The following is a 49,187-nucleotide window of genomic DNA, read 5'->3' on the forward strand; positions in this document are numbered from 1 at the left end:
TAGGCTGATTTGGTGCCAACTTTTACACGAGTTAAATCGGATACGACGACTTCAAGGAGATTCTTAGTTTTGAATTGCCGATTCAAAAGATTTTCAATAGCTGCTTCATTACAAGATTGACTTTCTACTTTGTATATCGCTTGTGTATATTTTGAAACTAATCCTAATTCCTTCATTATGCGTCTTATTTTTTGCCGACTAACAATCAATTTTTGTTCTTTTAATTTGACTTTTAATTTACGCGCACCATATATTCCTTTACTCTTTTTAAATTCATTTTCTACATGATAACGCACCTTTTCATCAAAAGTACATACTTGTGGTTCATAATAATACGTCCCACGTGAGATACCTAAAGTTTGGCACAACGCTGAGATAGAATATCTTTCCTTGTTTTCATTAATAAAATGTCTTTTCGTTTCCATATCAGCGTTTTTTACTTTAAACATAAATTCTGCAATCGTAACTCCTTGTTTTCAGTACGTAATTGCTTCATTTCCTGTTTCATTTCGTTCATTTGTTGATAGGGTGTTCTTTGATTTTTGGTACTCTTTTGTTTTCTTGGTCGATTCATATTTTTCTACTATTAACTATTTTATTTTTACTGTCTAAATAAGTGTAACCTATCTTATATGACAAACTAAGAGAAAGTCTATCATCCAAAAAACATTAAATAACAAAACAAATATAAAACATAAATTTATACATTTCAAAAACTGTCACGCTAATCGCTATACATGCTCACGAAAAAAACATCCGATTAATCATCTTATAATCATTGATTTATCAAGACTTAATTTACAAACGTATTCATGAACAAAGTTGTTATTTCTCTAGGTTTAAGCAAGCTTATTTTTTGGTGTATACTAAAATGTAGAAAAATAGAATAACAAATGAGCGATTTTCATGAGAAAATATTGCGCAGAATTTATTGGCAGGTTCGTCCTTGTCTTTTTAGGAACAGGTACCGTTGCAATTGCAAACACTGGAGAAACAGCGATTAGTTACCTTGGTATTGGTTTAGCATTCGGTTTGGCTGTTACAATTATGGCATGTGCGGTCGGTGGCGTTTCTGGTGGAAACTTTAATCCGGCAGTGTCTCTAGCGATGATGTTAAACAAACGCTTAGAAGTAAAAGATGGTATTTTTTATATTATTTCTCAATTTTTAGGTGCCATTGCAGCATCAGGTGTGTTATCAACTTTCATTAACGCCTTAGGTTTACCAAAAGATGGATTTGGACAAACAGATTTCCCAAATATCACTGCTGGGCAAGCATTCTTATTTGAAGCAATCATTACATTCTTATTCGTTTTCGTCATCTTAATGGTAACAAGCAAAAAATATGGCAATGCTGGTTTAGCACCACTTGTAGGTTCAGCAATTGCTTCATTTGCAGCCAAATTCATGGGTAGCGAAGAAGCATAACATCAAAAAAGCGAAGGAAAATTTTCCTTCGCTTTTTTTGTGTCTTAAGACAGGCGTTCTTTAAATGCAGCATACCCAAATTCTCTTACCAGTGTAAGGTTATTTTCCGTATCGACCGCCATCATTTTCGCTAAAGGCATGCCGTTAAATGTATTGGTTTTCACCATCGAATAAATTGCCATATCACAAAAGATTACTTTAGAGCCTATCGTTAATGGTTCGTCAAAAGAATATTCTCCAATCACATCACCTGCTAAGCAAGTTGGTCCACCAAAACGATACGTATAAGCTTTTTCATTCGCTTGTCCACTATTTATTACAAATGGACGATACGGCATCTCTAAGACATCAGGCATATGGCAAGTAGCTGACGTATCCAAAATAGCATTCGTCACACCATGATTTTGCGTAATATCTAGGACTTGCGCAACTAAATACCCCGCATTTAAGGCCACAGCTTCCCCTGGTTCTAAATAAACCGTCACTTGATACGTGTCTTGTATTCGTTGAATGGTTTGAATGAGAGTAGCAACATCATAGTCTTCACGTGTAATATGATGTCCCCCACCAAAATTAAGCCATTTCATTTGTGACAAATAGTGCCCAAATTTTGCTTCAACTGCTTGTAAGGTTGTCACTAAATCATCTGCATTTTGTTCACACAAAGTATGAAAATGTAAGCCATCAATGCCCACTAAGTCTTCGGCTGTCAATTCATGAGCCAAAATACCTAAGCGTGAACCAGGAGCACAAGGATCATAAATTGCATGTCCTTCTTGGGTGGAACATTCCGGATTAATGCGTAACCCCAACGATTTACCACTTGCCATAGCTTCTTTTTTGTAGTAATGCCATTGACTTAACGAATTAAAAACAACATGGTCACACAAAGGCAGTACCTCGGTAAATTCCTCTGGGCGATAGGCTGGGGAAAAGACATGGGTTTCCCCGCCAAATTCTTCAAATCCTAAACGTGCTTCATAAATCCCACTAGCTGTCGTACCATCCAAGTATTCGGCTAGTAACGGATAGAAATAAAACATCGAAAATGCCTTTTGTGCCAATAAAATCTTACAACCTGTTGCTTGTTTAACGTGCTGTAATCGAGCCAAATTTTTACGCAACAAGTGTTCTTCCACTACAAATGCAGGGGTTTGTACACTTGCGACATCCCAATTGATTTCTGGTGTCATTATTCGCTCACCAAGGTTGGATTAAAATCTTCTACCCATGGTAATCCCCATGTGTTCAATGCCTCCATAAATGGATCTGGATCCAATTCTTCTACATTGTGGACACCTGGTTTGTTCCATGTACCATTCACAACCAACATTGCACCAATCATTGCTGGTACGCCTGTTGTATATGAAACTGCTTGTGAGCCAACTTCCGCATAACAGGCTTCATGGTCACAAACATTGTACACATAATAATTCACATCTTTACCTTCTTTTTTACCACGGTAAATACAGCCAATATTCGTTTTCCCTTTCGTACGTGGTCCTAAAGAAGCAGGATCTGGTAACACAGCTTTTAAAAACTGCAACGGAATGATTTCTTTGCCTTCATAGATGATTGGTTCAATCGATGTCATCCCCACGTTTTCTAAACATTTCAAATGCGTCAGATAACTTTCACCAAACGTCATAAAGAAACGAATACGTTTGATACCTTTGATATTTAAAGCCAATGATTCTAATTCTTCATGGTGTAATAAATACATGTCTTTCGGTCCAACTTCCGGAAAATCATAGACTTTTTTGATTTCCATAGGCGCTGTTTCAATCCAATCACCATTTTCCCAATAACTACCATTCGCTGAAACTTCACGAATATTGATTTCTGGGTTAAAGTTCGTCGCAAACGGATAACCATGGTCACCAGCATTGCAGTCTAAAATATCAATGTAATTAATTTCATCAAAGTAATGTTTTTGAGCATATGCGGAGAAAACACCCGTCACACCTGGATCAAATCCAGAACCTAAAATTGCTGTAATACCCGCTTTTTCAAATTTTTCTCGGTATTCCCATTGCCATTTGTATTCAAATTTTGCTGTATCTTCTGGTTCATAATTCGCAGTATCTAAATAATGTGTTTTGGTTGCTAAACAAGCATCCATAATCGTTAAGTCTTGGTAAGGTAATGCCAAGTTAATGACGATATCTGGTTGAACATCGTTAATTAAATCAACCAATTCGTTCACGTTGTCCGCGTTAACTTGGGCTGTCGAAATTTTACAACCTTGTCCATCTAATTTTGCTTTTAAATCGTCGCATTTTTGTTTGGTTCTTGAAGCAATACAGATTTCTTCAAATACAGCGCTATTTTGCACACATTTATGAACCGTTACTCCTGCGACGCCACCTGCGCCAATGATCAATGCTTTTGCCATTTTTTCACTCTCCTAATGAATTGCAAGTAATAACTCGCGAATAATTTTACATGCTAACGCGGTTGAAGCGCCGCTTAAATCATATTGTGGGGATAGCTCATTCACGTCTACTCCGACAATTGTTAATTCTGAAATTGTTAAAAGACCTGCTAATAATGTCTCAAAACTAACCCCGCCTGCTTCTGGTGTTCCTGTTCCGGGAAAAGCAGACGGATCTAACACATCCAAATCAAGCGTCAAATAAACTGGTTTGCCCTTTAATTGCGCCACGACTTCTGCCAAACCATCAAAATTGAATTTCTGTAAATGGGTATGCTCCTGCGCAAACTGAAATTCTGCACGTTCGCCTGAACGAATACCAAACTGAAAAATGCGTCCATCGCCGACACGATCCCAAATACGGCGAAGCACTGTCGCATGTGACAATTCTGCGCCTAAATAGTCTTGTCGTAAATCTGTATGCGCATCGAGTTGAATCACATGTACATCCGGATATTTTTCCAAGACAGCATCAAACGCACCTAACGTCACCAGATGCTCGCCACCAATCATAAACGGGCGTTTATCGGCTGCTAAAATGTCAGCAGTGTGTGCTTTAATGCCGGCTAATGCTAAATCAACACGACCAAACGATAATTCTAAATCACCAGCATCAAAGACAGCAATCTCTGTTAAATCTTTGTCTTGATACGGACTATACGTTTCTAAACCAAACGAATCGCCACGAATTGCTTTACTAGCAAAACGTGTCCCTGGGCGAAAAGATGTCGTTGAATCAAACGGTGCCCCAAACAATACCGTTTGCGCTTCTTCAAAAGAAGCGTCACACCCAATAAATGTTTCAATATTTGCCTGCATTTACAACAACTCCTTAATATAATTTGGTAAGCAAAACGCACCACGATGCACATCTGTATTGTAATAACGCGTGCGAATCGCTTGTTTTTCCCACGCCTCACTTTGCACATCGGTTTCGGGATCAGCCGTTTTTGCTGAATAACCAAATAGTAAATATCCTGCCGCATAACTCGGCACACTACTTAAATATAATTTGTTAATAGGAAATACTGATGTCAAGCGTTGGCGGATATGACGAAACGCTTCTTCATCTTCCTCATAAAACCCATTGGCATGCTGACTAATCAACGTTCCTTCTGCTCGCAATGCTTTGTAACAGTTGCCGTAAAACTCACGGGTAAACAAACTTTCATTGACACCAAATGGATTGGCGGTATCGACAATCACCAAATCATAAGCATCTTCTTTGCCTCGAACAAACTTTAATCCATCTTGGAAATACAAAGTAATCCGCTCATCTGAAAACGTTTCTTGATTTTTCGGGAAATACTCTTGGCAAATTTGAATGGCTTGTTCATCAAGTTCTACCACATCAATCGTTTCAATCGATGCATATTTTTCCAATTCGCGTAACACCCCACCATCGCAACCGCCAATAACCAAAACATCTTTAATCGTTGGTTGGACTGCCAATGGAACGTGTACCATCATCTCGCTATAAAAAAATTCATCTTTTTCGGTATTGATTAATTGTCCATCAAGCGTCAAAATACGGCCAAATTCTTTGGAATCAAATAGCGCAATATTTTGATAGTCACTTTGGCAACTGACAATTTCACGGTCGACATTAATCGACAATTTTACGCCGTCTTGATGATATTCTGAAAACCATAAATCCACTTAGTTCTCCTCCTTAACGACTTTAATTGTTTGTAAGGTCGCATCTTCTGTTCCCATCAAGAAACAGCCTTTTTCTTTCGCGTATAAAATATGTTCAACAACTGCTTCGGTAATCAATTCACCAGGTGCCACAATCGGAATTCCCGGCGGATAACACATCACCATCTCCGCTGAAATTCGACCAGCACTTTGGGCAATTGCTAAACTTTCATGTTGGGCAAAAAAAGCCGTCTTGGGTGAAATCACAACTTCGGTTTTGGCAATATCAAAGACCAATAACCCTTTTTTATCTCGTTTAAAACGACGACGAATTTCCGAAAGAGCACCCACTAAACGTTCAATATCATGCGGGCGATCTCCTACTGAAACATAAGCTAAAATATTGGCTGTATCACCAAATTCAATTTGAATATTGTATTCATCACGTAATAAATCATACACTTCACTGCCTGTTAGACCTAAATCTGTCGTTTTCACGCACAATTTTGTCACGTCAAAATCGTAAATGGACGTCCGATTCACCACTTCAGTTGAATACGCATAATAATCACCAATTTCATTGATTTCATCCCGGGCATATTGGGATAATTGAATCACTTGTTCAAAAATTTTCTTGCCGTTTTTCACTAAGTTATGACGAGCCAAATCCAAACTCGACATCAATAAATAACTCGCACTTGTCGTTTGCGTTAAATTAATAATTTGTCGCACATATTCTGGATCAATATCATTATTGCAAAGCAAAAACGAACTTTGAGTTAACGAACCTCCAGATTTGTGCATGCTGACAGCTGACATATCAGCTTGGGCATCCATCGCATTCATTGGTAAACCTTCACCAAAATACAAATGTGCCCCGTGTGCTTCATCCACCAATACTTTCATCCCATGTGCATGTGCCACTTCCGTAATCCGACGCAAATCCGAACAAATGCCATAATACGTTGGATTATTAATCAAAATCGCTTTGGCATCAGGATGTGCTAAGATCGTTTTTTCAACTTCTGCTAACGGCATTCCTGTTGAAATTTCTAATTCCACATGCAAAGGTGTGTCAATATAGACTGGGACACCTCCACACATGACTAGCGCATTAATCACACTTTTATGCACATTTCGCGGAAGTAGAATTTTTTCGCCTTCTTTCAACGTTGCATAAATCATGTTTTGCACCGCACCAGTTGTGCCATTGACCATAAAAAAAGCATGTTTGGCACCAAATGCTTCTGCCGCAATTTCTTCGGCTTCTTTAATGACCGATACAGGATGGCTCAAATTGTCTAACAGCTTCATCGAGTTCGCATCGAGCGAAATCGCCTTTTCACCTAAAAAATTAGTCAATTCCAGACTTCCTTTGCCTCGTTTATGCCCAGGAACATCAAATGGTACTAATCGTTGTCGTTTTAATTCCTGAAGCGCCTCAACAATCGGCATCTTTTCTTGTCTTTGTGTCTCCATTTTCCCCACCTCTTTTTTTGGAAGCTTGGGAACCAAAAAATGCACCCAAGCAATAGTCATCTATTACTTGAGTGCATTCGATTTCTCCATCATTGTCTTCTTATCTTCAAATGAGTTCATGAAAATAAAATCGCGTTTACCGGTAGAACGTTAGAGTCTATTTAGTAGGTTTACTTTTACCACTCTTACTAATCGTTTTCACAAGCATAATGTTAGATTAACTATCCAAGTCATTACCTTATAAAAAATTTGAGTCGACAGTATTCACTATCTCTTCAATGGGCGCGACAGCCCCTTTACTACATCAAATCTGTTGTTCCCAACAGCAATAAGTTTGGCAAAGATAAACTCGCCTCTCTCGTCTGGCAGATTAACTGCACGGAAATAATAACACGAAAAAATTTTTTGTACAATGTTTTTTATCATTTTTTTGACGCTTTATTTTAATCTACCTTTCTTTTCATTCTTATAAATTAAATAACAATCACTATCTAAAAGGTTATAAATAAAATCTATAATCATCTACAAATAAAATGTATTATCTATCTTATTTGCTTCTTGCTACAATGAATACATCACTTATTTTAATTGGAGGCATCACATATGACAGATAAATTTCAATTAGTCGGTTCTCTTTTACGACCAACAGACTTATTAGATTACAAAACAAAAATTGAACACCGGGACGATATTCAATACCCTTTTTACGATGCGTTTCCTGGCTACCAAGAAGTCGAAACAGCAGCGATTCAGCAAATTATTGCTGAACAAAAAGCTCATGACTTAACCGTGGTGACTGATGGCGAATACGGACGCTCAATGTGGCATCTAGACTTCTTATGGGGGTTAGCAGGTGTTGAACGTTATATTTCTGATCATGGTTATGCGTTTGAAGACCTAGATGGTAGCCATTTTGAAACTCGTAAAGACATCGGAATTCGTATCACTGCTCCTTTATCCGGTAAAAACCATCATTATTTAAATTTATACAAAGACACACAAGCACAAGCTGGTGAACGTGAGGTTAAAATTACCGTTTGGGGTGCTGCCCATGCTTTTACCGAATTAACTGTTTTCAATAATCTTGTTGGTGAAGGCCAAGTTTATGCGACCAAAGAAGAACTACGAACTGGTCTAATCAATGCCTACAAAGAATTCCTCACAGAATACCAAGAAGCTGGTGGAACAATCGTCCAATTTGATGATTGCTTATGGGAATTATTTGCAGAAGACAATGATAAAAGCTTCTTTGCAGAAGGCAATGGTGGCTTAGAAGATTTAGCAGATGAATTTGTAGCAATTAACAATGAAGTAGCAGATTTTGCTCATGAATTAGGGCTAAAAGTTTGGACACACAATTGCCGAGGGAATTACCAAAGTCGTCACGCAGCTAGTGGGACTTATAAAGCGATTGCTGAAAAGTTCTTACGTGACCAACATTATGACCGTTTCTTCTTGGAATGGGATGATGAACGTGCTGGCGATATTTCTGCCCTAGAAGTTTTAAAAGACCGTCCCGAAGTTGAAGTTGTTTTAGGTTTATTATCAAGTAAAACAGCGACTTTAGATGACGAAAAACGCGTCATTACCTTATTGGATAAAGCCAGCGAAATTTTACCTAAGGAGCGATTGTTCTTATCTCATCAGTGTGGCTTTGCTTCATGTGATTGCGGCAATGAATTATCCATTGCGCAACAATGGGCAAAAATTGACCAAGGTCAAAAAATTGCTACTGCTTATTGGGGTGAATAAAAAGAAGTGGACTTCTAACAATCAGAAGTCCACTTCTTTTTTTACTTATTCAAACAAAACAAAATTGGTTTTACCACGTTGATCCTCACTTAAATAATGACTCTCTTGTAACTGTTTTCCCCAGTTTTCTTTCACTTGCGTGGCATTTTCGACACTTGTTTTCGTTGACAATTCTACCATGGTATTCCCGTGGTATTCCCAATACTCAATTTCTGCATCAATTCCTTGATACACGCCCGTATAGGTTTGAACATTGGCAGGATCAGTCATTTGACTTGCTTGTAAAGTCGTTTTAAACCAATTTTTTGGGTCCCAGTTTTCAATTTTCTTTGGTACATTTTCTTGGACTGCTTTGATGGCAGCTTTTTCATCAACAATATTATACGAAATATTTTTCGTAGTTTTTATTTTTTCTTTACGGCTCACTGATAAAGGGTCTTGTCCATTTTTACTATCAATTTCAAATTTGTAATTGCTTTCTGAACCTGTAAACCCATGACTTTCTAGCTCCTCGATTGCTTCTGCTAACGATAGCTGTTGCAGTCTCTTTTTGTACGTAACATCATATGTGTCTTTTCCTTCATATACACGCAATCGTTGAATGGAATCATTGGCAAAAAATGTCCGCTCTGCGGTATCGAAGAAATAGACTTTTACTCGCTCCTCTTCTTTCGCCGAAAAAGTAGCTTTAATTTGTTGTTTGGAAAATACTGTTGGGTCTAAATTGTATTTAATTTCCACTGCTGGTTCGATGGATGCACCAGATACAACGGGCGTTATCCCTAGTGTGGCAATACCTAAAATGATGGTTGTACCTAACATTGCTTTTAATTTTTTCATCTTAAACATCCTTCCAATTTCCGGTTTGATTTAATGCGATAATTTCTGCTAATGTTGTGTCTGCTGTACATGCTTCATTATGAAAATAAATGGTTTTTGTTGCGCCTAGATAGGTACTAACATAATAAATATCACTAGTATCCAAATGGTTTTTAAACGGGATACGATTCAAACTATCTTCCATTTTCGTCGCCAAAAACTGTTCTTTGGTTAGAAAATAAACGCCATTTTCCCGCTTGGTCGCCCGTTGCAAACGGTCACTTGCTAACAAATTTTGGAGATCCATTTGCGTTTGTTTTAAAAGATTGTCTCGGTGTTTCCAATGAAAATGTAACCATTGCTCAATCGCCTCATCGACAAATAAGTTGGTTTTAGTTGTTTGAAATAAATACAATAAAATTTCCACACATTTGGAGGTAAATTTACTCTCAATCTTAAAGGAAAGCGTGGATTCCTCTGCAATCAGTTGACGAATCTCTTCCTTACTCCCCAAATTATTGATGAGTTGTCCGGCATTGCCACTATCAATAAATGCCACATCATAGACCAATCGTGGGGGCGCATCAACAGGATACAACGGAGACGTTAAAGAAACATCGCCCGAAAAGAAAACTTGTTTTTCCTGAAAGAGGACACTATACCAAACGCTTCCAAGGACATGCCCCGAATTTCCCCATATAAACTTTAAATTGGGCGTAACTTGTTGCCATACCGCTTGTTGGGTCGTTTGAAAAGAAACGAACTGCAAAGTATCCGTAAAAGGTAACCAGTCCTTCGTCGTTTCTGATAAGAGGACTGGACCTTGATAGCCCAATTCTGCTAAGAAAGAGAGCGCACCAACATGATCTTTGTGTAAATGTGAAATAAACACTGCCTGTAACTTTTCGACGTGGCGTTTTTCTAAATTGGGTAAACGTTGAGTTTCATCATTCATCACACCACAATCAAATAAAATGGCTTGTTGATTAACTTCAACATAAAAACAATTCCTACCATATTCTGCACAACCGCCTAATATCTCGATATTGATGGTTTTTTCCTCCTATTTTTTGCTTTTTTCAATCACAATAACAAAAAAGCAAGTAATCATAATCGTTAGCACAGCCATTGCCATCCCTGCATTGACGTTTCCTTGTTCAAACTGACGGTAAATAAACGTTGCGCTCGTTTCAACAGACGGCGGTAAAATCAATAACGAACCCACTAATTCACGCATAGAAATAATAAACGTCATCATCATTCCGGTTAACACACCCCGTTTTAACAAAGGGAAATAAACCTGCATAAAAGCACTGCGCTTGGTGCGACTAAACACATCCGTTGCTTCAAAAATAGTTTCACTTAATTGCATCATATTGTTCTTGACATATTGAATTGCATACGGTAAAAACAAAGCACAATACGTCAAAACAGCCATCGCTTTGGTATTATAAAAAGTAGCTGGTAACCAAGCCGCATTCCAAAAAAGCATTAACCCCACCACTAACACAATCCCGGGAACAATGTTAGGAATCAAGCCTAAAAAATCGACGACCTTTTGTGAATAACGTGTCCCTTTATAGATATAGACACCTGCAAAAAAGCCGATAGTTGCTGTAATGAGCCCAGTTAATGCAGCAAATAGAAAACTATTGACAAAGGCCGACAAGCCGCCATTTTGATTGACAAATAGCTGAATATAGGCATCAAAACTTAAATTATCAAATGCTAAACCATCGCCGCGAACTTTCATAAATGATGTCATTAAAATAGAGAAATAAGGAATACCTATCGCCAAGAAAAAGAGAATAACCACAAACCCAACAGCGAGTCCTTGTATCCATTTATTCGTCACCACTGTTGCTTCTTTGGTTGCACCTGAAATGGTTCCATAAACAAATCGTTGAATGACTTTCACTTGAATCAACCATAGAACAAAACACAAAACGAACAAAATCACTGAAAGAAACGTAGCTTTGGGAATATTCACAGGCCAAGAAGCAAGGTTTGTATGAATTTCTGTGGTAAACACTTTATAACCAATCCGCGTACCAAAAGTGACGGGGGTGCCAAATTCTGCCAACGTTTTGACAAAAATAAACAATGCACCTAATAGAAAGCTAGGAACCAATAATGGTAACGAAATCTTTAACCAGTTCCGCACACTATTTTTCCCATAAATTTTAGCAGCATCCTGAAAAGAACCTTCCAATGTCAACATACTGTTTTTTAACATCAAATAAAACGTTGGAAATAAGTGTAAACTCATAATCATTACCATCCCAAATAACGAGAAGAACGGTGCGGAAAGCCCCGATAATTTAGGAAATAACTGCATTAAAAAGCCATTTTTTTGCATGAACAAAATCCATCCCATCGCGCCAATATAGGGCGGTGTCATAAAGGGCAATGTAAATAAAATATCTAACCATTCATATTTTCGTAGCGTTGTTTTGGTGGTAATTAATGCCAAAGGAAATGAAATCAACAAAGTACCTAAAACAACCCATCCCCCTAACTTTAAAGATTGAATGAGCAAACGATAGGTTTGCTCATTCGTTACAACAGGAATCATCTCACTTAAGGAAAAACGTCCTTCGGGGAAAAAAGCGTATTGAAATAAAGCTACAATTGGTAAAACCGTGAAAAAGCCTAGCGCTACAGACACAGCTAAAAAATATTTTTTATTCGTAATCATCTAACACCCTACTTTTATTTTTGAGAAATACTCGCAAATTTTTGCAATACGTCCATTTGTTTTTCTTCAGAATCCTTCCATTCAACATCAATTTGTTTGATTTCATCTAATGCTGCGCGATCTTTGACAGCAATGTTGCTATTTCCTGGCAATAAATACGCATCGGCTACTAATTCTTGTCCCTCATCTGATAACAAGAAATCAACAAAGGCTTGTGACGCTGCAAGTTCTTTTGCAGACTTCGTAATCCCTACTGCACGAGGACTCACAACGGTACCACTTTCAGGATAAACAATATCCACCGGTTCGCCATCTGCCTTAGCTTTATACGCCATATAATCTACACCTGAAATAGTGGCATTTTTTTCACCAGTAATCACAGCATCTAACGCACTCTTATTCGCTCCCATAATTTGCATCCCATTATCAAACCAAGAAGTAATCGTCTCCCAACCTTGATCTGTCGTTGTATAACCATATAAGAAATCTAAAGCTGAACCTGACAATGTTGGATCAGGCATGTTAAACCTCTCTTGCCAAGACGCATCCGCTAAATCCGACCAATCTTTAGGAATATCTGTGACATTTTTGGTGTTATAAGTGATGCCTAAAGCAGACGCACTATAGCCAAAATAAAAATCATCGGCATCTGTCCACTCAACCGTTAAATGTTCTTTACCAAGTGCATCTGGATATGCTTGTAGTTCGCCTGCTTGTTTTAAACTATCCATTGAGCTTAACGAAGCTAAAACGACTACATCTGCAATTGGTTTGCCTTTTTCAGCTTCTAATTTCGCTAAAATTTTGCCAGTCGTTCCTTGGAATAGATTGACTTTTACACCTGTTTTTTCTTCAAACGCGACTTTCATTTTTTCCGATAATCCATCTGGACCAGCAGAATAGACCGTAATTTCTTTTCCTTCAATCGTTGCTTCTTCGGCACTCATTGTTTCACTTGCTTTAGTTGTGCTGTCTACACTCTTTTCAGTCGCATTGCTATTGCCACAACCAGCTAAAGCAACCATTCCTACTAATAATACGCCTAATTTCGTCATTTTCATTTTTATTATCCTCCGATTTTAATTAAATGTTTTTCTTCAAAATACACATCACAAAAAGTATCTGTAGCATACGATTCTTCTGAATAAAATAACCATGGGTAGCCGTCTACAACACCATGAATAATGTAATGTTGCCCAGTAAATTGACTGCGTAAAACCCGCATTGTACGTTTTAAGGTATTTTCTCTAGATACGCGTTGGATAAATTCTGGACGAACGAGCACATCTGCTTCGATATGATTGATTTTGCCAATAAAATGCGCCACATAATGATTGGCTGGTGTTTCATAAATTTGCTTCGGTGAACCAGTTTGGCTCACTTGGCCTTTTTCCATCACAATAATTTCGTCTGACATCGACATCGCTTCGTGCTGATCATGCGTGACGAAAACGGCTTGGCTTTCTGTTTGATTGATTAATTGCACAATATCAATTTGCATTTTTTCACGTAAAACAGCATCAAGTGCTGATAAAGCTTCATCAAATAAGATTACTTTCGGTCTAGGCGCCAAGGCACGTGCTAATGAAACACGTTGCTGTTGCCCACCTGATAGTTCGCTTGGTTTTCTTTTAGCAAAATCTTCTAAATTTACCATACGTAACGCGGTCATCACTTGGTCGTGCTTTTCTTGTTTGCTTCCAGATAAACTATAGGCTACATTTTCAAAAACAGTCATATGTGGCCATAAAGCAAAATCTTGAAATACCATGGCTAAATCACGTTGATTGGGACGAACATTTATTTTTTCTATCTTTGAAAAAACTGTTTGTTGGTTAAAAATGATTTCTCCTTCATCTGGTTCCACCAGTCCGGATAATAATTTTAATAACGTTGTCTTACCACAACCCGATTCACCTAAAATCGTCGTGAATTTTTGCGTCAAATTTAGAGTAATATTCGTTAAAACAACTTTATTGTCGTAATTTTTTTGAATTCCTTTTAATTGAATCGTCATGTGTTACTCATTCCCCCTCGTAATCATCATACTGGTTGAATTTTGATTTAACGTTAACGAATTGTTAACATTAAATCAAAATAACTACGATAAACTAGAAGAAACAATCAATTATTCGAATTTTTGAAAGGAAGTTTCTATGAATTACTTTAAATTACAAGTTTTCTGCAAGTTATGTGAACGCAAAAAAGGCGCAATTGTCGCTAAAGAACTCGACATTACCCCTTCTACAGTTTCTTTTCATATTCAATCTTTGGAAAATGAATTAGGTCTTCAACTATTTTATCGAAAATCTGGGCATTTCATCTTAACCAAACAAGGAGAAGTTGTGCATCGCTATGCCCAACGCATTATCCATTTGCAAGAAGAATTGATGTATTTTGCCCAAACAAGCCAACAAGGAACTCGTGGCATGTTCCGTTTGGGTGTGAGTGGTTTAGCGAATCAGATTTTTTTACCTGAAATTATTCATCAATTTTCGACAGCATACCCACAAATCCGTTTATCCGTTGTATCCGATACTTCACCTGAAATCGAAAAACTAATTGCCAGCTTTCAATTAGATTATGGTATTTTGATTGGTTCTCCTAAAAAACATCCGGATTTAATTTACGAAAAATTAGGAACCGATCAATTAAAATTAGTGTTTGGTACTCAGCATGTCTTCGCCCAAAAAGCCACGATTTCCAAGGCAGACATTTTAAATCAAACTATTTTATTCCACGAAAAACAAAGTTCGAGTAAATCAGTTCTCGAACAGTGGTTGGATTATCCGATTAAAGAATTAAACGGCATTGAATTAGATTCCATTACCTCTATGAAAAAAGTATTGGAATATGGACAGACAATTGCCTTTATTTCAGAATTATTAGTGCAAGATGAACTCGCTAATAACAAATTAGCTACACGAAATCTGCCAGAAATCGGCTTAACACGCACTATTTATTTGGTGAAAAACAAAGCCTTCTTTGATGATGCCATCAATTTGAACTTTAAAACGTTACTTGGTGAACTCATGGCGAACCCTCGGTTAACCCAAGGTGCAAACACATCTTTAAAACCTTGATATAAAAGCAAAAAAACACTCCCTAGGTAATTCCCTACCTAGGGAGTGTCTTGGTTATACCTCGTAAACATTACTCATACTACCTTCCACATCTACCACATAATTTTTAATGTTTTCACGTTCATGATAGACACTTACTTGACCATTTAGATACGGACGTGGATCATAACGCAAAGTCCGACTTTTAAAAAGGTAGGTATCGCCCTTTTGATCCGTATAAGAACAATTTAAGAGCATTTGATATTGATGATTAACCTGAATGGCTGAATAACCAATCTCTAAATTCTGACAAACAATCATTTGCCCCTTTTGTTTTAGTTCTTCCATTCGTTTCTTTTTACGTCTTTGTAACATAAAAATAACCGCACCAATTAGGACTAAAATAGTAGCTGGTGTCCCAAAAGCAAAAAGAAAAATGTGACGAAACATTCGTAGATTTTCAACCGTGTAAGGCTGTCGCACACCATTAACCGTAAAATTAAAATTCTCTGGACCAAAGGAAACAACTTGCATAATAAACGCTGGAATGAAAAACGCCAGCCCCATTCCGATTAACAAATACCCGACCCAACTATAATTAACATAGATACTTTTCTTTTTCATCACACCCGCTCCTTTATGAATTTGTTCATGCTATGATTATTGTACCTTAGATTGCTGCATAGTGCTGAAATTATCCTTTTTGCAATATCATCATTAATTGTCGCAACAAATCCTCTTCTTGTCCTTGATAAAATGTTGCTAAATCAATCATTGCCATTTCACCATATCTTGCTTGATAGAGCGCAACTTTATGAAAGTCCATCGTGTTGTCCCCACGAACCACTTGATTGAGACGATTTAAAAAATAATACCCCACAATTTGAGCGGTATCTTGCCACGAATAGTTATACTTTTTAGAGGTTTTGAAATCAACCAATAGTCCGTCGATGATGATATCTCCATCTGCACCATTGACTAGTTCTGAACCTAGTCCAAACGAAGGATTGTACTTCACATCAGTCGTTGTCTCTACATGAGATAAAAACGCGCTTTCTGCCACAGTTTGCAAGTCGCGCAATTCTTTTAACAAACGTGCATGCGGAGGTTTGACGACTTCTTCCACATCCTCCGAGAAACGACCAGAACGATACATTGCTTCCAATTTTGCTAATAAAAAACAATCTTCATAAATGGGCAAATACTCACGTTGATAGGCGTCGATATTTTTTAATGCCTGTCTTACACGCGCTTCAATCCGACGTGCTGACGGAACATGCGCACACCAACACGTATAACCGAATACTGCAACCAACTGTTCACTCTTAAAGAAAATACCTGTTTTCTTAGCAGTCTCTAATCGTAAAAAATAATCAAAGGCTGTGCCCACTAAGCTTGCTTCAGCAGCACTATGCAATCCATAAGGGACCAATAACTCATAGTCTTTGGAAAAAGCTTTTTTCCACTTAACCGTATAAAAATCGCCAGCTCGTGGACTAAGTGCGCGTAACAAAGCTTGTAATTGCTGATCCACAGGTCTTTTGGAATGTAAACGTGCAGTCAATGACATTTTTTTCACTCCTTTACTTTTATTATACAAAGAAAGCATCTCCTAAGCGAAGATGCTTTCTCTCTTATTGAATTAATTTTTTCGTTTTCATTGCCGAACGCGTCGTTCCATAAGTGAACACAACTATTCCTAACCAGATGAAACCAAACGCTGTAAATTGCGCCAAAGAATACGTCTCATGAAACAAGAAAACAGCAAATAACAACATCATCGTTGGATTAACATACTGAATAAAACCTAGCGTAATATACGATGTACGCTTCGCTGCTTCGGCGAACAGTAACAATGGAATCGCTGTTACAACACCCGCACCCATTAATAAAATGTTGGTGTGTAATGGATAGTGCATAAAACCAGCTGGTGAAGCCAATAAAATATACAGTAATGAAAAGGGAAGCATCACAAATGTTTCCACCGTTAATCCCGTCATCGAACTAATAGGAATCCGTTTTTTAATTAGACCATAAATACTGAACGAAAATGCCAAAATCAGCGAAGAATACGGAATATTTCCGGTTTGAATTGAAAGCAAAACAACACCGATAACGACGAATCCACAAGCAATTTGACCACTACGACTCAAGCGTTCTTTCAACACAAGTGTCGCTAACAATACATTGACTAGCGGATTAATATAATAACCTAAACTTACTTCCATCACATGCCCTGCACTGACAGTGAAAATAAAGGTAAACCAATTAATTGAAATTAACAATGCCGCTACAGCCATCAATGCCAGATAGTTCTTGTGTTCCCATAAACGCTTTAATTCTTTGGTAAATTGTGGCCAATTTCCACTTAGAACTAAAAAGATGATCATAAACACAAAGGACCAAATAATACGATAGCACATGGTTTCAAGTGGCGAGACTCCGGTGATTAATTTCCAATACAACGTGATTAATCCCCATAGAATATAGGCACTCAGTCCATAAATAATTCCTTTATTTTTCATTTTGCTTTCTTACTTTTCAAAAATCTGAAAAGCAACTCCTCCTTATTAAATTACATCTATTATAACGGAAAACTTATTTTTTCATAGTATTTCCTGAAAAAAAGTGAAAACCACTTCTCATTACTGAAAAGTGGTTCTGCCTAAATTATACTTGAAATTCATCTAAAATCGCACGAACTTCCGCAGTCGATTTAGTATTCATCAAACGCACGCGTAAATCACTTGCACCTGGGAAACCTTTGACATAAATTTTAAAGAAACGATGCAAACCAATAATTGAACGAGGAACCATTTCTGCGTATTGGTCTTGTAAATCCAGTTGCAAACGCAATAGCCCTAATAATTCTTGCGAAGAATGGTCTTTGGGTTCTTTTTCAAACGCATATGGATTTTTGAAAATACCGCGACCAATCATAATACCATCTACCCCATATTGCTCGGCTAATTCCAAACCTTTTTGACGGTCAGGAATATCGCCATTAATTGTAATTGTTGTTTGTGGTGCGATACGATCGCGTAGGGCGACAATTTGAGGAATCATCTCCCAATGTGCATCCACTTTACTCATTTCTTTACGTGTCCGCAAATGAACAGACAAATTCGCAATATCTTGTTGCAATAAATGAGTCATCCATCCTTCTAATTCATCGGTTTCTGTAAAACCAATTCGTGTTTTCACACTCACTGGTAGACCGCCCGCCTTCGCCGCTTCGATTAATTCTGCTGCGACTTCTGGTCGACGAATCAGGCCACTTCCCTTGCCACGGTCTGCGACATTTGGTACCGGACAGCCCATATTAATATCTATACCTTTAAAGCCCATTTCTGCCATGCCAATACTCATTTGACGGAAAAACTCAGGTTTATCTCCCCAAATATGAGCGACCATCGGCTGTTCATCCTCAGTAAAAACTAAACGTCCACGTACACTTTGAATACCATCTGGATGACAATAACTATCTGAATTCGTAAATTCCGTAAAAAAGACATCTGGTGCACCGGCTTCTTTTACCACATGTCGAAAAACCACATCTGTCACATCTTCCATTGGTGCCAAAACAAAAAATGGTTTGGGTAATTCTGCCCAAAAATTATTACTCATTATATATACTTCCTTCCATCTCCCCATTTGTGGGTTCTCCTGACTGAAAACATGGTTATTATACTAGGAATGGAAACGAGATGCAAAGGCGAGGATTATCTAGTTTGTTTTATAATATCTATTTATAAAATATCCCCAAAATAAAGTAAACGTTTACTTTTTTCGAAAATATGTCATACTAGCTTTATAAATAACAAAGGTTGGTGAATCCCAATGACAAATTAATTTTGTTGACCCGTTGCTTTCGTTCAATGAATGGAGAATATTATGCAACAAAATAAACAACGACAAAAACTTTTTAAACAACTAGATGATATCTATCAAAAAACCAATTATAACGGTGCGTATGGTATCGTGACGGATCAAGAAATTTTACATGTGCATGCGATGGGGTACAGTGATTTTGACAGAAAAAACCCTTTTACTACGACCACCAAAACCTGTATCGGTTCGCTTACCAAACAATTTACAGCAACCGCCCTATTGATGTTAGCAGCTGAACATAAAATTGATCTAACTGCTACACTCGCTGAATTTTATCCAACTTATGTTCATGTAAAGGATATTACCTTATTACAAATGATTCATATGTCTTCAGGAATCCCTAATTACACAGATATCATATACGATGAAAGCTTAAAAAAAGCGCGTGCCCAAGGTCTCTCTGAAGCCGAAGCACATTATCTTGCAACCAAAGAACTTGATGATAATTCTAGCACTTGGGCAGAAATCATCGACTTACTCAATGGTCAACCACTCGCTTTTCAACCAGGCGAAAAATTTTCGTATAGCAATACGAATTATGGCTTGTTGGGCGAAATAATTTCTCGGATAAGCGGTAAATCTTTTGGAGACTATTTCCAAGAAACTATTTTTACTCCTTTGCAGATGAACCATACTTCTACCACATCACTTGATAGCCAGGCTGTCAGTTACCGCTGGGTCGATGGCAAACGAAGACGTTTTGAAACAGGGTGCTTAGATTCCGCAGATGGGGGCATGGTCTCGACCGTTGCAGACATGCTGAAATGGATGCAAGCTATATTAAACCAACAACTCTTATCCCCAACCGATTGGGATCGTACCTTCACCCTTTGGCACAATCCCTATGGTTTCGGCTGGATGGCTCTCGATGATTGGTATTACCACGGTGGCGAATACCTCGGATTTTATGCCGAAATCTTTCTTCATCGCGAAACAAAAGTCGGAAAAATCATGCTGTATAACTTAGAAGCTGAAAGTGACTTCGATCAACTATCCATGGACGAATGCTCTGCTTGGAGAAGTGAATTGGTGCGGGTGTTGCAAACACATTAACAAAATAAAGCAGGAACCAAATGAACAAACATTTGGCTCCTGCTTTATTTTGATTAATTGTCTCTTAAAGGTAAGATTTCTTCTTGAACCATTTCTACAAAGTCTGTACGTACACTTTTCCAATATTTAAGTTTAGGTACAGGATTCGCCACTGATTGCTTGTATTTTTCATAGTTCGCCGAGCGCTTCATCTCATTTTCTCCGCTCTGCTTCATTTTTTTAGGATTATAATTTAATGCAACATATGAAGCAACATCTTCTTCAACAGCCCATTTTTGAGAGAAAGTATGAATTGCTTTGTATTCTGTTTCTTGTCGCATATTTTCTAAGATAAGTGACACATTTTGATTCCGATAATTTTCTGGATTTAATTGAATGTCATCCCATAAGTGTTGAACTAATTTTGCCAATTTATCATTATTTTTAGCTAAATCATCGATATAACGATTGACTTCAGCCGAAGCTTTAGCATCTTCACGACCCAATAATTCATATTCGTCATCCCCGCTCGGTACAAAAGCTTGAATTAACATCAAAATATATTCGTAATTAATATTTTCCGTTTTAATCGATTCCAACTCATACGCAATATCAATCTCAATCACTTCATCACCAGTAGTAATGGTAAGTTCTTTGATTTTTTCTAAAGCATTGTGGTATTTTCCAGCAAATTCTTCTATCTCAGAAAATTCAATTGGAAAATCTGTTCCCATCTGTTCAGCGTCATAATCTGTATAAACTTGAACCGCAGTGAAAGTTTTATCTAGACCTTGATAGGTTTTCACAAATTTTTTTAATTCCGCAAGACTCATGCGTTCAATATCAATTTGCTGAGGTGAAGTCACCGTATGACGTAACTCTCGAATAGCTTCGAGAAAAGCTTCTTTGGCTTCATCCCAATTTGGCGCTAACACCTCATTTTCTCCGCCATTTGAATACAGAACCAACGCTTGTTTTACTTTTTCTTCAAATGTTTTTGGTGTCTGAAAAGTGACAATTTGTCCATACTTTTTATACTTGTCAAATAAACGATTTGTTCTAGAAAAAGCTTGAATTAGATCATGTGGTTGCATCGGTGCACGGTCAATAAATAGTGTTGACAAGCAAGGTGCATCAAATCCGGTCAATAAACGGTCAACCACAATAACTAAATCCAACTGTTCGGAGCGAGCAAAGTATTTTTCTTTTTTACGTGCCAATCGATCATTCACATTTCGATTGTATGCACGCATCGTATCTATTTTAAAACTGGTACCAAATTCTTCATTGTATAAATGTAGTGCTTCTTTCATTTTATCTTGATTATTAATAGATGCTTCTTCATTTTCAGAAATTGAATAAGTAATCGCTACTTTAGGAAAATCTGGCAAAATTCGCTTTGTTTCCTCATCAATCACAAGAGACGTCTCACCTGCTTTAACTTTTTGAATTAAATCATAATAGCGTTGCGCTTGTGCAATAGAGGATGTCGTTAAAAGAGCATTATATGTCTGTCCAACGCCTTTCGTAAACCCAAGTTTTTTACGCGATTTATTAAAAATCGAATTGAGTACTTCTAACATATGCTGCTCATCTTCATATACTTTTTTCGGCAATCGTGCTTCTTTATCTTCTAATCTAAGCAAGTCTACATCTAGCTCTCCTGTTGCATCCGCAGCCAAAATTGCTTTATCTAACTGTTCTTCCGAAAAAGTAGATTTATATTCCACTTGAAAACCTAAAACAGCATTATCATGAATAGCTTCTTTCACCGTATATTCGTGCAATCGTTCCCCGTATTGTTGTGCTGTTGTCCGCGGCAAATCCCCAACAGCTTTTTTAGCATTCTCGACAAATATCGGCGTACCAGTAAATCCATACCATAACGATTGAACAAAAAATTCTTCAATTTCACGCTTTTTTTGGGCGCTAACGGCACGATGACATTCATCAACGACAAACGCAACTTTTAATTGCGTCATCTGTTCATAACGTTTCGATCCGACTTGGTTAGCGAAACGTCGCATCACATAATTCAATTTTTGAATAGTTGTGACAATCACTGTACGATCATCCGACAATAGTTTCTTAATCAAATCGTTGACATTCTCTGTTTCGTCAATCTCGATTACATCATTTTCAGCATACGAAGTAAATGAGGTCGTTGTTTGTTGGTCTAAATCCACTCTATCAACAATAAAAATAGTTTTTTTAATCGATGGGATTTGCAATAAATTACGTGCGACTTTATACGAAGTCAGCGTTTTTCCAGAACCTGTTGTATGCCAAACATAACCTGATTTATGTTGTCCAGAAGCCCTTTTCACTGCTTCAATGGCATGAATCTGATACGGTCGTAATAAAATTAAAGCTTTCTTCTCGTTATCAATCACTGTATATTGGGTCACCATTTTATGTGCCATCGGAATAGATAATACATCTTGTGTAAATTCTAAATAATCTGTGACTGGTTGATTCTCATAATCAACCCACTTAGTCAAAAACTGTTCATTTAATTTAGTATCTTGTGCCGATGCAATATATCTTGTATCCGTGCCATTAGTTACCACAAACATTTGAAGTGTCGAATAAATCCCCGTGAATTTACCTTCCTTCAAATATTTTTTAATTTGACGAAAAGCATCCATATATGGATGGGCACGATTTTTTAATTCGATGTGAATCATCGGTAAACCATTAATCAATAAGGTCACATCAAAACGACGATTCATATCTTCTAATGAACGTTTATTCGATTTGAATTGATTAATTACTTCATACGAAGATATCCCGCCAGCAATATCTTGACGATTAATCACACGTAGTCGAATTGTTCCCAATTTAGCATCTTCTCGTTGAACTTCAACTTTCGCTACACCATTTTCGCCAGCTAACCAAATTGCGGCTTTATAGAAACTAGAAAAGTTCAACTGATTTTGGATTTGGCGAAATTCCTGTTCAGTCAATGGTACACCTTGTAATACGTCTTTATTATTCACTTCTAGCTTTTGGCGAAAGTTCGCCCATAACTCTTCTTCTGTATGTAAATCATCTCGATATGTCCATTGCGAATCCCCACTGATTAATCGTTCAATCAAATTGTTTTCCAACACTTGCTCCCCTGTAAAACGCACCATTTAAACACCCCGTTTTTTATAAGTATTAATCAAATTATAGCATAGAAAGAGGCGGAGAGAACTGATAAATTGGGAATACTTAGGCTTGGGAACAGCGTAAGTTAGGGGATGTCGCCGATATTGTAGGTGGTGGAACTCCTAGCACCGCAAATCCTGAATATTGGGATGGCAACATTGATTGGTATGCACCTGCTGAAATTGGCGAGCAAATTTACGTCAGCAAGAGTCAAAGGACAATCACTGAACTTGGTCAACAAAAGAGTTCTGCGAAGATATTACCAGTAGGAACTGTTCTTTTTACTTCTCGTGCTGGCATAGGAAATACCGCTATTCTAGCTAAAGAAGCTACTACTAATCAAGGTTTTCAATCAATCGTTCCTCATAAAGATGAATTAGACAGTTATTTTATTTTTTCACGAACTAACGAATTGAAACGCTACGGTGAAGTGACTGGTGCTGGTTCAACATTCGTGGAAGTATCTGGAAAGCAGATGGCGAAGATGCCTCTCTTGATACCAAGTATTGCTGAACAACGTCAGATTGGTTCATTCTTCAAACAACTCGACAACACCATCACCCTTCATCAGCGTAAGATCGAAGCCTTAAAGCAGATGAAGAAAGGCTTTTTACAACAACTTTTTCCAGAAAAAGGGGAAAATATCCCCAAAGTACGATTTACTGATTTCAAAGAAGAATGGGAACAGCGTAAGTTTGAAGATAGTTTTAATTTCCCAGTATCTACTAATTCTTTATCAAGAGCAATGCTTAATTATGATAGAGGTGAAGTTAAAAGCGTTCATTATGGAGATGTACTAATAAAATATCCAGCTATCCTCAATGTAAAAACTGCCCAAATACCATTTATTAATAATGGTACTAGAGAAAATTTCAAATCAAACCTACTAAAAAATGGAGATCTTATTTTTGCGGATGCAGCTGAAGATGAATCAGTAGGAAAGGCTGTAGAAGTCAATGCTCTCACTGACGAATATCTTGTATCGGGTCTACATACAATAGTTGCAAGACCTAAGGGAAAAATGGCAGAATTCTTTTTAGGATACTATATCAATTCTGAAATATATCACAGACAACTATTAAGATTAATGCAAGGAACTAAAGTCTCTGCGATAAGTAAAAAAAACCTACTAGAAACGGAAGTCTTGTTTCCAACTAGAATTGAGGAACAAAAGAAAATCGGGAATTTTTTTAAACAACTCGATGACACCATCACTCTTCATCAAACCAAACTCGATCAATTAAAAAAACTAAAAACCGCTTTTTTACAAAATATGTTTATATAAAAAAATTCCACCTAGTTTATTCTAAGTCTAGGTGGAATTTTTTTATTACATTAACAGTGATAAATGTCGGATAATTTTATCATTGTCTTGATTTTCTAATTCTTGAATAATGTGTAGATAAGTTTCTTGGGTTGTTGTCATGCTAGAATGCCCTAATCTATTGGCTACACTGGCAATTGAAACACCGGCAAACAACAATAAAGAAGCATGTGTATGTCGTAAACTATGAATAGTGATAATAGGGACATTTGCGCGATTGCATAATACTTTCAAACGATTGTTAATGGTGGAGTTAAACACTCTATTTTTTATAAAAATTGGTTTTTCAGATTCTCTCATTTTAATTAATTGTGAAAATTGCATAGCTAACTGCCAATCGATTTGTACCTTTCTTTTTGAAGATTCATTTTTAGTTGGTTGAAAGCCACCATTTGATTTTTTATAATTCCAAGTCTTATTAATAGTTATCTTTTGTTGGGAAAAATCAAAATCATTTGGTGTTAATGCTAGTGCTTCTGAAAAGCGGAGTCCTGTTTTTGTAATCAATAGAATAAACCAATCCCAATTAATCTCTTCCGTTAATTCAAGTTCTTTCAATAGTGCTTGTACTTCAAATTGATTGAGAAATTTTGCTTTTTTAGGTCGTGGTGCTTTACCTTTGATAACGATTTTTCTTGTAGGATTTTGAGTAAGTGTGCCATCATCAACTGCATCCAAAATAGCGCCTTTCAAATGATGATGAAAATCCATAGTAGTTTGTTTTTCATGTGTAGATGCATAATCGTTCAGTAATTGCTGATAATTCGTACGGGTAAGCTCTTTTAATTTTAAGTGGGGGACAAGTTCTTGTAATCTTTGCTCTGCAATATGATATTTTTGCAAAGTAATTGAACGAACTGCGCCCTCTTTATAAAGACTTACCCACTCTTTAAAGTACTCGTGAAACAGTTGTTCTTTTCTTTTTTTTGCTACCATAATAAAAAACCTCCTAGATAATAAGTCGATGAATAAACCATCTCACATATTATCTAGGGGGATTATTTTTGTGTAAATATTGGGTTAAATAAACATTTTTTGTAAAAAAGCGGTTTTTAGTTTGTTTAATTGGTCAAGTTTTCTTTGATGAAGGGTGATGGTATCGTCTAATTGCTTGAAAAACTCTCCTATCCATTCCTGCTCGTTATCTGAAGGGACAAATATTTTGCATTTAAAGAAATCATCCAAAACTAACTCATTCATCATAGTTCCTAGTTTTGTAGACTTTACGAGTACATGCTTCATAATCGGCTCATAAATAATGTACTGTTTCCAAAAGAAAATGTTCATAGATATAATTGGTCTGAGAGTCGTAAATCGAGGTGACATAATCCCATCTCCAATGTCATTAAGAACAAACCTACCAAATGAGAATACTTTGCTAGTATGCCCTTCATAAGCAATATCTCCAATACGAAGAACTTTATATCCGTTCAATGAATTTTCTGCTGCACCATTTCCCTCAGGCTTGAATCGCATAGTCGCTATAGAGATTGTTTTCTCTGACCCAAATTGACCTTTGTTTCTTTCTGTATTTCTTTGATATAATTTCCCCAACTTACGCTGTTCCCATTCTTCTTTAAAATCAGCAAATCGAAGTTTTGGGATACTTTCTCCTTGTTCTGGGAAAAGCTGTTGCAAAAAGCCTTTCTTCATCTGTTTTAAGGCTTCGATTTTACGCTGATGAAGGGTGATAGTATCGTCGAGTTGCTTGAAAAAAGCACCGATTTTTTTTTGTTCTTCAATAATTTTTGGGTAAAATAGCTTTAAATCTCCAAACTCAGAAAAACTTATAGATTTTCCATCTCTAATTCCAAACGTGACTGTTTTTAATGATTCTATAAAAGTAAATGTTTTAAACTTAGTCTTCCAAAATAAACTATCTTGACTATTCATATTTTTAGGAACAAATATAGTATATGCAGGACTAGTAATACCAAGTTTGTCAGAGAGTTCAAATCCGCCCTGAAAAGATCGTAAGCTAATTATAAAATCACCTTGGTGAATCACCTTATAATTCTTAAGAGTTGCCTTATCATACTTAATGTCAATTCCTACTTGCTCTCGATATATCACTCCATGATCTTGTGTAACAGACAGGACTGGTAGTTCAGGTTGATTTTTGTCGGCTTTAGGAATAAATAATTCTTTTGCCTTACGCTGTTCCCAATCGTCATCAAATCCAGAAAATCGTATTTCTGGAACTTTTTTCTGGATGTTCTTACTCACGAGAGAACACCGCCTTAGTAGCGTCAATCAGCTCTTTCGAAGTATCCGTAATAGCTAATTCATCCAACATAGATAAAAATTCTGATTCTGCTTTAGCAATTTCTTTATTCAAAGAAACTATTTCTTGACTTAAAGTAACCATATCAATCGGTTCTTCTTCTTCAAAAGTATCAACGTAGCGTGGAATATTTAAATTAAAATCATTCTCGACAATTTCTTCAAATGTTGCGACATGTGCATATTTTTCTACATCTTCACGTTTCGTATATGTTTCTAGGATTTTCTCAATGTGTTCAGATTCCAATAAATTTTGATTTTTAGATTTTGTAAAGTCATTTGACGCATCAATAAATAAGACATCTTTCTTTTCACGATCTTTCTTCAAAATAATAACCGTTGTAGGAATACTTGTATTAAAGAAAATATTTGCAGGAAGCCCAATCACTGTATCAATCGCGCCGTTTTCAAGTAAAATTTTACGAATTTTTCCTTCTGCTGCACCTCGGAACAAGACACCATGCGGTAATACAATAGCCATCACACCAGTATCTTTCAAATGATAATAACCGTGTAATAAGAAAGCAAAGTCAGCTTTCGATTTTGGTGCTAAAACACCGTAAGAGGCAAAGCGTGGATCATCTAAAAATCCTTTTTCAGCTGTCCATTTTGCACTATATGGTGGATTCATTAATACACCGTCAAAGTTCGTTGGTTCTTCTGTAGGCCAATCTGCATCAAGGGTATCACCATTGTGTAGATGCTGATTCGCAATGTCTACACCGTGTAGAATCATATTCATTCGCGCTAAGTTATACGTAGATGTATTTAATTCTTGCCCAAAATAGTTAATCGTTCCTGGTTCATTAGAATATTTTTTCGCATTCAGTAATAAAGAACCTGATCCCATAGTTGGATCATACACACTGAATCCTTTTTGATTTTCCTTACCAGCTAGAACAATTTGCGTCATCAACGTAGATACTGGTTGAGGAGTGTAGAATTCACCCGCTTTTTTGCCTGAGTCAGAAGCAAACTGTCCAATCAAATACTCATACGCATCGCCCAACGCATCCCCTTCATGTGCAATATCTAGAGAAGCTAATTCTTTCATCACTGCTGAAATGGTTTGGTTCTGCTTCTGTGGGGTTGCGCCTAATTTTTTTGAATATAAATCAACATCTTCAAACAAATTTTCAAATAATTCACTGCTTTGTTCGATATTTCTAAATCCTTGTGCTAAATCTTCTAATTCAAAGCGACCTTTGTAGACTTTTTGAACCATTGCCGTAAAAGTTAATTGTGGTTCTAAAGCATAAGAAAAGTCATATTTCAATTCATCAATCAAATCATCTTTAATCTCAAGATCTTCAAAAGCAACTTCATAAACTTTTTGAGCAGCGTTAAGGTCAGTTACCTCTTCTTCTAAAAGATTTGCTGCATGATAAAGAAGTCTATCTGATAAATACTTATAAAAAACTAAACCTAATAAATAATTTTTGTACTCATTCGCATCCATTTTTGAACGCAATATATCTGCACTATTCCATAATGCTTGATAAAGTGTTTTTGATGTTTGTTCTACCAACTTACACTCTCCCCCATCGTAAGTTTTACTCTAATATTAGCAATGATTGGAGTGGTTTACCAGCCTTACTTTGTCATTCCTACAACATTTCAACAAAAAAACAACTTCAATAAGTTCAGACTATCGCTAACTTATTGAAGTTACTCTTACATTCCATATAAAAATCAATCTTTCTGTTTCCCACCCAAACTCGCCAACAAGGTAAACACACAAGCCATCACAAAAGCGCACACCATGACAAGGATTGTAGCAATTAAATTATCATTCGACATTAAAGGTGCCATGAATGCAGGGACGTAAGCAGTTGTACGTACATTCAAGAGTCCGACAAGCGTACCGGCTAACGTTGCAGCTAAAATAGTCCCACCAAAGACTTTTTTATTCGAAAACATAAAGGGATACGCTGCTTCTACAAACGTGCCAAAGAGCAAATTGATAAAGATATTAGCGGTAGCCGTTGGTCGGTCTCCTGCATTTCTCGGCTTAATAATGTACGCTAGCTGAATTCCTGCACAGACAATTACGAGACAGACCATGTCAATGGCACCTAAAAAACTAAATCCTGTTGCTTCCATTTCTAATAAAACAATCGGTAAAATAGCTGCGTGATAGACACCACCAATAATTGCAAACCAAATAAGTGCCCCAGCAACAGTGCCAGCTAAAATTGGATTAAATGCTAAGACAGCATCAATTGCCTGTTTAATCCCATTGCCAAGCATTAATGCTACTGGTGACAACAAATATTTGCCCACTAATCCCGCGAATAAACCAGACAGTCCCCCGGCTGCAATATTCGTTGTCGTTCCAGGAACTCCATGCTTAAAACAAAAATTACTAATATAATACACTAAAATTCCGGCAAGAATCCCGACAGCCATTCCCCCAATAATGCCACCATCCACTGCTAATGCGCCCGCTAAGACACCCGCAACAATTCCGACTTCATCCATTCCAGAAATTTGTTTTGCTGCAATCGTAGCAACGATGACTGGTAAGAAACCAACCAATATGGTGAAAATCTCCTCTAACCCTGACAAACCGGGTAATTTACTTAAAGCCAAGCTCAACGCCATACCAATAAATCCCGGCATCGCCGCCATCATAATGCCACGTAAACTAATTCTCTTAAATACATTGTCTTCACGTTGCGCACTACTGCTACCAATCACCGGTTTATAGGTTAATTGCCATTCTTTCGCAAAAGCAGACATAGCTGAAATCGCACGTGTCCGATTGGTTGTTCCTGTTGTGCCAGATTGGGCAATAATGTGTACACCCAAACTAGCCGCATCAGCCATCGATGTCCCACCTGTTCCAGTCACAGGAATCTTTTTTTGCGCAGAGGCAAGTAATGCTTGCCGATTGACGTCTTTAGGGTCGCAACTTAGCAACAATAACCCATCAATTTCTCCATCTAAAATTTTCTGTGCCAACTGATGATCCATCAATTTTGCTTGCTCGTTAATTTCTGATAACGTTTGTTCATCGCTGCTGATTAATTGTCCTGTTTCATCTAAAGTAAAGAGCTGTGATTTCGCATCCAGCGATACATTATCCATACTACTTGCTGTCAAAACAAATTGAACAGCAGCTACCTCAATGCCTGCTGATTTTGCTTGTGCAAAAATCTCTTCGATCATTTTTTGCGGATCATTTCCACCTTGTGACCGCAAATTTCCACCACTACTCCCAATTACTGCAATTTTTTTCATAGAAACCACCTATCTTTTTATTTTTCACTTTCAACCAAAAAATACAAATTTTCTGATAATTATCAGATATTCATTATAAAATTTCCCTTACCAGAATGAAAGAGAAAGTTATGCGCTATAGCAAAACAAACATAAAAAAACACTTTCTCAAATTGAAAAAGTGTCTCTTATCTATTGCTACCATTCCAAATTCAATAAACTCAGCATTTCATGATACGCTGTTTCAATGCGTTGTCGTGTTACTTCTGGTACTTGATCTGCATATTTTCCATCTGGCAAATAATCTTCTGCCAATACCACTTGAAAATCATAGGCCTGCATATCGCCATACTCGAAATCATAATAGGTATGATTCACGATTGGTTCTCTGGAAACCCAAGTTGGATGTAAGGTGATATTGCTCAAATACGTGCGTTTGCCTTCTTTGGTAATTTCTACTTCCGGAATAACGCCTCTTTCTGTCCAATAATTGTAATTAACAGTTTCGTATCGTTGATTTGATAATAAATTCCCCATCGAATAGATAATAAATTTCTTTTCACCATCTTTTTCAATTATCTCAGTCGGTTCAGCAACATGTGGATGTCCACCAAAAATAATATCCGCACCAAAATCAATCATTTGTCGATATACGGTTTGCTGTTCTACAGTGGGTTCTAACGAATACTCTACGCCAGATTGCGGCATAACAATCGTAATATCCGCAATTTTCTCCGCTTCTTTAATATCAGCTTCCACTTTGTCGATTGATAAATCGTTTAAATATTTGTCATAATCTTCTTGGCTAATGCTTTGTTCAATCCCATTAAATCCATACGAATAAGCTAACATCGCCACTTTGATACCGTTGACTTCTTTTACTAAAATGCCGTTATCGCCAACATTCACACCAATCGTATCTAACCCAGCATCATGAAAAGCCGTTGCTGTCGTTGTTACCCCTTCAATACCAGTATCCAAAATATGGTTATGTGCCAAATCAATGACATCAAAACCGGCATCTTTTATACTCTCAACAACCGTTGGAGGAGCATTAAACAAAGGAAAGCCACCTATTTCTTTATTAGGATTAATCGTTCCTTCAAAGTCACCTAATGCGATATCTGCCGAAGAAATCAGTGGTTTGACTTGATCATAATCATTGGCAAAATCGTAGTTCACGCCATCAAACGAACTCAAATAGAGTGGTCTGTGGTATAGCATATCACCACTTGCGGTAACTGTAATTGTTTTCGGTTCATTATTTTTAGTTGCTGTCGTATTTGTGGCATGCACATCATTGGTTTTCGGTGCTGTCAGTCCTTTGTAAACGATAAAATATCCCGTACTAATAATTGATATAAACAATAGTATAACTAATAGAGCAAAAATAATCTTTTTTTCACTTCTAGTAAGCCGTCGTTGATTCCTCATCTTTTTCTCTCCTCTTAACCATTTTATTGAAAGCGCAATCAAAAATAATTACACAGTATAACCAACCCTTCTATCAATAATTATACTGAAAATTCTTTTAGTTTAATAGCCCCTTCTTTTGTCCATCATTTATACAGAAGCTATCACTGCTCGTGCGACAACTTCGGCTACGTTCTGTTGAAAAACTTTCGGCATAATATTCGTTGGGGTTAATTCTGTTTCGGGAACCAAATTAGCAATCGCTACTGCCGCAGCAATCTGCATTTCCTCGGTAATTTTCGTTGCTTGTGCATCCAACGCTCCCCTAAAAAGCCCCGGAAAAGCTAAAACATTGTTTATTTGATTCGGGTAATCACTCCGCCCGGTTCCCACAATATATGCTCCTGCTGCTAACGCTTCTTCTGGTAAAATTTCTGGTATTGGATTCGCCAAAGCAAAAATGACAGGTTTTTCCGCCATCTGTTGAATCCACTCCGCTTGTAAGACATTCGCTTGTGAAACCCCAATAAAAATATCTGCATCCACCAACGCATCTGGCAACGTACCAGAAATAAATTGGCGATTCGTCACTTTAGCAATTTCTACATGATGTGACACCAACGATTCACTTTCTCGTTCATTTAAAATCCCTGTTTTATCTACAACAAGAATATGTTGAATCCCCGCTGCTAAAAATTTTCGAGTGATGGCAATTCCGGCAGCGCCCCCACCATTAATCACTACTTTGATGTCCTCTTTCGACTTTCCAATTAGTTTTAAACTATTAAACGTCGCTGCCAACGCAACAATCGCCGTTCCATGTTGATCATCATGAAAGACTGGAATAGCACATTCAGCATTCAATCGTCGTTCAATTTCAAAACAGCGCGGTGCACTAATATCTTCCAAATTAATAGCTCCAAATGTCGGCGAGATTGCTTTGACCGTTTGAATAATTTCTTCCACATCTTGTGTAGCTAACACAATAGGAATCGTATCAATATTTCCAAAACGTTTAAACAAAGCGGATTTTCCTTCCATCACCGGCAAAGCCGCTTCAGGACCAATATTTCCTAGCCCTAATACAGCAGAACCATCACTGACCATCGCAATCGTATTTTTTTTCATCGTTAATTCACGTACTAGTTCCTTATCCTCAACAATCGCTGTAGAAACAGCCGCCACTCCCGGTGTATAGACCACACTCAAATCTTCTGGAGCTTCGATCACCGCTTTTGGTACAACAGAAAGCAGCCCTCCATTTTGCTTCACTTGTTCTAATGCGAGTTCTTTTACGTCTTTATTCATGCTTTTTTCCTCCACCAAATAATAGAAAACGGATACAAAACATTTTATTTATTATCTTATCATAAAATAAACCACTTTATAAAAAAAGACACCTTCCAAGTGGAAAGTGTCTTGAGATGTTGATATAAAATGATAAACATACACAAAGCATTCTCAAAAAGAAATTACTATCATTCATCTTCTAATGCCCATTTGCAGTATCATTAGATGAATTAAGAGAAAAGTTACAACTGGAGACAGATGAAAGTTATGAAATTGAAGATTGGGAAGCTCCTTTCCGATTAATGGATGATCGAGATATTCTAACACTCAATCGTTTAGCGCTCTTAATAGAAGAAAACAGTCACTATGACCTATTTCCCTATTTGGATGAATTGATTGACTTGGATGTCTTTGAATCTCACGAAGATGCCTTAAAGCGATTAAATCAATTAACACACTTAAAAGAAAAACCAACTGATCAAGGTGTTTTGGAAGATACTTTTGAGCTATCAGATGGCACCTATCTTATAATTTAATAAAAAAGAATTTTATTAAGTAATTGACTTTATATAGACAACCATCTATATTAATACATAGATGTCTGTCGATATAAGGAGTGTCAATTATGAATTATGAAAAACTAGCTTTAATACTAAAAGCTTTAGCTGATTCTAAACGTTTAAAGATAGTGGATATTTTATCGTGTGGAACCATGTGTGCTTGTGATATTTTAGAACATTTTGATTTTACCCAACCTACGTTATCCCACCATATGAAAGTATTAGAAAAAGCAGGTATTGTTTGCGTTACAAAAAATGGGCTCTGGCATTATTATGCGCTGACAGAAACCTTTGTAGAAGAGTTTAATGGCTCTATGCAACAACTTTTCTCAAGTGAATCTAGTTGTATTTGTCATGAAACAAGCCAATGTTCTCCTAAAGGAAAAACGGAGGCGAATGCAAATGGCTAAAGAAACAGAAAATACAGGTATTAATTTTTTTGAGAAGTATTTGACGGTTTGGGTCTTACTTTGTATGATGTTAGGAATACTAATTGGACAATTTTTCCCTTCCTTTTCTCAAGAATTAGAAAAGATTCAAATTGCGAATGTGAATATTCCGATTGCTGTATTGACATGGATTATGATTTTTCCCATGATGATGAAAATTGATTTCAAATCTATTTTAGATGTTCGAAAGAATTATCAAGGACTAGCTATTTCAAGTATTACCGCATGGCTAATTAAGCCGTTTTTAATGTTTGGGCTCGCAACCTTCTTCTTTTATGTTGTTTTTCGCAATTTTATTCCTACAGATTTAGCAAGGGATTATGTTGCTGGGGCAGTTTTATTAGGAGCAGCACCTTGTACGGCTATGGTATTTGTTTGGAGTAATCTGACGAAAGGTGACCCTGCGCACACGCTGGTTCAAGTATCAATTAATGATTTGCTAATTATCGTTTTATTTGTTCCAATTGTTTCGCTCTTACTAGGAATCAACAATGTTTTTGTTCCTTGGGGGATTCTCTTTGCTTCAGTAGCATTGTTTGTTTTAGTCCCTTTGATTGGTGGTGCATTAACTCGCTATTTAGTGATTAAATTTAAAGGATTAAATTACTTTGAAACAAAATTTTTACCTAAATTTGATCCAATTACAACGATTGGGTTACTGCTAACGTTGGTTATTATTTTTACCTATCAGGGAAGTATTATTATCAGTAATCCTTGGCATGTCTTAATGATTGCCGTCCCACTAGTTTTGCAAAATATTATTACAGCAAATTTTGCTTATTTTGCTTGTAAACTGACTAAACAACCACATAATGTAGCAGCACCTGCAGCTTTAATAGGCGCCTCAGATTTCTTTGAACTTTCTGTTGCTGTGGCAATTACTTTGTTTGGGGTCAATTCACCTGTTGTTCTTGTATGTACAGTAGGTGTTTTAACAGAAGTACCAGTGATGTTACTTCTTGTAAAATTAGTAAATAAAACTCGCGGTTGGTTTGAACCAGCGAAGAATTGAGGAAATGATGAAAAAAGTTTATTTTTTGTGTACAGGAAATTCATGTCGTAGCCAAATTGCAGAAGGCTATGGCAAAAAATATTTAACTGATAAAGGCTTTGAAGTTCGCAGTGCGGGTATTGAAACACATGGTTTAAATCCTAGAGCTGTTAAAATCATGGAAGAAGATGGCATTGACATAACGGTTCAAACGTCGGATTTAATCGACCAAAAATATTTTAATGAAGCAGATTTAATTATTACCCTTTGTGGAGATGCCAAAGATAATTGTCCAGTAATCCCTAAAACAGCGACACATATCCATTGGGGATTAGAAGATCCTGCAAAAGCAATAGGTAGTGAAGAAGAAATTATGAATAAATTCAGAGAAGTTAGAGATGTAATTAAGGGAAAAATACAGAATTTAGAAATAGAATAAGCCTATTGAAAGCAATCAAGAAAAATCTTGATTGCTTTTTTTGTGGAAAGGAATGAATGATATGAACAATATTCCACGTTCTCCCCCAGTTACTTAGGAATCAACCCTACTTTGCATTCACTTTCAATATCAAAAAATTTAATGAAAAGAGGAAAAACAATGGAACTAAAACACGTAGTACCGATTATGAAAGACACATTTGGACACTTAGAATTTGCGGGTGAAGGAAACGTTGAACAACGACGCGTCAATGGTCGCTTAACCACTGTTTCTCGTAGTTACAACTTATATTCAGATGTACAACGTGCAGATGATATTGAAGTCATTTTGCCTCATACTGCTGGAGAAAAGTTCTTTGAATTTGAAGAGACGATTCAACTAGTCAACCCACGGATTGTCGCAGAAGGTTATAAGATTGGCGAACGTGGTTTCACGAATTATATTTTGCATGCAGATGATATGGTCAAAGCTTAAAGGAGGAAAACACACATGAGATTAGCACAAGGAATTATTATCGACAAAGAAAAAACTTTTGGACGGTTAAAATTTTCCGCATTACGTCGAGAAGTATTTTTAAACAATGAAGATGGAACGGTATCTACCGAAGTTAGAGAACGAACTTATGATAATGCAGTGGCAGAATCAACCTATAAATCATTCAAAGCAGAATTTGTTTATCCGAACACATTTGACACATTGAATCAACTCAAACTGCAATTATTTGATTACGTCAATTGGTGGAATTATCTTCGGTTACACGGTTCTTTGGGATATGAGACACCAATCAGCATTCGAAATCGGATTAGATAACAAGCACCTGATTTTTACACTTTATAATTTTTGTCAAAAAAAGGGTTGCCATTCCAAACAAAAAAATCAGAGTAAGACGATTTCTCTACTTACTCTGATTTATAAAATTCCTCTTCATCAGTCCTTATTGACAAAGAGCCAAATTTGCAGGGTGTTCGTTTATTTTCCTCTTCGTCTTTTTTCAAGAATCCAGATATTTTTAGCTACACCTAACCATAACAACAGCAGGATCAAATAATACAAGGGGCGACCTGACAAGGCTTGTTTCCCAAATACATACGTTCCGGCAATCAGTATAGCCGTATAAAAAAGATACAGCACTAGAAGCCATTTTTTGTCCCGATAAATCATTTGCTTTCACCTCACCGCTTATTCAAAGGTCTTTTTATTACCTTAACAAAAACCAACCTTTGTTGCAAATGAGGCTAATTGAGACACTTTATTGAAACAGATACGTTCCTTGACCAATCGTCAGTTGTTTCCCTTTCAATGCTGGACTGCCTTCAAAAACGATTTGTTGCAAACGATTGGCAGGTCCCGTGGTAAAGACAAAGGACTGGTTGCCGACTTGAAGCGCTTCTTCTCCATTGATCTCAACTTGCTGGAATCCAAGGAACTGCTGCCACTGTTGAATCACCTTTTCTGGATCAGCCACTTCAAAAACAGCACGTACGATTGCCAATTCTCCGGCTGGATGTTGTTGGATCACCTTCGCCTGGGTTAATTGTTTCCGGCGTTGATCCTCTGTGCCTCCCCACTGGATAACAAAAGGATAAGGCAAACCGTCTATGTCTCCTAAAATAGAAAGCATACGCCATTCAATCAAATTTCCCTCGGCATCGTGACGTTTCCCGTCAAAAATCTCAGAAAGTTTAGCTCCACGTTCTTTTAGTTGGACTGCTAATGCTTCGATATCATCTGTTCGCAAGGCTACTCGACTTAAGATTTCTTCTTGCGGCAAATGCTTGACCGCATCATTAACCACGACATGTTGCGGGTCTGCTTGACTGGCTAACCCAGGATCTTCTACTCCCAAAAATTCAAGATAAGACAAATCAAAATAACTCAGAGCATTGTACGTGCCCCAGTCTGTGTGCTTACCACCAAATGCAGCGACCAATCCCGCTTGTTGAAAGGTTTGGATGGCTTGATCCAAATCATTCACATAATGTACCGTATGATCCCATTTAATACTCGCCATCACTTCTCCCCCTCTTCTCCTAGCTCCGTCGTCCGTTGAACAGCACGTAGAACACTGCGCTGCAATCCGGCAGCAAAATCAGACGCATTCAATTCGTACAGCGCATGGATGCCCACACCCCCAGCGGAATTATTGATATCCAATAATTCTCGAGGATGTTTTCCTGTTTGCTTCAGCATCGCGGCTGCACCGATCGTGTTCTCAAGTGCGATCGTCCAGGCCTGTTCTCTAGGCAGACCGGCAAGCACACCGGCATCTGTATAAGATTCAATAAAATAATACACATAGTTGGCACCGGCGACGCCATAACCTGTGAAAACATCGATCAAACGTTCTTCCACGTACATGACCTTGCCAAAGCCAGTCAGGAAGAAGTCTACCTCTTCCTGCTTCGCCAACTCATTGAGAGAGGCACCACTGTACCCTAAACCTGTGTCAGTCAAAGTATTGGGGATCACTCGGACGATACTCCGGGGAACACCTAGCAAGGCTTCCAATTTTTCGATCGTGACACCCGCTACAATCGAAACGATCACGGCTTCTGGTTTGCTTTGCTGCAACTCCTGAGCTACGGCAGCCAGATCATCTTGCGGACGAACTCCGATCACGAGAATGTCGGCTTGCTGAAGGGCTTCCTCCTGCTCTGCCTGCGCTTGAATCTGATAGGTCTCTTGCAGGTAGACATTTCGTGACGTATTGATATCTGCGACTGTCAGCTGTTCTTTTGAAACGATTTGTTTGGCTAATAATGGGCGAATGATCGCTTCGACCATTTGTCCACCACCGATAAAATGAATTCGTTTAGTCATCGTCTTCCTCCCTTAATTATTTTCCCATGCTTCCGGAAAAATAAAGCCATCGTATGTTTCTTGCGACAAAATATAGTCTTCAAATTCTTGTGATTCGTAAGCTGCTTTGATATCTTGGGCCCATTGTGTATCTTCATTTTCTTTTAAAATCGAAACAATGATGCGATGCTCTTCCGGTGTATTTTCAATTTTTAAGCTGTCTGTCAATTTTTTGTCTGAATCGGCAATATAGTTTCCGTTGATCACACCATAATCCACATCCGGTAAAGAAACGAGGATTTGCGCCGGATCCAAAATCTTGAAGTCGATATCATAATCCCCTGGATGAACTTGGCTGACATCAAAGTCGATCGTTCCCGCATCTTCATCCACTATTACCCAGCCAAGATCTTCTAAAATACGTACGGCACGTTCTTGGTTGACTGGATCATCTGGCAAAGCAACGGTCGTTCCATCGCTTACTTCCTCCAAGGAGGTGTGTCTTTCAGAGTGTAGACTTTGTGGAGCGCTCGGTGCAAAAGCGATTGCTGTCATGTCAATGTTCAATTCGTCATTGACTCCTTCCATGTAGGCAATACTCTGGAAGATACTAACATCGATCGAACCATCTGCCATCGCTGGGTTCACCTGGTTGTTATGTCCTAGTGTCTTGATCTCAACGCTATAGCCTTGGTCTTCCAAAATCGGCAAGATTCCTTGTCGAAATTGCTCTTCATAGGTTCCTACACCAAAACCAACAACGATATTTTTATCCTCTTCTACTTGGGTCGTTCCTGAGCCGCAAGCACTCAACGCAAACAAGGACAATCCCATTAATCCAATCAGGTATTTTTTCATCTCTTTTCCCTCTTTCTCTCCACATTTTCTTTGATATCTTGTAATTCAGCCGGCGTCACGTTGACTGGCACGGCGCAGTTTGGCGTCAATAAAAAGGGTACGCCCTCCATTTGCTTCAATGCCTGATCCGTTTGCTGCCGAATCGTTTCTCGTTTATCTTGCCCAAACAACTGATGATCCAGACCACCGATCTTGACTTTTTTTAACGGAACCGACAAATCCGGATTGCCTTTTGCATAAGTATCCCAACTGATTCCGTCAACCGGGTAGTCATCAAAACGTTCCGGCTGAGAAAATTCGCCACAAGTATGAAGCAATCGTTTGCCTGCAACAGCCTTTAGAACTCGCAAATCATAAGGCAAAGAAAATTCATCGAAGATTTCTTTGGCAAATAATTCTTCATTTGCGGTGCCGGTCACGGCATAGAAAACCCCATCTATCCCGTTCTTCTCTAACTCTTTGAGATAGTCGATCATCGTCTCTGTGATATGATCCAATGCCTGATGAACACCTGCGCCTTCGGTTTCCAGTAATTTTTTCACATCGAGAGGTGCGTTACTGCCATACATCGTTTGATTCACGTAGGAAGTATTTCCTGTTAAAAATAAAAGGATCGTCAAAGGTGAAAAAAGTGTTTGAACCAGTGGCATCTCTGGCAAGGCACTACGAATCTGTTTGACCGCTTGCAACTGCTCTTGTAATGGCGCAGAAGTTGCCGCCTCGACTATCGGCACCTGCCACACATCAGCGGGTGTTTGAATGCGTTGCTGTAACTGTCTGGGAAATACGTCGCGATAATCATCAGGATCGTACACATTTCCAAATGCTTCAGCAAGATAGACAGCGCGAGGATTGATCTTGATCCAATCCCAATCGTGTTCCTGTGCAAATTGAATCGTTGCCTCAGCCAAAGCCTCCGCCTCATACTCTGCCTCTAAAAAATGATGCCAACTACTTACTAGCGGATACTGACTAGCTTCTCCTGACAGCACCTGATTGAATCGTTCCTTTTTATTCATTTGGTCCTCCTTCATTAAACATCTCTTCATAAAAGGATCACCGCTTGCTCTCTTACTCACAAGCGAACCCTTGAAGCTGTTTTTTCCTCCTGCTTTCTAGACTGGTTTTCGTCTTTACAGGGTATCTACAACTAGCCATGTCTCTCTTTGATATAGGCACCAGTGTACGGTAGTTGGCTAGACAGTGTCAATCATCCGACTGATACCTTTCTTCTATCATAAGATTCTCAAAAGCTGTTTTTTTATGGAGGATTTCCAAAGCCGCTTGCTTTAAACTGATCGCTAATTCCAATCAGACAGTCCTTTCAGAAGATCAGTTTTACAGATATATCTGTATCTATTCAATATTTCTATGTAGTAAACAGCAGTCAAAAGTTTAGAAATTATGTTTTATTGACTGACATTTTTTAGCCAATTTTTATCAAAAATGAGATCAACCTGACACTGCTCATCGTTTATTTTTAAAAGGATTAAAGATCTGAATAAGTAGGACTGACATCTGCCAAATTTCAACACAGGGACCTCGCAGCCTTGTGATTTCATTCTGCTAAGAATAAAAGAAAATTTGTTTCAGTTTCATATCATGAAGGCTATTAACGATTGAAAAAGCTGCTTTAGCGTAACGGAGAGACGGCTTGTGTAGTCACCGTGCATAGAATTCAATGTGAATTAGGCTCAGTTGCCAATTTTATTGGCAACTGAGCCTTTGAAGCTTGAAAGACGTGAGACTACAGGCTCACGTCGGTTCCACGGTTGACTTCAAAGCAAGACCTTCTCGCAGTGTAGCGTTGCTAAATAAAATTCGGCTTCCCTCATAAATTAAGACACACAGCAGCTACATTGGCTAAACAATCAGGGAAATCATTAGAAGAAATTTCGGAAGCTCTAACACATAGTGATACTCACGTTACAAAAAATTATGTTAATGCACCCGATATAATTAGTAGTCCGTTAGGTGAATCACTTTTCAATGAAAGATGTTATTTTTAAGCTGAATGGTGGTAATTTTTATCTAGTAAAAAGACAAAAAGACACTTTCCAAAAATTGAAAAGTGTCTGAAACGTTGATATATAAACGATATTAACGTTTTGAGAATTGAGAAGCTTTACGAGCTTTCTTAAGACCTGGTTTTTTACGTTCAACCATACGTGCATCACGAGTAAGTAAGCCTGCGCGTTTAAGAGCTAAACGGAAATCAGGATCTACTTCTAGTAAAGCGCGAGCGATACCATGACGGATTGCGCCAGATTGTCCAGCGTATCCACCACCGTTAACGTTTACGAATACATCGTAAGCGCCTTTTGTTTCAGTAACGCCGAAAGGTTGGTTGATAACTTCACGCAAGTCAGCGTGTGGAATATATTCAGTAACGTCTTTTTTGTTTACAGTAATTTTACCAGTTCCTGGTACTAAACGTACGCGAGCAACTGCATTTTTACGACGGCCTGTGCCTGTATATTGTGCTTGTGCCAATGAAATTCCCTCCTATTAGATTAAGTTAGTAATGTCTAAAACTTCTGGTTGTTGAGCTGCATGTGGATGAGTTCCCTCAGCATATACATGCAATTTCATGCCTTGAGCACGACCTAAAGTGTTTTTAGGTAACATGCCTTTTACAGAAGTTTCGATCAAACGACGAGAATTTTTAGCACGTAATTCACCAGCAGTGATTGATTTCAATCCACCTGGGTGATTTGAGTGACGGTAGTATACTTTATCAGTCGCTTTTTTACCTGTTAATTTTACTTTATCTGCATTAATTACGATTACAAAATCACCTGTATCCACGTGTGGTGTGAATGTTGGTTTGTTTTTACCGCGTAGTACAGATGCTACTACAGTTGATAGACGTCCTAAAGGAACATCAGTTGCATCTACTACATACCATTTACGTTCTACTTCGCCAGCTTTGGCCATATATGTTGTACGCAAGATTTTTTTCCTCCAATTTCGATTTCGAATGTTTGACATACACTTGAGTTTCCGGGGCTCTTGTGGGGCAAACAATACCATTTAATATATTACCTAGAATAATGCATAAAGTCAACGTTTTTCTCTTACAAAATGAAAAAAAGAAGCAAGCTTTCAAAAAGCCTGCTTCTTACTTCAATTCTTAGTTTACTTTTTCATGTGCTGGATCGATATTTGGTGCAAAACCTAATTTTGCTTGAATCATCCAGATTTTTTTCTCTACATCTGTATTGAAACCAGTGAAAATATCTTGTGTGCTATCGTCGCCTTCTTCACCAGCCACTTCAATACCTTCTTTGTAAAGGTCTGATAAGTAACGGTAACCTTCAACTAATTTTTCCATACGTTCTGGAATCGTACGATCGTATGTGCCGATTTCATCTTTGATTCCTGTGTTATCAGCAAATTCTTGTAATGTTGAATACGGTGCGCCATCTAAAGTAATTAAACGTTCTGAAATCACGTCTAATTGATCGTTAATTTCATCCATAAATTCGTCCATTAAAGGATGTAAAGTTAAAAATTCTGGTCCACGCATATACCAATGAGTTTGGTGGATTACAACTGAAAATTGGCTTAAGTCAGCAACCAATTGATTTAAAATTTCTTTTGTTTTTTCGTATCTCATATCTGATTCCTCCTTAAAATTTTCTACATATTTAGCATAGTACGGATTGCCTAAAATGTACAATGAAACCCTCTATTTGAGAAATTTTCTCAAAGATTCTTTATCGATTCCTTTATGCTTTTTGCGTATTTTACGATAAAGGAGGAATAATATGATTTACTTTTTACTTGGTAGTTGTTTAGGTTCTTTTTTATGCGTGGTTGCACAACGTCTTCCGTTAAAACAAGATTTTATTTTTTCTCGTTCATGTTGTGACCATTGTCGAAAGACCCTACGTTTTTGGGAATTAATCCCGATTATTTCTGGTTTGTTCCTATGTTTTCACTGCCAGCGTTGTGGAAAACGAATTTCATTCATCAGTTGGTTAGTGGAAATTATTTATGGCGGGATTTTTTATTTTTGTTGCACACAATCATCGACATTTATGCAGTTCATTGCGTTGGTTTGGCTGACAGCTGCCACGTTACTGTCGCTAACTGACTATTTTTACTTTTTGGTTGAACCGAAAATTCTCTACCCACTTCATTTATTGCTATGGGGGGGCATGTTTTATTTTCATCAACCTTTTTATGTTTCGACGTTTTTATTGCTTGTGATTTTAGGGATCTTCTTTTGGTTTAGTTTGCGTGATTCGATGGGAATGGGGGATTGGTTGTTATTAGCTTTTTGGGTGCCTTGGCTAACACTAGAACAGTTCTCATTATTACTTTTTGTAGCTAGTCTGTCAGCCTTGGTTGTTTTTTTAGGAAATTATTTATTTCGGAAACAGCCCCCACAACGACTGCCTTTTGTTCCCTTTTTAAGTTTGGGATTATTTGTCGCATATTTTTTATAAAATAAAAAAAGCTGACGAAAATTCGTCAGCTTTGAAATTACATACTTACTGCAAAACTTGGTGCAAAGTAAGCTACTGAAGCTACTGTTACTGATTGTCCTGGTGCTGGTGCGTGGATGTATTGTCCGCCACCTAATGCAATTGCTACGTGGTATGTGCTACCTTGTGAACCCCAGAATAATAAGTCACCCGCTTTTGCTTCGCTTACAGAAATAACTGATCCAGCACTTTCTTGAGGAACAGTCCAGCCACCGATTTCACGGCCAGTTGCTTTACGGTAAACATAGCTTGTGAAACCTGAACAGTCAAATCCACTTGGATCTTTTCCGCCCCATACATATGGTACACCAATGTATTTGTATGCTTCAGCAACAACTGATCCAGTTGGCGCAGAAGATTCTACTTTAGGCGTTTCAACTTTTGGTGTTTCCACAACTGGAGTTTGCTCTACTGGTGCAGGTGTCTCAACAGTTGGTGTTTCTACTACTTCTTGAACAGGAGTTGATTCTACTGTTTTTTCTTCAACTACTGGTGTTGAAGTTGGTGTATCTTGTGTTGTATTTTGGTTTGTTTCAGCTGGTGTTTCTACAGCAGCTGGTTCTTCACTTGTTGCATTCGCAACAGGTGCTTCCGTTGTCGATTCTGCAACAGCTTCAGTCGCTGGTGTTGATTGTTGTACTTGTTCTTGAGAAGAAACTTGCGCTTGTTGCTCTTTCGCCGCTTCTTGTGCTTCTTTTTCAACTTGTGCTTGTTTTGCTGCTGCTTCTGCAGCGGCTTTACGTGCCAATTCTGCTAAACGTTCTTGCTCAGCAATACGTGCTCTTTCAGCTTCTGCTTCCGCTTTACGTTTTTGAATACCTTTTTTCTCATCTTCTTTTGAAGATTGTTGTAATGCTAAATCAGCTTTTAAGTAATCTAAATCTGCTTGGCTACGTTGGATTTCACCTTTTTGTGCTTCTAACGCAGTTTGATTTTCAGCGATTTCTTGTTGTTTTGCTTCATTTTCAGCTTTTTTCGTTTCTACAGCTTTTTTATCTTCTTTTTGTTGGTTAACTAACTCGTTGTTTGCGTTCACGATAGTGCTCATCGCTTGTACACGACCAATTGCATCTGTTAATGAATCAGCATTCAATACAGCTTCAACAAGGTTAGAATCTGAACCATTTACTTGTACGTCACGTGCTTGTTTACGAATTGCTTCTTCACGTTTTTCGATACGGACTTCTAAATCAGCAATTTCTTCTTGTAATTTTTGTGATTGTGCAGCTAATTCTTGTTGTTTCGCAATTAATTCTTCAGCTTTGGTATTAATATCAGAAATTTGTCCTTCTAATGAGCTGATTTGATCTTGAATACTTGCTTGTTGTGCTTGCAAGTCACTAATTTCTTTGTTTTTTTGTTCAATTTGTTGATCAAAGTCATCAGCAAAAACTGCAACTGGTGCTGCAACTGCTGTAAGTGTTAATGAACATGTTAGTAATGCGGTAAGTACACGTTTCTTCACGTTTCATTCCTCCGACTGGTTTTATTTAATAAATAGTTAAGTTAGTTTAAATTTTCTTAAACATCTTGTTTCAACGACAAACCGATTGTAACACACGCATATGACAGGACAATAAAAGAAATATTACAAATATATTTCATTTAAACCGAACATTTGTTTGTTTTTCTGAAAACTTTTCATTTTTTTCCTAAAAAAAGAAACTATTTTTGATAAAATAGTTTCGATAATGGATAATATAAAACTGCAAACAGTACAAGATTCACGAGTAACGTTGGTCCTAAGAAATGAGCTGCAAAATAAACAACATTGACGGCTGTTAATTTAAACAATAATTGAATGCCTAAAGTGATTAATTCAATGCTCGTCACCAAAATAATCCAACCAAAGCTCTCGGTGAGCAGATTTTTATAAAGAGTTTCTTCTAGTAAATACATTAACCAGACTACTAAAGGAAACGCCACTGCATAAATGCCTAAAACACCAATGTAGTACAAATCAAAAATACTACCAATAACTAACGCTGAAACAATCATATATCGTTGAGATAAACGTGGAACTGCAAAAAACATCAATAATAAAAGTAGATGCGTACTCCAAATATAATTTCCATGACTCCAAGAAGCAAATGTTCTAGTTAAATGCGCATCGACTAACATCAAGAAAAAGAACATTGGGGCTGCATAATATTTAAAGGATTCTTTGTTCATACTTACTCATCCCCTACTGTTCGTTCAATCACAGTAACGACTGACAAGTCATGTGAATGGGCATAAGGTTTTACGTAAACTTTTTGATCTAAACCAAATTTATCTACTTCAGATTCAATCACTGTTCCCACCAGTAAATCTGCGGGAGAATTGCCCCCTAAACCAGATGTTTGTACGATATCATCTTTAGAAATTGGTGTTTTACCAGTTAATTGCTCGACAACTAGTGCATCACGTGTCACATCATACCCTTTTAATAAGCCAAAAACTTCACCTTTTTTCGTACTAATACGCACTGGATAATGGTTGCTCGTTTGATTCTCAGAAGTTAACAATTCGACTTTAGATGACATCGCATTGACTTCCAATACGCGACCAATTAAGCCCTGTTTTGCCATCACGGCCATATTGACTTCAATCCCATCTTTGGCACCTTTATCAATGACCAACATATCTTGCCAAGAATCTGGTGAACGCGTAATCACATTCGCCGTTACTTTTTGATAATTGGTTAATGTAGCATTTAATTCTAATTCTTCTTTTAAAGCGGCAATTTCACGTTCATACGCTTTATTTTGACGATCCATTGCATCATAAGCGTCCACTTTTTCTTTCAAACGTTCATTTTCTTCATATGTAACAAGGAGATTTTGTACAGCACGCACGCTATTATCAAACCAACGTGCTGGTGCAAATACGACTTTATCAACAAACGCAACTGAATCATTGATCACAACTTGAACTACGGAAGTTTTCTCATCTTTTGCGCGTTGGGCAACAGTTAAACTTAATGAACCTACTGCAATAATAACTATAATCAAGGTAATAATAATATTTTTATTTGGATTAAATTTTTTCACCGAAGCACCTCTAAAATTTCAAACTGATAGCTTAAATTGTACCACTAAATCCCTTTAAACAAAAGAAAGACTCCCACTCTTAATGCTTTTTTTGAAAACTTTTTCGAGAAAAACATTAGTGGGAGTTTTTTTAGTTATCTTTACTCTGAACAACGGCGACAATTCCACTGGTAAAGGAAATTTGCGCTTGTTTCGTTAAAAATTCATTACTTGCATACGAAGTAGGATAGGCAACTTCTTGATTTTCTAGTGTATATTTACTACCTGTTAATGTCAAATTGGAAACAGGCATTAAACAGCAATAGGCCAAATAGGTCATTCCTGTTTCTTGATAGACGGTATGGGTTCCTGGCAACAGAAACTGCAGACTATTTTGTTGGTCTTTTAAGAATAATTGCTGACAATGTGGCATAAAACGAGGTTCCAACACCATCCATAAATTTGCTAGAAAATGATCAATTCTACCACCTGTTAAACCAATCAACGTTACTGTCGCATCAGGATAACGGGTCAAGACTAAATCTAAACCCAATTGTGTATCAGTATCATCTTTTTCAGCAGGTGATTGTTTGACTTCTTGTGCTGCCGCAAAAACGAGATCTCGCTCTTTTTCATCTAAGGAATCAAAATCGCCGACTGCAATTGATAATGGTAATCCTTGTTCAATCAAAAAGAGACCACCACGATCAATTCCTACATACAATTCATATTCTTCTAACGACGGCCAAGTTGAAACCGGTGCGCCACCCACAACTAATACTTTCATTATTGAATCGCTTCTTTCAGCAATTGAATTTGTTTTTCCGGTTGTTCTGCGTCATAAATATAACTACCTGCGACAAAAACATTTACGCCAGCTTCTTTGCAACGTTTGGCTGTTTCAGGGACAATTCCACCATCCACTTGAATATCAAAATGATACCCATGTTCTTCCCTTAATGCGGCTAATTCATGAATTTTATCCAGAGATTCTTCAATAAATGATTGGCCGCCAAAACCAGGATTCACTGTCATAACCAAGACTTGATCCACCATTGATAATACATGTTTGATACTATCCACTGGCGTACCAGGGTTTAACACAACCTCGGCTTTGACATTTTCTGCCTTAATCATTTGAATCGCACGATGAATATGCGGTGTTGCTTCCACGTGTACGCCAATAATATCTGCGCCTGCAACCGCAAAATCATGAATATAACGTTCTGGATCAACAATCATTAAATGAACATCTAACGGTAATTTCGTTATTGGACGAATCGCCTTCACGACGTTAGGACCAAACGTAATATTCGGAACAAACTGACCATCCATAACATCGACGTGGATATAATCTGCTCCATGTTTTTCAACAAACTCAATATCTCGTTGTAAATTTGCAAAATCTGCGCTTAAAATTGACGGTGCGATTTTCATAAAATTCCTCCTATTTTTTCTTTCGATAAACGGGTCTTCGTTTTTCAATTTCTTCTAGAAATTGGACATAATTATCATAACGTGTTTGCGCAATTTCACCGCTTGCCACACGTTCTTTGACAGCACATTGTGGTTCATTGATATGCATACACTCACGGAAACGACAATCCGTAGATGCCTCAACAAATTCAGGGAACTGTTTAGATAGTTCACGGGCTTCTATTTCTAGAAAATCAATTGAACTAAATCCAGGTGTATCCGCAACTAATCCATCGGCAATTGGTATTAATTCTACATGACGAGTCGTATGCTTCCCACGACCTAATGATTCCGAAATTGCAGCTGTCTCTAAATCCAACTCAGGAACAATACGGTTTAATAACGTTGATTTTCCAGCACCTGATTGTCCCATAAAAACAGTCAATTGATTGGGAAAAAGTCGTTCTAATTCTTTTGTTGCTCTCTCATCTTCAGTAGACGCAATCACTGTATAACCGATACTTTCATAGCAATTGATTACTTCTTGTATTTTTTCTTTGTCATCAATTAAATCCGTTTTACTTAAATAAATAATCGGTTCAATAGCTGTATATTCCAAGGTTACTAAAAAGCGATCTAATAAATTATACGAAAAATTCGGTTCCACCATGCTGGTCACAATTACACCTTGATCTACATTTGCGACTGCTGGACGTACCAACTCATTTTTTCGTGGTAAAATTTCCAACAAATACCCATCGGTCAAATTGCTACTTTCAAATACAACTTCATCGCCAACTAATGGTGTAATTTTACGATTACGAAAATTTCCACGTGCACGTGTCTGATACAGTTCTCCTTCTGATTGTACATAGTAAAAGCCACTCAATGCTTTTCTAATTTGTCCTTTCAAAAATCCGCCTCCTTGCTTTTTTTCTATTGTATCATATTCGCTAACATCCGCTAAGTATAATAAAAAAACGGCATGAAAAATCATGCCGTTTTCTCTCTTATAACGTTTCTAACCACTGAATGAGCAACGTACTGATTTCTTGTTGTTGCCGACTATTAGTAATCTTAGCTTGATTGTCTCCTTTTTGGTCCCCATAACTTCCAAATCCAGCATGATTTCCACCAGTAATAGTTTGATACAGTGTCATTTTCGGTAAAAATTGTTTCGCACTTTGGTATTTTTCTTGATTTAAGACCCCATCATAATCGCCAGTAAGGGAAAGCACTGCTCCATCGAAACC

The 49,187-nt window shown here is 37.5% G+C and carries 48 protein-coding genes and 3 pseudogenes (2 of these 51 only partly in view); 14 read left to right on the plus strand and 37 right to left on the minus strand.

The features are described from left to right. Positions 1 to 449: the 5' portion of an IS3 family transposase gene (locus PYW32_RS12865; protein WP_016173871.1), read on the minus strand. It extends 430 nt beyond the left edge of the window; the window shows 449 of its 879 coding nt (coding positions 1-449); the start codon lies at positions 447 to 449; its stop codon lies beyond the left edge, outside the window. Positions 450 to 906: 457 nt separating this feature from the next. Here PYW32_RS12865 and PYW32_RS12870 point away from each other — a divergent pair, with 457 nt between their 5' ends. Further along, on the plus strand, positions 907 to 1,428 hold the full coding sequence (locus tag PYW32_RS12870; RefSeq protein WP_016173870.1) for an MIP/aquaporin family protein: 522 nt from the start codon (positions 907 to 909) through the stop codon (positions 1,426 to 1,428). 44 nt (positions 1,429 to 1,472) lie between these two features. Here the strand turns inward: PYW32_RS12870 and nspC are convergent, their stop codons facing one another. From nspC to PYW32_RS12895, 5 genes are read right to left on the minus strand one after another with little or no spacing between them, the layout of a single operon-like run. Further along, on the minus strand, positions 1,473 to 2,621 hold the full coding sequence (nspC, locus tag PYW32_RS12875) for a carboxynorspermidine decarboxylase (RefSeq protein WP_016173869.1): 1,149 nt from the start codon (positions 2,619 to 2,621) through the stop codon (positions 1,473 to 1,475). Then, positions 2,621 to 3,823 (minus strand): saccharopine dehydrogenase family protein, encoded by a 1,203-nt coding sequence (locus PYW32_RS12880; protein ID WP_016173868.1) that lies wholly within the window; start codon positions 3,821 to 3,823, stop codon positions 2,621 to 2,623. Before PYW32_RS12880 ends, nspC begins: the two co-directional genes overlap by 1 nt. A gap of 12 nt (positions 3,824 to 3,835) precedes the next feature. Further along, a complete protein-coding gene (gene speB / locus PYW32_RS12885) occupies positions 3,836 to 4,681 on the minus strand; it encodes an agmatinase (RefSeq protein ID WP_016173867.1) in 846 nt (281 codons plus the stop codon). Further along, entirely contained in the window at positions 4,682 to 5,521 is an 840-nt protein-coding gene (gene speE, locus PYW32_RS12890; RefSeq protein ID WP_016173866.1) for a polyamine aminopropyltransferase, read from the minus strand. It lies immediately after the preceding gene. After that, on the minus strand, positions 5,522 to 6,979 hold the full coding sequence (locus PYW32_RS12895; RefSeq protein ID WP_016173865.1) for an aminotransferase class I/II-fold pyridoxal phosphate-dependent enzyme: 1,458 nt from the start codon (positions 6,977 to 6,979) through the stop codon (positions 5,522 to 5,524). It abuts the gene before it with no gap. Between the two features lie 603 nt (positions 6,980 to 7,582). On the opposite strand from PYW32_RS12895, the gene PYW32_RS12900 reads away from it, so the two are divergent. After that, on the plus strand, positions 7,583 to 8,731 hold the full coding sequence (locus PYW32_RS12900) for a cobalamin-independent methionine synthase II family protein (RefSeq protein WP_016173864.1): 1,149 nt from the start codon (positions 7,583 to 7,585) through the stop codon (positions 8,729 to 8,731). 45 nt (positions 8,732 to 8,776) lie between these two features. Here the strand turns inward: PYW32_RS12900 and PYW32_RS12905 are convergent, their stop codons facing one another. From PYW32_RS12905 to PYW32_RS12925, 5 genes are read right to left on the minus strand one after another with little or no spacing between them, the layout of a single operon-like run. Then, the gene (locus tag PYW32_RS12905; protein WP_016173863.1) at positions 8,777 to 9,571 is read right to left on the minus strand and encodes a hypothetical protein; all 795 of its coding nucleotides are present in this window, start codon (positions 9,569 to 9,571) and stop codon (positions 8,777 to 8,779) included. Position 9,572: 1 nt separating this feature from the next. Continuing rightward, positions 9,573 to 10,601 (minus strand): MBL fold metallo-hydrolase, encoded by a 1,029-nt coding sequence (locus PYW32_RS12910; RefSeq protein ID WP_338070868.1) that lies wholly within the window; start codon positions 10,599 to 10,601, stop codon positions 9,573 to 9,575. Between the two features lie 12 nt (positions 10,602 to 10,613). Beyond that, entirely contained in the window at positions 10,614 to 12,248 is a 1,635-nt protein-coding gene (locus PYW32_RS12915) for an ABC transporter permease (protein ID WP_016173861.1), read from the minus strand. Between the two features lie 14 nt (positions 12,249 to 12,262). Continuing rightward, complete coding sequence (locus PYW32_RS12920; RefSeq protein ID WP_016173860.1) at positions 12,263 to 13,309, minus strand: ABC transporter substrate-binding protein; 1,047 nt, start codon at positions 13,307 to 13,309, stop codon at positions 12,263 to 12,265. A gap of 5 nt (positions 13,310 to 13,314) precedes the next feature. Then, a complete protein-coding gene (locus PYW32_RS12925; RefSeq protein WP_016173859.1) occupies positions 13,315 to 14,265 on the minus strand; it encodes an ABC transporter ATP-binding protein in 951 nt (316 codons plus the stop codon). A 139-nt stretch (positions 14,266 to 14,404) separates the two neighbouring features. Between PYW32_RS12925 and PYW32_RS12930 the strand changes: the two genes are divergently transcribed. Next, positions 14,405 to 15,331 (plus strand): LysR family transcriptional regulator, encoded by a 927-nt coding sequence (locus PYW32_RS12930; protein ID WP_016173858.1) that lies wholly within the window; start codon positions 14,405 to 14,407, stop codon positions 15,329 to 15,331. A gap of 54 nt (positions 15,332 to 15,385) precedes the next feature. Here the strand turns inward: PYW32_RS12930 and PYW32_RS12935 are convergent, their stop codons facing one another. The 4 genes from PYW32_RS12935 to PYW32_RS12950 all read right to left on the minus strand — a co-directional run bounded on the left by PYW32_RS12935 (position 15,386) and on the right by PYW32_RS12950 (position 18,937). Continuing rightward, positions 15,386 to 15,934, minus strand: a complete 549-nt coding sequence (locus PYW32_RS12935) for a hypothetical protein (protein WP_016173857.1) — start codon at positions 15,932 to 15,934, stop codon at positions 15,386 to 15,388. A 70-nt stretch (positions 15,935 to 16,004) separates the two neighbouring features. Continuing rightward, positions 16,005 to 16,880 (minus strand): hypothetical protein, encoded by an 876-nt coding sequence (locus PYW32_RS12940; protein WP_016173856.1) that lies wholly within the window; start codon positions 16,878 to 16,880, stop codon positions 16,005 to 16,007. A 64-nt stretch (positions 16,881 to 16,944) separates the two neighbouring features. Beyond that, entirely contained in the window at positions 16,945 to 17,835 is an 891-nt protein-coding gene (gene rarD / locus PYW32_RS12945) for an EamA family transporter RarD (RefSeq protein WP_016173855.1), read from the minus strand. Positions 17,836 to 17,980: 145 nt separating this feature from the next. Further along, entirely contained in the window at positions 17,981 to 18,937 is a 957-nt protein-coding gene (locus PYW32_RS12950) for a tRNA dihydrouridine synthase (RefSeq protein WP_035009974.1), read from the minus strand. A gap of 267 nt (positions 18,938 to 19,204) precedes the next feature. Between PYW32_RS12950 and PYW32_RS12955 the strand changes: the two genes are divergently transcribed. Further along, complete coding sequence (locus PYW32_RS12955) at positions 19,205 to 20,254, plus strand: serine hydrolase domain-containing protein (RefSeq protein ID WP_016173853.1); 1,050 nt, start codon at positions 19,205 to 19,207, stop codon at positions 20,252 to 20,254. A 53-nt stretch (positions 20,255 to 20,307) separates the two neighbouring features. Here PYW32_RS12955 and PYW32_RS12960 read toward each other — a convergent pair whose 3' ends face one another. Beyond that, entirely contained in the window at positions 20,308 to 23,370 is a 3,063-nt protein-coding gene (locus tag PYW32_RS12960; protein ID WP_016173852.1) for a type I restriction endonuclease subunit R, read from the minus strand. Between the two features lie 119 nt (positions 23,371 to 23,489). On the opposite strand from PYW32_RS12960, the gene PYW32_RS13335 reads away from it, so the two are divergent. Further along, positions 23,490 to 24,671 carry a restriction endonuclease subunit S gene (locus PYW32_RS13335; protein ID WP_245558561.1) on the plus strand — a complete coding sequence of 394 codons (1,182 nt, stop codon included), beginning with the start codon at positions 23,490 to 23,492 and terminating at the stop codon, positions 24,669 to 24,671. A 45-nt stretch (positions 24,672 to 24,716) separates the two neighbouring features. Here PYW32_RS13335 and PYW32_RS12975 read toward each other — a convergent pair whose 3' ends face one another. The 6 genes from PYW32_RS12975 to PYW32_RS13000 form a co-directional block, all read right to left on the minus strand. After that, a complete protein-coding gene (locus PYW32_RS12975; RefSeq protein WP_016173850.1) occupies positions 24,717 to 25,646 on the minus strand; it encodes a site-specific integrase in 930 nt (309 codons plus the stop codon). A gap of 84 nt (positions 25,647 to 25,730) precedes the next feature. After that, on the minus strand, positions 25,731 to 26,936 hold the full coding sequence (locus PYW32_RS12980; protein ID WP_016173849.1) for a restriction endonuclease subunit S: 1,206 nt from the start codon (positions 26,934 to 26,936) through the stop codon (positions 25,731 to 25,733). After that, entirely contained in the window at positions 26,929 to 28,521 is a 1,593-nt protein-coding gene (locus tag PYW32_RS12985; RefSeq protein WP_016173848.1) for a type I restriction-modification system subunit M, read from the minus strand. Before PYW32_RS12985 ends, PYW32_RS12980 begins: the two co-directional genes overlap by 8 nt. A 164-nt stretch (positions 28,522 to 28,685) precedes the next feature. Next, positions 28,686 to 30,236, minus strand: coding sequence for a hypothetical protein (locus PYW32_RS12990; protein ID WP_016173847.1), 1,551 nt, complete (start codon positions 30,234 to 30,236; stop codon positions 28,686 to 28,688). Positions 30,237 to 30,413: 177 nt separating this feature from the next. Continuing rightward, positions 30,414 to 31,649 (minus strand): CapA family protein, encoded by a 1,236-nt coding sequence (locus tag PYW32_RS12995; RefSeq protein ID WP_016173846.1) that lies wholly within the window; start codon positions 31,647 to 31,649, stop codon positions 30,414 to 30,416. A 129-nt stretch (positions 31,650 to 31,778) separates the two neighbouring features. Next, positions 31,779 to 32,936: an NAD(P)-dependent malic enzyme gene (locus PYW32_RS13000; protein WP_016173845.1), complete on the minus strand. Its 1,158-nt coding sequence runs from the start codon at positions 32,934 to 32,936 to the stop codon at positions 31,779 to 31,781. 284 nt (positions 32,937 to 33,220) lie between these two features. Between PYW32_RS13000 and PYW32_RS13005 the strand changes: the two genes are divergently transcribed. The 7 genes and pseudogenes from PYW32_RS13005 to PYW32_RS13035 all read left to right on the plus strand — a co-directional run. Continuing rightward, entirely contained in the window at positions 33,221 to 33,454 is a 234-nt protein-coding gene (locus PYW32_RS13005) for a hypothetical protein (protein ID WP_016173844.1), read from the plus strand. Between the two features lie 89 nt (positions 33,455 to 33,543). Further along, complete coding sequence (locus PYW32_RS13010) at positions 33,544 to 33,888, plus strand: ArsR/SmtB family transcription factor (RefSeq protein WP_016173843.1); 345 nt, start codon at positions 33,544 to 33,546, stop codon at positions 33,886 to 33,888. Next, the gene (gene arsB, locus PYW32_RS13015) at positions 33,881 to 34,939 is read left to right on the plus strand and encodes an ACR3 family arsenite efflux transporter (RefSeq protein WP_016173842.1); all 1,059 of its coding nucleotides are present in this window, start codon (positions 33,881 to 33,883) and stop codon (positions 34,937 to 34,939) included. The genes PYW32_RS13010 and arsB overlap by 8 nt, the downstream gene beginning before the upstream one ends. Positions 34,940 to 34,946: 7 nt before the next feature. Next, a complete protein-coding gene (gene arsC, locus PYW32_RS13020; RefSeq protein ID WP_016173841.1) occupies positions 34,947 to 35,357 on the plus strand; it encodes an arsenate reductase (thioredoxin) in 411 nt (136 codons plus the stop codon). Between the two features lie 159 nt (positions 35,358 to 35,516). Further along, complete coding sequence (locus tag PYW32_RS13025) at positions 35,517 to 35,831, plus strand: YdcP family protein (protein ID WP_016173840.1); 315 nt, start codon at positions 35,517 to 35,519, stop codon at positions 35,829 to 35,831. Between the two features lie 15 nt (positions 35,832 to 35,846). Beyond that, positions 35,847 to 35,984: pseudogene (locus tag PYW32_RS13030) on the plus strand (DUF961 family protein); the annotation flags it as partial. Next, positions 35,979 to 36,167, plus strand: a pseudogene (locus PYW32_RS13035) (IS3 family transposase); the annotation flags it as partial. The pseudogenes PYW32_RS13030 and PYW32_RS13035, both read left to right, overlap by 6 nt. 159 nt (positions 36,168 to 36,326) lie before the next feature. On the opposite strand, the gene PYW32_RS13040 reads toward PYW32_RS13035, so the two are convergent. From PYW32_RS13040 to PYW32_RS13060, 5 genes are all read right to left on the minus strand, one after another. Further along, positions 36,327 to 36,518 carry a hypothetical protein gene (locus PYW32_RS13040; protein ID WP_016173838.1) on the minus strand — a complete coding sequence of 64 codons (192 nt, stop codon included), beginning with the start codon at positions 36,516 to 36,518 and terminating at the stop codon, positions 36,327 to 36,329. A gap of 88 nt (positions 36,519 to 36,606) precedes the next feature. Then, positions 36,607 to 37,368: a VOC family protein gene (locus tag PYW32_RS13045; RefSeq protein WP_016173837.1), complete on the minus strand. Its 762-nt coding sequence runs from the start codon at positions 37,366 to 37,368 to the stop codon at positions 36,607 to 36,609. Beyond that, positions 37,368 to 38,177, minus strand: coding sequence for a pyrroline-5-carboxylate reductase family protein (locus tag PYW32_RS13050; protein WP_016173836.1), 810 nt, complete (start codon positions 38,175 to 38,177; stop codon positions 37,368 to 37,370). The genes PYW32_RS13045 and PYW32_RS13050 overlap by 1 nt, the downstream gene beginning before the upstream one ends. Positions 38,178 to 38,189: 12 nt before the next feature. Then, positions 38,190 to 39,014: a MetQ/NlpA family ABC transporter substrate-binding protein gene (locus PYW32_RS13055; RefSeq protein ID WP_016173835.1), complete on the minus strand. Its 825-nt coding sequence runs from the start codon at positions 39,012 to 39,014 to the stop codon at positions 38,190 to 38,192. Next, entirely contained in the window at positions 39,011 to 40,033 is a 1,023-nt protein-coding gene (locus tag PYW32_RS13060; RefSeq protein WP_016173834.1) for a uroporphyrinogen decarboxylase family protein, read from the minus strand. The genes PYW32_RS13055 and PYW32_RS13060 overlap by 4 nt, the downstream gene beginning before the upstream one ends. 810 nt (positions 40,034 to 40,843) lie before the next feature. Between PYW32_RS13060 and PYW32_RS13065 the strand changes: the two are divergent. Next, positions 40,844 to 41,023, plus strand: a pseudogene (locus PYW32_RS13065) (tyrosine-type recombinase/integrase); the annotation flags it as partial. Between the two features lie 91 nt (positions 41,024 to 41,114). On the opposite strand, the gene rpsI reads toward PYW32_RS13065, so the two are convergent. The 3 genes from rpsI to PYW32_RS13080 all read right to left on the minus strand — a co-directional run bounded on the left by rpsI (position 41,115) and on the right by PYW32_RS13080 (position 42,633). After that, entirely contained in the window at positions 41,115 to 41,507 is a 393-nt protein-coding gene (rpsI, locus tag PYW32_RS13070; protein WP_016173833.1) for a 30S ribosomal protein S9, read from the minus strand. Positions 41,508 to 41,522: 15 nt separating this feature from the next. Continuing rightward, positions 41,523 to 41,969, minus strand: coding sequence for a 50S ribosomal protein L13 (gene rplM / locus PYW32_RS13075; RefSeq protein ID WP_338070869.1), 447 nt, complete (start codon positions 41,967 to 41,969; stop codon positions 41,523 to 41,525). Between the two features lie 178 nt (positions 41,970 to 42,147). After that, complete coding sequence (locus PYW32_RS13080; RefSeq protein ID WP_035009969.1) at positions 42,148 to 42,633, minus strand: Dps family protein; 486 nt, start codon at positions 42,631 to 42,633, stop codon at positions 42,148 to 42,150. A 151-nt stretch (positions 42,634 to 42,784) separates the two neighbouring features. Between PYW32_RS13080 and PYW32_RS13085 the strand changes: the two genes are divergently transcribed. Beyond that, the gene (locus PYW32_RS13085) at positions 42,785 to 43,468 is read left to right on the plus strand and encodes a prepilin peptidase (RefSeq protein WP_016173830.1); all 684 of its coding nucleotides are present in this window, start codon (positions 42,785 to 42,787) and stop codon (positions 43,466 to 43,468) included. 37 nt (positions 43,469 to 43,505) lie between these two features. Here PYW32_RS13085 and PYW32_RS13090 read toward each other — a convergent pair whose 3' ends face one another. The 7 genes from PYW32_RS13090 to PYW32_RS13120 form a co-directional block, all read right to left on the minus strand. After that, positions 43,506 to 44,972: a C40 family peptidase gene (locus tag PYW32_RS13090; protein WP_016173829.1), complete on the minus strand. Its 1,467-nt coding sequence runs from the start codon at positions 44,970 to 44,972 to the stop codon at positions 43,506 to 43,508. Positions 44,973 to 45,172: 200 nt separating this feature from the next. Then, the gene (mreD, locus tag PYW32_RS13095; RefSeq protein WP_016173828.1) at positions 45,173 to 45,679 is read right to left on the minus strand and encodes a rod shape-determining protein MreD; all 507 of its coding nucleotides are present in this window, start codon (positions 45,677 to 45,679) and stop codon (positions 45,173 to 45,175) included. 2 nt (positions 45,680 to 45,681) lie between these two features. Then, a complete protein-coding gene (gene mreC, locus PYW32_RS13100; protein WP_016173827.1) occupies positions 45,682 to 46,539 on the minus strand; it encodes a rod shape-determining protein MreC in 858 nt (285 codons plus the stop codon). Between the two features lie 130 nt (positions 46,540 to 46,669). Continuing rightward, positions 46,670 to 47,305, minus strand: coding sequence for a thiamine diphosphokinase (locus PYW32_RS13105; protein WP_016173826.1), 636 nt, complete (start codon positions 47,303 to 47,305; stop codon positions 46,670 to 46,672). Further along, positions 47,305 to 47,955, minus strand: a complete 651-nt coding sequence (gene rpe, locus PYW32_RS13110; protein WP_016173825.1) for a ribulose-phosphate 3-epimerase — start codon at positions 47,953 to 47,955, stop codon at positions 47,305 to 47,307. The genes PYW32_RS13105 and rpe overlap by 1 nt, the downstream gene beginning before the upstream one ends. 10 nt (positions 47,956 to 47,965) lie before the next feature. Next, positions 47,966 to 48,847 carry a ribosome small subunit-dependent GTPase A gene (rsgA, locus tag PYW32_RS13115; protein WP_035010267.1) on the minus strand — a complete coding sequence of 294 codons (882 nt, stop codon included), beginning with the start codon at positions 48,845 to 48,847 and terminating at the stop codon, positions 47,966 to 47,968. Between the two features lie 97 nt (positions 48,848 to 48,944). After that, positions 48,945 to 49,187, minus strand: the 3' end of a protein-coding gene (locus tag PYW32_RS13120; protein WP_016173823.1) for an alpha/beta hydrolase. It continues 480 nt past the right edge of the window; 243 of the gene's 723 nt are visible here — the last part of the coding sequence; its start codon lies off the right edge, out of view — the gene reads right to left on this strand; it ends in the stop codon at positions 48,945 to 48,947.

Source organism: Enterococcus saccharolyticus subsp. saccharolyticus (genome assembly GCF_029023825.1).
Taxonomy (GTDB): Bacteria; Bacillota; Bacilli; order Lactobacillales; family Enterococcaceae; genus Enterococcus_F; species Enterococcus_F saccharolyticus.

What these genes read in the sequence shown, in the direction of transcription:
- PYW32_RS12870 (WP_016173870.1), top strand. Translation starts at nt 907, where the DNA reads ATGAGAAAATATTGCGCAGAATTTATTGGCAGGTTCGTCCTTGTCTTT.
- nspC (WP_016173869.1), bottom strand. Translation starts at nt 2,621, where the DNA reads ATGACACCAGAAATCAATTGGGATGTCGCAAGTGTACAAACCCCTGCA.
- PYW32_RS12880 (WP_016173868.1), bottom strand. Translation starts at nt 3,823, where the DNA reads ATGGCAAAAGCATTGATCATTGGCGCAGGTGGCGTCGCAGGAGTAACG.
- speB (WP_016173867.1), bottom strand. Translation starts at nt 4,681, where the DNA reads ATGCAGGCAAATATTGAAACATTTATTGGGTGTGACGCTTCTTTTGAA.
- PYW32_RS12895 (WP_016173865.1), bottom strand. Translation starts at nt 6,979, where the DNA reads ATGGAGACACAAAGACAAGAAAAGATGCCGATTGTTGAGGCGCTTCAG.
- PYW32_RS12900 (WP_016173864.1), top strand. Translation starts at nt 7,583, where the DNA reads ATGACAGATAAATTTCAATTAGTCGGTTCTCTTTTACGACCAACAGAC.
- PYW32_RS12905 (WP_016173863.1), bottom strand. Translation starts at nt 9,571, where the DNA reads ATGAAAAAATTAAAAGCAATGTTAGGTACAACCATCATTTTAGGTATT.
- PYW32_RS12915 (WP_016173861.1), bottom strand. Translation starts at nt 12,248, where the DNA reads ATGATTACGAATAAAAAATATTTTTTAGCTGTGTCTGTAGCGCTAGGC.
- PYW32_RS12920 (WP_016173860.1), bottom strand. Translation starts at nt 13,309, where the DNA reads ATGAAAATGACGAAATTAGGCGTATTATTAGTAGGAATGGTTGCTTTA.
- PYW32_RS12925 (WP_016173859.1), bottom strand. Translation starts at nt 14,265, where the DNA reads ATGACGATTCAATTAAAAGGAATTCAAAAAAATTACGACAATAAAGTT.
- PYW32_RS12930 (WP_016173858.1), top strand. Translation starts at nt 14,405, where the DNA reads ATGAATTACTTTAAATTACAAGTTTTCTGCAAGTTATGTGAACGCAAA.
- PYW32_RS12935 (WP_016173857.1), bottom strand. Translation starts at nt 15,934, where the DNA reads ATGAAAAAGAAAAGTATCTATGTTAATTATAGTTGGGTCGGGTATTTG.
- PYW32_RS12940 (WP_016173856.1), bottom strand. Translation starts at nt 16,880, where the DNA reads ATGTCATTGACTGCACGTTTACATTCCAAAAGACCTGTGGATCAGCAA.
- rarD (WP_016173855.1), bottom strand. Translation starts at nt 17,835, where the DNA reads ATGAAAAATAAAGGAATTATTTATGGACTGAGTGCCTATATTCTATGG.
- PYW32_RS12950 (WP_035009974.1), bottom strand. Translation starts at nt 18,937, where the DNA reads ATGAGTAATAATTTTTGGGCAGAATTACCCAAACCATTTTTTGTTTTG.
- PYW32_RS12955 (WP_016173853.1), top strand. Translation starts at nt 19,205, where the DNA reads ATGCAACAAAATAAACAACGACAAAAACTTTTTAAACAACTAGATGAT.
- PYW32_RS12960 (WP_016173852.1), bottom strand. Translation starts at nt 23,370, where the DNA reads ATGGTGCGTTTTACAGGGGAGCAAGTGTTGGAAAACAATTTGATTGAA.
- PYW32_RS12975 (WP_016173850.1), bottom strand. Translation starts at nt 25,646, where the DNA reads ATGGTAGCAAAAAAAAGAAAAGAACAACTGTTTCACGAGTACTTTAAA.
- PYW32_RS12990 (WP_016173847.1), bottom strand. Translation starts at nt 30,236, where the DNA reads ATGAAAAAAATTGCAGTAATTGGGAGTAGTGGTGGAAATTTGCGGTCA.
- PYW32_RS12995 (WP_016173846.1), bottom strand. Translation starts at nt 31,649, where the DNA reads ATGAGGAATCAACGACGGCTTACTAGAAGTGAAAAAAAGATTATTTTT.
- PYW32_RS13000 (WP_016173845.1), bottom strand. Translation starts at nt 32,936, where the DNA reads ATGAATAAAGACGTAAAAGAACTCGCATTAGAACAAGTGAAGCAAAAT.
- PYW32_RS13005 (WP_016173844.1), top strand. Translation starts at nt 33,221, where the DNA reads ATGGATGATCGAGATATTCTAACACTCAATCGTTTAGCGCTCTTAATA.
- PYW32_RS13010 (WP_016173843.1), top strand. Translation starts at nt 33,544, where the DNA reads ATGAATTATGAAAAACTAGCTTTAATACTAAAAGCTTTAGCTGATTCT.
- arsB (WP_016173842.1), top strand. Translation starts at nt 33,881, where the DNA reads ATGGCTAAAGAAACAGAAAATACAGGTATTAATTTTTTTGAGAAGTAT.
- arsC (WP_016173841.1), top strand. Translation starts at nt 34,947, where the DNA reads ATGAAAAAAGTTTATTTTTTGTGTACAGGAAATTCATGTCGTAGCCAA.
- PYW32_RS13025 (WP_016173840.1), top strand. Translation starts at nt 35,517, where the DNA reads ATGGAACTAAAACACGTAGTACCGATTATGAAAGACACATTTGGACAC.
- PYW32_RS13040 (WP_016173838.1), bottom strand. Translation starts at nt 36,518, where the DNA reads ATGATTTATCGGGACAAAAAATGGCTTCTAGTGCTGTATCTTTTTTAT.
- PYW32_RS13045 (WP_016173837.1), bottom strand. Translation starts at nt 37,368, where the DNA reads ATGGCGAGTATTAAATGGGATCATACGGTACATTATGTGAATGATTTG.
- PYW32_RS13050 (WP_016173836.1), bottom strand. Translation starts at nt 38,177, where the DNA reads ATGACTAAACGAATTCATTTTATCGGTGGTGGACAAATGGTCGAAGCG.
- PYW32_RS13055 (WP_016173835.1), bottom strand. Translation starts at nt 39,014, where the DNA reads ATGAAAAAATACCTGATTGGATTAATGGGATTGTCCTTGTTTGCGTTG.
- PYW32_RS13060 (WP_016173834.1), bottom strand. Translation starts at nt 40,033, where the DNA reads ATGAATAAAAAGGAACGATTCAATCAGGTGCTGTCAGGAGAAGCTAGT.
- PYW32_RS13080 (WP_035009969.1), bottom strand. Translation starts at nt 42,633, where the DNA reads ATGAGATACGAAAAAACAAAAGAAATTTTAAATCAATTGGTTGCTGAC.
- PYW32_RS13085 (WP_016173830.1), top strand. Translation starts at nt 42,785, where the DNA reads ATGATTTACTTTTTACTTGGTAGTTGTTTAGGTTCTTTTTTATGCGTG.
- mreD (WP_016173828.1), bottom strand. Translation starts at nt 45,679, where the DNA reads ATGAACAAAGAATCCTTTAAATATTATGCAGCCCCAATGTTCTTTTTC.
- PYW32_RS13105 (WP_016173826.1), bottom strand. Translation starts at nt 47,305, where the DNA reads ATGAAAGTATTAGTTGTGGGTGGCGCACCGGTTTCAACTTGGCCGTCG.
- rpe (WP_016173825.1), bottom strand. Translation starts at nt 47,955, where the DNA reads ATGAAAATCGCACCGTCAATTTTAAGCGCAGATTTTGCAAATTTACAA.